At 56.4% G+C, this 57,671-nt stretch carries 44 protein-coding genes and 1 tRNA gene (1 of these 45 running past the window's edge); 12 read left to right on the top strand and 33 right to left on the bottom strand.

The features are described from left to right. Both MKI83_RS06910 and MKI83_RS06905 read left to right on the top strand, forming a co-directional pair. Window positions 1-601, top strand: the end of a protein-coding gene (locus tag MKI83_RS06910; RefSeq protein WP_241584378.1) for an acyl-CoA dehydrogenase C-terminal domain-containing protein. The gene continues 1,217 nt to the left of window position 1, outside the view; 601 of the gene's 1,818 nt are visible here — the last part of the coding sequence; the start codon falls outside the window, past its left edge; the stop codon is at window positions 599-601. 304 nt (window positions 602-905) lie between these two features. Then, window positions 906-1,763 carry a DUF6685 family protein gene (locus MKI83_RS06905; protein ID WP_241584376.1) on the top strand — a complete coding sequence of 286 codons (858 nt, stop codon included), beginning with the start codon at window positions 906-908 and terminating at the stop codon, window positions 1,761-1,763. Between the two features lie 33 nt (window positions 1,764-1,796). Here MKI83_RS06905 and MKI83_RS06900 read toward each other — a convergent pair whose 3' ends face one another. The 6 genes from MKI83_RS06900 to MKI83_RS06875 form a co-directional block, all read right to left on the bottom strand. Then, on the bottom strand, window positions 1,797-3,245 hold the full coding sequence (locus MKI83_RS06900; RefSeq protein ID WP_241584372.1) for a methyl-accepting chemotaxis protein: 1,449 nt from the start codon (window positions 3,243-3,245) through the stop codon (window positions 1,797-1,799). A 132-nt stretch (window positions 3,246-3,377) separates the two neighbouring features. Continuing rightward, complete coding sequence (gene htpG / locus MKI83_RS06895; protein WP_241584369.1) at window positions 3,378-5,282, bottom strand: molecular chaperone HtpG; 1,905 nt, start codon at window positions 5,280-5,282, stop codon at window positions 3,378-3,380. 65 nt (window positions 5,283-5,347) lie between these two features. After that, window positions 5,348-6,595 carry an MFS transporter gene (locus MKI83_RS06890; protein ID WP_241584366.1) on the bottom strand — a complete coding sequence of 416 codons (1,248 nt, stop codon included), beginning with the start codon at window positions 6,593-6,595 and terminating at the stop codon, window positions 5,348-5,350. Window positions 6,596-6,640: 45 nt separating this feature from the next. Beyond that, window positions 6,641-7,081 carry a PaaI family thioesterase gene (locus MKI83_RS06885; RefSeq protein ID WP_241584363.1) on the bottom strand — a complete coding sequence of 147 codons (441 nt, stop codon included), beginning with the start codon at window positions 7,079-7,081 and terminating at the stop codon, window positions 6,641-6,643. After that, the gene (locus MKI83_RS06880; RefSeq protein WP_241584360.1) at window positions 7,078-7,551 is read right to left on the bottom strand and encodes a PaaI family thioesterase; all 474 of its coding nucleotides are present in this window, start codon (window positions 7,549-7,551) and stop codon (window positions 7,078-7,080) included. Before MKI83_RS06880 ends, MKI83_RS06885 begins: the two co-directional genes overlap by 4 nt. 105 nt (window positions 7,552-7,656) lie before the next feature. Further along, window positions 7,657-8,442: a DUF599 domain-containing protein gene (locus tag MKI83_RS06875; protein ID WP_241584357.1), complete on the bottom strand. Its 786-nt coding sequence runs from the start codon at window positions 8,440-8,442 to the stop codon at window positions 7,657-7,659. A 104-nt stretch (window positions 8,443-8,546) separates the two neighbouring features. Between MKI83_RS06875 and MKI83_RS06870 the strand changes: the two genes are divergently transcribed. Both MKI83_RS06870 and trhA read left to right on the top strand, forming a co-directional pair. Then, window positions 8,547-10,571 carry a neutral/alkaline non-lysosomal ceramidase N-terminal domain-containing protein gene (locus MKI83_RS06870; protein ID WP_241584355.1) on the top strand — a complete coding sequence of 675 codons (2,025 nt, stop codon included), beginning with the start codon at window positions 8,547-8,549 and terminating at the stop codon, window positions 10,569-10,571. Next, entirely contained in the window at window positions 10,568-11,200 is a 633-nt protein-coding gene (gene trhA / locus MKI83_RS06865; protein WP_241584354.1) for a PAQR family membrane homeostasis protein TrhA, read from the top strand. Before MKI83_RS06870 ends, trhA begins: the two co-directional genes overlap by 4 nt. A gap of 61 nt (window positions 11,201-11,261) precedes the next feature. Here trhA and brnQ read toward each other — a convergent pair whose 3' ends face one another. The 11 genes from brnQ to sdhC all read right to left on the bottom strand — a co-directional run bounded on the left by brnQ (window position 11,262) and on the right by sdhC (window position 26,164). Continuing rightward, a complete protein-coding gene (gene brnQ / locus MKI83_RS06860) occupies window positions 11,262-12,578 on the bottom strand; it encodes a branched-chain amino acid transport system II carrier protein (protein WP_241584353.1) in 1,317 nt (438 codons plus the stop codon). A 207-nt stretch (window positions 12,579-12,785) separates the two neighbouring features. Continuing rightward, window positions 12,786-14,747, bottom strand: a complete 1,962-nt coding sequence (locus MKI83_RS06855; RefSeq protein ID WP_241584351.1) for a HAMP domain-containing methyl-accepting chemotaxis protein — start codon at window positions 14,745-14,747, stop codon at window positions 12,786-12,788. 173 nt (window positions 14,748-14,920) lie between these two features. Continuing rightward, the gene (sucD, locus tag MKI83_RS06850; RefSeq protein ID WP_241584349.1) at window positions 14,921-15,805 is read right to left on the bottom strand and encodes a succinate--CoA ligase subunit alpha; all 885 of its coding nucleotides are present in this window, start codon (window positions 15,803-15,805) and stop codon (window positions 14,921-14,923) included. Next, entirely contained in the window at window positions 15,805-16,971 is a 1,167-nt protein-coding gene (gene sucC / locus MKI83_RS06845; protein ID WP_241584348.1) for an ADP-forming succinate--CoA ligase subunit beta, read from the bottom strand. The genes sucD and sucC overlap by 1 nt, the downstream gene beginning before the upstream one ends. 123 nt (window positions 16,972-17,094) lie before the next feature. Continuing rightward, the gene (gene lpdA / locus MKI83_RS06840) at window positions 17,095-18,534 is read right to left on the bottom strand and encodes a dihydrolipoyl dehydrogenase (RefSeq protein ID WP_241584347.1); all 1,440 of its coding nucleotides are present in this window, start codon (window positions 18,532-18,534) and stop codon (window positions 17,095-17,097) included. A 56-nt stretch (window positions 18,535-18,590) separates the two neighbouring features. Next, complete coding sequence (gene odhB / locus MKI83_RS06835; RefSeq protein WP_241584344.1) at window positions 18,591-19,796, bottom strand: 2-oxoglutarate dehydrogenase complex dihydrolipoyllysine-residue succinyltransferase; 1,206 nt, start codon at window positions 19,794-19,796, stop codon at window positions 18,591-18,593. A gap of 33 nt (window positions 19,797-19,829) precedes the next feature. Continuing rightward, window positions 19,830-22,664, bottom strand: coding sequence for a 2-oxoglutarate dehydrogenase E1 component (locus tag MKI83_RS06830; RefSeq protein ID WP_241584342.1), 2,835 nt, complete (start codon window positions 22,662-22,664; stop codon window positions 19,830-19,832). A gap of 253 nt (window positions 22,665-22,917) precedes the next feature. Beyond that, entirely contained in the window at window positions 22,918-23,625 is a 708-nt protein-coding gene (locus tag MKI83_RS06825) for a succinate dehydrogenase iron-sulfur subunit (protein ID WP_241584340.1), read from the bottom strand. An 11-nt stretch (window positions 23,626-23,636) separates the two neighbouring features. Then, on the bottom strand, window positions 23,637-25,409 hold the full coding sequence (gene sdhA, locus MKI83_RS06820; protein WP_241584339.1) for a succinate dehydrogenase flavoprotein subunit: 1,773 nt from the start codon (window positions 25,407-25,409) through the stop codon (window positions 23,637-23,639). A gap of 3 nt (window positions 25,410-25,412) precedes the next feature. After that, window positions 25,413-25,781 carry a succinate dehydrogenase, hydrophobic membrane anchor protein gene (sdhD, locus tag MKI83_RS06815; RefSeq protein ID WP_241584336.1) on the bottom strand — a complete coding sequence of 123 codons (369 nt, stop codon included), beginning with the start codon at window positions 25,779-25,781 and terminating at the stop codon, window positions 25,413-25,415. Next, window positions 25,775-26,164 carry a succinate dehydrogenase, cytochrome b556 subunit gene (gene sdhC / locus MKI83_RS06810; RefSeq protein WP_241584335.1) on the bottom strand — a complete coding sequence of 130 codons (390 nt, stop codon included), beginning with the start codon at window positions 26,162-26,164 and terminating at the stop codon, window positions 25,775-25,777. The genes sdhD and sdhC overlap by 7 nt, the downstream gene beginning before the upstream one ends. A 341-nt stretch (window positions 26,165-26,505) precedes the next feature. Between sdhC and gltA the strand changes: the two genes are divergently transcribed. Beyond that, entirely contained in the window at window positions 26,506-27,795 is a 1,290-nt protein-coding gene (gene gltA / locus MKI83_RS06805; RefSeq protein WP_241584334.1) for a citrate synthase, read from the top strand. 51 nt (window positions 27,796-27,846) lie between these two features. Here gltA and MKI83_RS06800 read toward each other — a convergent pair whose 3' ends face one another. Next, the gene (locus MKI83_RS06800) at window positions 27,847-28,128 is read right to left on the bottom strand and encodes a GNAT family N-acetyltransferase (protein ID WP_272493018.1); all 282 of its coding nucleotides are present in this window, start codon (window positions 28,126-28,128) and stop codon (window positions 27,847-27,849) included. Between the two features lie 261 nt (window positions 28,129-28,389). On the opposite strand from MKI83_RS06800, the gene MKI83_RS06795 reads away from it, so the two are divergent. Continuing rightward, window positions 28,390-28,641: an Lpp/OprI family alanine-zipper lipoprotein gene (locus MKI83_RS06795; protein WP_241584333.1), complete on the top strand. Its 252-nt coding sequence runs from the start codon at window positions 28,390-28,392 to the stop codon at window positions 28,639-28,641. Window positions 28,642-28,703: 62 nt separating this feature from the next. Here the strand turns inward: MKI83_RS06795 and tadA are convergent, their stop codons facing one another. From tadA to guaB, 4 genes are all read right to left on the bottom strand, one after another. Beyond that, window positions 28,704-29,186, bottom strand: coding sequence for a tRNA adenosine(34) deaminase TadA (gene tadA, locus MKI83_RS06790; RefSeq protein WP_241584332.1), 483 nt, complete (start codon window positions 29,184-29,186; stop codon window positions 28,704-28,706). Next, window positions 29,186-30,559, bottom strand: a complete 1,374-nt coding sequence (locus MKI83_RS06785) for a multicopper oxidase family protein (protein WP_241584331.1) — start codon at window positions 30,557-30,559, stop codon at window positions 29,186-29,188. The genes tadA and MKI83_RS06785 overlap by 1 nt, the downstream gene beginning before the upstream one ends. 72 nt (window positions 30,560-30,631) lie before the next feature. Then, on the bottom strand, window positions 30,632-32,212 hold the full coding sequence (guaA, locus tag MKI83_RS06780) for a glutamine-hydrolyzing GMP synthase (protein WP_241584330.1): 1,581 nt from the start codon (window positions 32,210-32,212) through the stop codon (window positions 30,632-30,634). A 120-nt stretch (window positions 32,213-32,332) separates the two neighbouring features. Continuing rightward, window positions 32,333-33,802, bottom strand: a complete 1,470-nt coding sequence (gene guaB / locus MKI83_RS06775) for an IMP dehydrogenase (RefSeq protein ID WP_241584328.1) — start codon at window positions 33,800-33,802, stop codon at window positions 32,333-32,335. 125 nt (window positions 33,803-33,927) lie between these two features. Between guaB and xseA the strand changes: the two genes are divergently transcribed. The 4 genes from xseA (at window position 33,928) to MKI83_RS06755 (ending at window position 41,422) form a co-directional block, all read left to right on the top strand. Further along, complete coding sequence (xseA, locus tag MKI83_RS06770) at window positions 33,928-35,307, top strand: exodeoxyribonuclease VII large subunit (protein ID WP_241584326.1); 1,380 nt, start codon at window positions 33,928-33,930, stop codon at window positions 35,305-35,307. 66 nt (window positions 35,308-35,373) lie between these two features. Further along, on the top strand, window positions 35,374-36,996 hold the full coding sequence (locus MKI83_RS06765; RefSeq protein ID WP_241584324.1) for a methyl-accepting chemotaxis protein: 1,623 nt from the start codon (window positions 35,374-35,376) through the stop codon (window positions 36,994-36,996). A gap of 268 nt (window positions 36,997-37,264) precedes the next feature. Further along, on the top strand, window positions 37,265-38,371 hold the full coding sequence (locus MKI83_RS06760; protein WP_241584322.1) for an efflux RND transporter periplasmic adaptor subunit: 1,107 nt from the start codon (window positions 37,265-37,267) through the stop codon (window positions 38,369-38,371). A 9-nt stretch (window positions 38,372-38,380) separates the two neighbouring features. Then, window positions 38,381-41,422, top strand: coding sequence for a multidrug efflux RND transporter permease subunit (locus tag MKI83_RS06755; protein ID WP_241584320.1), 3,042 nt, complete (start codon window positions 38,381-38,383; stop codon window positions 41,420-41,422). Between the two features lie 158 nt (window positions 41,423-41,580). Here the strand turns inward: MKI83_RS06755 and MKI83_RS06750 are convergent, their stop codons facing one another. The 10 genes from MKI83_RS06750 to MKI83_RS06705 all read right to left on the bottom strand — a co-directional run bounded on the left by MKI83_RS06750 (window position 41,581) and on the right by MKI83_RS06705 (window position 54,859). After that, window positions 41,581-42,111 (bottom strand): copper-binding protein, encoded by a 531-nt coding sequence (locus MKI83_RS06750; RefSeq protein WP_241584319.1) that lies wholly within the window; start codon window positions 42,109-42,111, stop codon window positions 41,581-41,583. Window positions 42,112-42,122: 11 nt separating this feature from the next. Next, window positions 42,123-45,290, bottom strand: a complete 3,168-nt coding sequence (locus MKI83_RS06745; protein ID WP_241584316.1) for an efflux RND transporter permease subunit — start codon at window positions 45,288-45,290, stop codon at window positions 42,123-42,125. Beyond that, on the bottom strand, window positions 45,287-46,807 hold the full coding sequence (locus tag MKI83_RS06740; protein WP_241584313.1) for an efflux RND transporter periplasmic adaptor subunit: 1,521 nt from the start codon (window positions 46,805-46,807) through the stop codon (window positions 45,287-45,289). Before MKI83_RS06740 ends, MKI83_RS06745 begins: the two co-directional genes overlap by 4 nt. After that, entirely contained in the window at window positions 46,804-48,096 is a 1,293-nt protein-coding gene (locus MKI83_RS06735; protein WP_241584310.1) for a TolC family protein, read from the bottom strand. The genes MKI83_RS06740 and MKI83_RS06735 overlap by 4 nt, the downstream gene beginning before the upstream one ends. A 79-nt stretch (window positions 48,097-48,175) precedes the next feature. Next, the gene (locus tag MKI83_RS06730) at window positions 48,176-48,607 is read right to left on the bottom strand and encodes a hypothetical protein (protein ID WP_241584308.1); all 432 of its coding nucleotides are present in this window, start codon (window positions 48,605-48,607) and stop codon (window positions 48,176-48,178) included. A gap of 123 nt (window positions 48,608-48,730) precedes the next feature. After that, the gene (locus MKI83_RS06725; RefSeq protein ID WP_241584305.1) at window positions 48,731-48,976 is read right to left on the bottom strand and encodes a DUF6868 family protein; all 246 of its coding nucleotides are present in this window, start codon (window positions 48,974-48,976) and stop codon (window positions 48,731-48,733) included. A 10-nt stretch (window positions 48,977-48,986) separates the two neighbouring features. Next, complete coding sequence (locus tag MKI83_RS06720; RefSeq protein WP_241584302.1) at window positions 48,987-49,922, bottom strand: chemotaxis protein CheV; 936 nt, start codon at window positions 49,920-49,922, stop codon at window positions 48,987-48,989. Window positions 49,923-50,063: 141 nt separating this feature from the next. Beyond that, window positions 50,064-51,623, bottom strand: coding sequence for an FGGY-family carbohydrate kinase (locus MKI83_RS06715; RefSeq protein ID WP_241584300.1), 1,560 nt, complete (start codon window positions 51,621-51,623; stop codon window positions 50,064-50,066). A 38-nt stretch (window positions 51,624-51,661) separates the two neighbouring features. Further along, entirely contained in the window at window positions 51,662-53,260 is a 1,599-nt protein-coding gene (locus tag MKI83_RS06710; protein ID WP_241584297.1) for a glycerol-3-phosphate dehydrogenase/oxidase, read from the bottom strand. 3 nt (window positions 53,261-53,263) lie between these two features. Next, window positions 53,264-54,859 carry an FAD-binding oxidoreductase gene (locus MKI83_RS06705; RefSeq protein WP_241584295.1) on the bottom strand — a complete coding sequence of 532 codons (1,596 nt, stop codon included), beginning with the start codon at window positions 54,857-54,859 and terminating at the stop codon, window positions 53,264-53,266. A 126-nt stretch (window positions 54,860-54,985) separates the two neighbouring features. On the opposite strand from MKI83_RS06705, the gene gliR reads away from it, so the two are divergent. Both gliR and MKI83_RS06695 read left to right on the top strand, forming a co-directional pair. Next, complete coding sequence (gliR, locus tag MKI83_RS06700) at window positions 54,986-56,020, top strand: AraC family transcriptional regulator GliR (protein WP_241584293.1); 1,035 nt, start codon at window positions 54,986-54,988, stop codon at window positions 56,018-56,020. A gap of 59 nt (window positions 56,021-56,079) precedes the next feature. Further along, window positions 56,080-56,156: transfer RNA gene (locus tag MKI83_RS06695), tRNA-Pro, on the top strand. A 407-nt stretch (window positions 56,157-56,563) separates the two neighbouring features. Here MKI83_RS06695 and MKI83_RS06690 read toward each other — a convergent pair. Then, the gene (locus tag MKI83_RS06690) at window positions 56,564-57,304 is read right to left on the bottom strand and encodes a glycosyltransferase family protein (protein WP_241584291.1); all 741 of its coding nucleotides are present in this window, start codon (window positions 57,302-57,304) and stop codon (window positions 56,564-56,566) included. Window positions 57,305-57,671: the final 367 nt, after the last annotated feature.

Genomic DNA, 57,671 nt, shown 5'->3' with positions numbered 1-57,671 from the left:
GCTGGGGCTTGAAAGCGCCAACATCGGCGTACAAGTGTTTGGCGGGCACGGGTACATCCGTGAACACGGCATGGAACAGATCGTCCGCGATGCGCGCATCAGCACCCTGTACGAAGGCACCACCGGCATTCAAGGCCTCGATCTACTGGGGCGCAAAGTGCTGTTGATGAGCCAAGGCAAAGCTGTGCGCGATTACACCAAAAGCATGCTCGACACCGCCTTACCGCTGCTGAAGAACTCACGCTTACGCGGCAAAGCACTCAAGGTGCTCATGCTGGCTGGCCAGTGGAACTGGCTCACCGTACGCATTGCCCTTAAAGCACGCAAAGACCGTGACCTGGTCTCCACTGCCTGTCACGACTTTTTGATGTACTCAGGCTACGCCGCCTTGGCCTTTATTTGGCTGAAAATGGCTGCTGCCGCCGATGCCCGCCTGCAACACGGCGGCGAGCAATCAGCCGATTTCTATCGTGCCAAACTGGCCAGCGCTGACTTCTACTTTGAACGCCTACTGCCGCGCGCCAAAAGCCATGCTCACAGCATGACGCGCAGCACTGGCAGCCTCATGCGCACGCCGATTGAGCATTTTGCCTTCGATTGATCGCACAGCCGTCGGCAAAGCCGCCACACCGCCAAGGTCTGTGGCGGCTTTGCTTTATGTAAGGCTATAAAAAACTGCAGCAAATCGTTGAGATGCTTGCAAAAAAGCCAGCGAATCGGGCTAGACTGTGCCCAATAGCGAGCCAAAGTGACTTTTTTTGCCAACTTGATCACACTGACTGACCTATTAGCGGCATGATTCTGCGCTTACGCCCTGAAAACACCGCTATTTAACGCTGTTTTTGTTCGACAATTCTGCTTGATGGCTTATTTACGGCCGTCAACATGCACCAGACGGATCTGTAATGTTTGAGAGCCTGCCCTTCTTTAATCGCCTCGCACTAGCCGCGCACCGGCCGGCGGCGATCGCGCGTGCGGCAGCCGCTATCAAGGTCAATCCAGTTGATCCGCGCTGGGGTGATCAAAGCATTTTTTGGGAAGCAGGCTTACCGCTGCAAAACCTGATCAATATGCCCAAGCGTCGCCTCAGCGGCCCGGTCAAAGAAGTCAAAGACGCCGCCTGGCAGGCACTGCACAACCTTATTGAAGAACACACGCTGCGCGAAGAACACTTCGACCTGCGCCGCCTAGGGGGCTTGGTCTATACCGCCGAGTTTGCCGATCATGACTTCACCAAGCTTGAGCAACTGGCGGCTAGCTCTCTGGCCGAAGATTTCCGCGTTAAGTCTTATGGCGACTTTATGCAGGCGCTAGGCAGAGCCTTTAGCGCCGTAGGTACGGCCAGCTTTCTTGAGCTATACCAAGCCAGCTGGCATGGTCAAAGGCTGTTCTGGGGCTTTAGCAAAGGCGGCTTAGCCATGGCTTGCGCGGTGAGCTATGCCCGCGAGCACAACTTAGAACAGAGTGTGCCGGCCAGTATCCATCACCTGCAGTTACGCCCCGAAGGGCTTGAGCAACTTGAAGAGCAATTTATTTGCTTGCTCTTGGAAAAATCCCTTTTCTCAGAAAAACAGCTCATCCAGCTATTAGCCGAGCACCATGTACTGTACGCACGCCTCGTGCTCAGCACCGATGCTCGCCACCCTGACCTGCTGTTGCTGCCACGCAGCGCCGCAAGCTCACAAGCCGTCGGCGAAGGCCTGCTGCAAGCAGGTGCCACTGCCATGGGCGACTGCCTGCGTGAGTCCAGCAAAACCGCTTAAACTCACCACCTCACCTGCTCTCCGACCCTCCCATTACACCTGCGTAACTTGCGCGCCCAAACGCTGCGACACCTGCGCTAACTGCTCACTCATCGTCACCAAGTCGCCTTGCGCCGCCAACAACGCCGCACTGGCTTCGCGTTGGCGCTCGACTGCCGACAACTGACTGACACTTTCTTCTTGCAGCTGCGCCAACTGCTGTTGGCTGCCTTGCAAACCCTGGCTGTGCTGGACAATGCCTTGCGCCAGCGCTTGGGTACTCCCCACACTGCCCTGCAGTGCCTGAGCCACATCACTGACTTGACGCACACCTTGTTCAACCGAAGCCTGCGCTTGGGCCAATAAGCCCTGCACCTCTTCCGCCGTGCGATTGCTGCGCTGCGACAAGCTACGCACTTCATCGGCAACCACCGCGAAGCCACGGCCATGCTCACCAGCGCGCGCCGCTTCAATAGCGGCGTTGAGGGCTAACAAGTTGGTTTGTGCGGCGATATCGCTGATCACCTGCATGGCCTCCGCAATGCGCGCATTACTTTGCTCAATAGCATGCATACTCTGCTCTGCCGCCTGCATGCTCTGCGCGCGCATGCCAATTTGCGCAGCGCTGTCTTGGGTGGTGTCACTTAAGCTGTGCATTTGCGTGGCGCCCTGCTGCAATTCGCCGAGCACATGGCTGAGCGCCGCATTAAACGACAACATGCCGGCACTCTGCTGTTGCACTTCGCCATCGATGCTGTGACAGCGCTCGCGCACGGTGATCAAGGTAGTGTGCAGCTGCCCCGACAACTGCTGTAAGCCTTGCACGCTGCTGCGCACTTCATCCAGAAGATGGCTCAGGCTGTCATGACTGTGCTTAGCCGCCTCACTTTGCGCTTCGGCTTGGTGCCAGTGCGCTTGCGCATCCGCCAAGGCTTTATCGCGCAAGCCGGCGCTGTACCACTGCGCCAACCAGACCGCGAGCACCGGCAACAGGAATCCAGAGTATTGATTGAGCATGGCGTCGCGTGGCGACAGATCAAAGTGCGGCAAACTCGCACCACTGCGCTGCAACCACACCATCCAAAACACAAACGCCAAGTGCACCGCACTCCAGCACATGGCGCTGCGCTTACCCGCCAATAAATAAGCAAACACAATCATGGCAATGGGCCAAAAGATATGTGCCGACTGCAAACCACCTAAGTGGTAAACCAAAATCAGGGCATAACTGCTCATGCACGCCAGTGCCATATTGGCCACCGCGGTTACGGGCAACCACGCCTGACGCAAAAACAGTAGAACCAACGGCATGCCCAACACCAGCAGCAAAGACCCTTGCACCAGCGCTTGGTTACCCAGCTTGCCCCATTTAGCGCTGCTATAGAGACCAATCACGATCCCGCATAAACCGCAAAAGGCTAAGGTGCGGCTTTGCAGCCACTGCGCTTCATCCGCCCACTCGACATTGGGCATAAAGCGCCCAAGAAACCCACTGTTTTGCATCGTTATTATTCTCCGTGACTGCCAAAAGCATGTCGGCCAAGGGGCATGCGACTGAAGAGCACCGCTTTTCAAAAACCATAAAAAAAACCCCACAACGCAGCGTTGTAGGGTTTTTATCGAGCCTAGACAAGCTTAAGCGCTAAGTTCAACCAGCAACTTGTTCAAGCGACGCACATAAGCGGCTGGGTCTTTCAGCGAGTTACCCGCGGCAAGAGCCGCTTGGTCAAACAGCACCAACGACAGATCGCTAAAACGCTCTTCGCTCTGCTCCGCTTCGAGTTTTTCTACCAGCGGATGACCTGGGTTGATTTCAAAGATCGGCTTGGACTCCGGTGCCTTTTGCCCGCTGGCTTCCAAGATACGGCGCATTTGCAGGCCCATGTCTTGCTCACCAATGGCTAAAATGGCCGGCGAGTCAGTCAGACGGTGCGACACGCGCACTTCGCTAACGTGCTCGGCAAGTGCCTTCTTCAAGCGCTCCAGCAGGCCTTCTTTGGCTTTACTGGCTTCTTCTTGGGCTTTCTTGTCGTCTTCGCTATCCAGCGCGCCTAAGTCTAGGTCGCCACGCGCCACGTCGACAAACTGCTTAGCGTCGAACTCGGTGAGGTAGCTCATCAGCCACTCATCGATGCGATCGGTGAGCAGCAACACTTCAATGCCTTTCTTGCGGAAGACTTCCAAGTGCGGGCTGTTTTTCACCTGATCGTAGCTTTCGCCCGTCAGGTAATAGAGCTTGTCCTGACCTTCCGGCATCCGCGCGATGTAATCAGCCAAGCTGACGGTTTCATCCGCATTGCCGGCGTGGGTGGAGGCAAAGCGCAACAGGCCTGCGATTTTCTCTTTATTGGCGAAATCTTCGGCTGGGCCTTCTTTGAGCACGCTACCGAAGGCTTTCCAGAACTTGGCAAATTTCTCGGCGTCGTTCTTGGCCAGCTTCTCCAGCATGTCCAATACACGCTTGGTCAGCGCCGAGCGCATAGCGTCGATATTCGGGTCTTTTTGCAGAATCTCACGCGAGACGTTCAGCGATAGATCATTGGAGTCCACCACGCCTTTAATAAAGCGCAGGTACAGGGGCAAGAACTGCTCGGCCTGATCCATGATGAACACGCGCTGCACATACAGCTTGAGGCCCTTGGGCGCTTCACGCTGGTACAAGTCGAACGGCGCACGCCCCGGCACATACAGCAGCGAGGTGTACTCTAGCTTGCCTTCAACCTTGTTGTGGCTCCACGCCAGAGGCTCTTCAAAGTCATGGGCGATGTGCTTGTAAAACTCACCGTACTCTTCGTCTTTAACCTCACTACGCGCACGGGACCACAAAGCACTAGCGCGGTTAGCGGTTTCCCACTCAGGTGCCGCGTTGGCATCGGTCTCTTCTTCGCCTTGTGCTTGCTTAGGCAGCTCAATGGGCAGCGCGATATGGTCGGAATACTTAGTCACGAGATTGCGCAGGCGCCAGCCGTCGGCAAATTCGCTGCACGCTTCTTTCAGGTGCAGGGTAATGCGCGTGCCACGTTCGGCGCGCTCAATGGCTTCGATAGTGAACTCACCTTCGCCCTTGGAAACCCAGCGCACCCCTTCACTCGGCGCAGCACCGGCCCGACGGGTTTCGACGGCGACCTGATCCGCCACAATGAAGGCGCTGTAAAAGCCCACACCAAACTGACCAATCAGGTGCGAGTCTTTCTTTTGGTCACCGGAGAGCTGCTTGAGGAAATCTGAGGTGCCTGATTTAGCAATGGTGCCCAGGTTTTGGATCACTTCATCGCGGTTCATACCGATGCCATTGTCTTCAATGGTCAAGGTACGCGCCGTGGCATCAAAGCTCAGTCGAATCTTTAATTCGGGCGAATCTTCCAGCAGCTCTGGATTCGCCAAGGCTTCAAAGCGCAGCTTGTCAGCGGCGTCTGAGGCGTTAGAGACCAGCTCACGCAGGAAAATTTCTTGATTGGAGTACAGCGAGTGAATCATCAGGTGAAGCAGTTGCTTCACTTCGGTCTGAAAGCCAAGGGTTTCTTTTTGCGCAGTTTCCATGGGGTATCCAAACTCCGGTCACAACAAAATACGTGTAACAGAAGTGGGGACACCCTTTTCGGTTTTCAAGGCTCGAGCAATTCAATCTCAGTAATATCGCGACGACTGAAGGTAAAAACCACTTCGCCAGCGTCGTTGCGTACTTGTCGCACCTTGAGGTAATCCAACGCATCTAGGCCATCAAAAATGCCACTGGCCTCACGACCACGCGCATTGACCACACGCACTTGTAAGCCTTGATAGCGGGCAGGATTGGCCAGCAAAGTCGCCAACGAGAACCCCACACGACGATCATTAGCAATCGGTTGCACAACCGGCTCTGGCACAGTTTCAACGACCACCGGCAGTGGCACAGCGTCAGTCAATGCGGGGTAACTATCCCCCTGCACACGCCAGCCTTTACTGACCTGCTTCTGCAAGACGATTGGCAGTGATGCCGCCACACCGTCTTGTTGATAGCGTACGGTCGCCTCGAACCGACCGGCTCGCCAGTCCGTTATAGTCAGCGGCGCCAAGGGTTGTAGCGTTAGGGTGCGCGATAACAGGCGGCGGCTCAGATAGTCCGCCACCACGGCATTCAAGGTATCCATGGAGTCATGTTGCGTATCGAGCTTGCCATCGCGATAGCGCAAGTGATCGGTATACACCTCGACCTGCCCGCTCAGACTGGTGTCGTATTCACGCGGCAGGATCAGGTGAAACTCGCCTTGGAGTCGATTGGGCGCTTGTGGCTGCAAGTTCAAATGCAGGCTATAGCCACGGCTTAGCCGCCAAAACTCAGGCAAAGGTGTACCTTCGCTTTGCCAGCTGATTTCGATCAGCGGCAGCGGGTCTTTATCGTTGGGCAAAATATCCAGCGTTAGCGGTCCACCCGTGTAATCGGGCAACTGCATACTGATTTCGTAGCGCGCAAAAAAGTCGCCGCCTTCGCGCAGACGCAGCACACCGTCGATCAACTCGCCGCTTTGTGGGCGGAACACATGGCCGTTGATTTCGCCGCGCAAATCCATCATCAAGTCAGGCTGAGGCGCAGGCTCTGGGTGCACCCATTGCCACGCAAGCAGTTGCTGTAAACGCTCAGGATTGCGCTGCGCCAACATGGTCAGCCCCACCACCAGCAAAATAGCGCCCATCCCGGTTAGCAGCAGCACACGACGCGCACGCCGCCAATGCGCCAACAAGTACACCAGGTTAAAGGGCGGTAGCAGCGTGCTCCAGCCCCACAACAAGCCCTTGGCAAAAGCCTGCATCGACAGCCAAACCATGCTGAAGACAATCAGCAGTAAACCGCCAAGGATTAACAGGGCATCCATCGTGTGTCCTTATCCAAATCAATCATGGCGGCTGATGCTGTGCACTCAGTCCACCTTAAAATGTGCTCGCGCCGTGGCTATGGGCTCGGCTTGGCCCGTTTGCCAAGCATTGATCGCCACGTTGGCCACCCGGCGACCTTGGCGCCAAACTTGGCACTGTGCATAGGTGTCACGATAAAGACCTGCGCGCAGGTAATCTATCGAGAAGTCGATGATTTTCGGTAAATGTTGCCCGCCCATGGCCGCAATCAAGTGCAGCTGCGCAGCGTGCTCCATAAAGCCTGCGATAACGCCGCCATGAATAGCCGGCAAGGTTGGATTCCCGATGTTGCCGTCTTGTGCTGGCAACCTAAACACCAGCTCATCGCCGAGCTTAATGCATTCAATGCCAATCATTTTGGCGTAGGGCACCAGGCTGATTAGCTCGGAATAATCACCGGATGTAGCGGCCTCGCGCGCTTTGGCAGTCAGGTTTAACGTACTCATGCGCGCCCCTCATTCACGGCTTTAGTCAGCGCTTCACTTTGTGTCACTTTGCCCATACGCATAAACGTACCGACCACATGGGCAATGGGGTTATCTCGATCGTCTTGGTAGGCCACGCCACGAGTAAAAATGACGTTCGGGGTGACGCGATAACACTCGGCAAAACCATAAATTGCTTTGCCGGGCGCCGCTGGGTGCATGTAGTCGATGCGTAAATCTAAGGTGGGGCAGATTTCAAACTCTGGCAGTACGCACACCGTGCTGATTCCGCAAGTGGTATCCATCAGGCTCGTGATCGCTCCGCCATGCACAACACCGGTTTCTGGATCACCCACAATCGAGTCGCTGTAAGGCAGGCGCAGTATCAAACCTTGGCTATCCGCTTGTTCCACGGTCATCCCAAGATTTTGGCAATGTTTGAGCACCGATAAAAAGCGCTCAGCGCGGGGACGAATCGTGGTTTCGCTCATGCGCATGACTCCTTCTGAAAAAAGGCGGCAATAATAAGCGCTACTTACCGATTAACCAGCAGCAATACCAAGCGCTTAATGCCACATGAGGCGCGATAAAAGCCATCAAGTCGGGGTTGAACCGCTGCCTGAGGTGTCCTCACTGGCAAGCGGCGCGTTAACGGCATCGGTTTTACTATCCAGCTGCGGCGCTTGGCTGGCCATCATGACCTCCAACACGCTGGAGTGGAATTCACGGTGGTACAGCACGAACATCACCACCGTGGAAGCAGCAATAAACAACCACGGATTGATGAACCACACCATCATCGCCAACCCAAAGTAGTACGCCCTTAGCCCCAAGTTGAACTGGTTAGCTGCCGAGGAAATCACCCGTGCCGAACGCTGAACAAATAACTTGCGCTCTTGCTCGGTGACATTGCGCTCGGCCACCATCGGCGCGGAGCCCAACAAGATGGCGGCAAAATTATATTGGCGCATGCACCAGCTGAAGGTGAAGAACGCATACACGAACACCATGGCCAGACCGAGCAGCTTGATTTCTGACACTGAGCGATCGGCTTGCTCCACCAGCGGCAACGAAGACAGCGCCACTAAGGCCTTCTCGGATGCGCCAAACACGGTAAACACACCGGCCAAAATAATCAGCGTGCTAGAGGCAAAAAACGAGGCGTTGCGCTCAAGATTGCCCACCACACTGGTGTCGGCGATACGGTTATCGCGCATCAACATGCGGCGCATCCAATCTTCACGGTACAAGTGCAGCACGCTGGCTAAGCACGGCGTGGTTTTCGCCTTGGCCGTTGCATAACGGGTATAGCCGAGCCAACAAGCCAAGTACCAACCTGCGGCTAACCAATGCGGCCAGTACTTTAAGTCGATCAAATCCATGGATACCCCCAAAACACTGGCGCCATTATAGCCCCGCCCAACCAAAGCGCGGGCGTGCAATCGGCGTGCGCAGGCCACAATAGCGCGTAAAAAATGGAGTTCGCATGCGCTACATCCTGTGTTTATTGGCCCTATTCAGCTTGGCAGCCTGCAGCAGCCAAAGCGTGTCATTGCGCTACCAAACCGCCACTTCAGCGACACTCAGCCCGCAAGCACAGCTTGAGGCCGGCCTTAGCGAGGTAGATATCACCCCGCCGCCCGGCCTACCCAAAGCAGGCTTTGCGACATGGGCCAAGCAGGGCGATGGCTTTCGTACACGCCTAAAAGCGCGGGCCTTTTTCTTACGCAATCGTGCTGGCGAAAGCCTGCTGCTACTGCAGACAGACTTACTGGCCGGCTCACCCTTATTGCACGCCGCACTCAGCGAACGCCTCAGTAAAAGTCTCGGCATTACCGCCAATAATCTGGTGATAACCGCCACCCACACCCACGCCGCTCCAGGCGGCTTTTTTGCCGACAACTTCTACAACGCTCACGCCGCCAATGCGCCAGGCTTTGAGCCAACGTGGTTTAACTTTCTACTCACCCAGCTCGAGTCTGCGGCACTCAGCGCGTATCAAACACGCAAGCCATCCAAGGTCGCGCTAGGGCAGCGTGACGTGTGGTCGCTAACGCGCAACCGTTCGCTCGGCGCTTTTTTGCACAATCCCGATGAGCATGGAACGGCAGACGACCCAGCGCGCAAATTCAGCGCCATCAACCCGCATCTCAGCATGCTGCGGATTGATCAGCTTCAAGACGACGGTCGTTATCAGCCCGCTGGCGCCTTTAGTAGTTTCTCTATTCACGGCACCGGCATCCCATCCAGCAGCAGCCTTTACCACGCGGACATTTGGGCTTACTTAGCCGTCGGCACAGCACGCCAGCTGCAAAGTCACTACGACGTGGCACAGCCCTTAGTACACGGTGCATTTGAAGCCAGCCATGCCGACGTTGCGCCCAATGCGACGCCTGAGCTACTGGGCTTTCGCGAAGCACGGCGGATTGGTTTACAGCTCGCCGAGCAAGCCAGTGCGCTGTTCATCAGTCTTGATCAGCAATTGAGCGATGACTTGCCACTGCGCAGCGCACTGACCGAGGTCGATGTGCTGGCCAATCCACAGATTGGCAACACTCACCTGTGCAGCCCGGCCGTGGGCGCTGCCCTAGCCGCAGGCGCGCATGAGCACCGCTCCCCGGTGCTGTGGCGTTTACCCTTTATTCACCCTGACCAGCCTCGCACTTTCTTTACCGACACCTGCCAAGGTGGAAAGCATTGGTTAGGCACACGCTGGTTACAGCCGTTAATTCTTGCGCAGGAAGACTTCCCCAATCGCTGGCTGATCCAAAGTGTCCATTTAGGCGATACGGCATGGACCTTCTTACCCTTCGAAATCACCGTAAAAGCCGGCCAGCAAATCGAACACGCCGTGGCGCAGAGCTTTGGCCAGCAGCGACAGCCGCTGCGCTGGCAGGTAGTCAGCAGTGTTGCCAATGGCTACACCGGCTATGTCACCACGGCTGAAGAGTATGCGCGCCAGTATTACGAGGGGGGGCACACGCTATACGGCCCCAACACCGCCGCCTTTCTGGCCCAACATGCGCAAGCGCAAAGTAGCCAACTGCTAAAGCACGGCTCTTATGCCCAGCTGCCCAGTGCGCAGCGCTACCAGCTCGCGGTTAAACACTACTGGCCGACTGCCCAGCAAACACGCCCACGCCAGTGGCTAAGTCAGGCCCACTACCAAGACCCCACGACTCAGCAAGAAGACTATTGGCACATTAGCTGGCAAGACGCAGATCCAGCGGCACTCGACTGGCACAAATCAATGCTGCAGATACAAACCCGTGCCAACCCACAAGGCCAATGGCAACCGCTGCACGTGGCGGGCTTTCCCGTGGACGACCAAGGCTTTGATATCAGCGTGCAGCACTTAGCTGACGGCATCTACGAGGCACGCTGGTACAATCCCCCGTTTAGCGGCACGCGACAGTATCGTTTTTACTTGCAAGCCCAGGATCCGGCGCGCTCGCTGTTCAGTGAGGCGTTCCCCAAGGCTGCGCCCCTCACCACTAAGGACATCCCTTGAGCAGCTATTCATTTGCCGAAGAAACCTTCAACGCCATCACGCATGGTATCGGCGCGCTGGCCAGTGTCGCCGCCGGGGCCGTATTGATCACCTTAGCGGCCCTGTATGGCGATGCGTGGCAAATCACCAGCGCGGCAATTTTTGTCGCCACGCTGATTTTGCTCTACAGCGCATCAACGCTGTACCACGCTATCCCGCATGCCACGGCCAAGCGGCGGCTGAAGATTTTTGACCATTGCGCCATTTACCTCCTGATTGCTGGCACCTATACCCCCTTCACCTTGGTCAGTTTGCGCGATGACTGGGGCTGGCTGCTGTTTGGCCTCATTTGGACGTTGGCCATCAGCGGCGTGGTGTTCAAACTGTTTTTCACCGGCCGTTTTAAACTGGCTTCAACCTTGTTGTATATCGGCATGGGCTGGTTGGCCGTGATCGCCACAAAGCCGCTGCTGGAGGCTTTATCCTCTGCGGCACTCGCTTGGCTGGTCGCTGGCGGCTTGGCCTACACCTTAGGCTGCGTGTTTTACCTCAGTAAGCGCTTACCGTTTAGCCATGGCATTTGGCACTTGTTCGTGTTGGCCGGCAGCGTGTGCCACTTTGCTTCGGTACTGTTGATCGTCACCCATTAAAAAAATGCCCGATTCAGCGCTGCTGATCGGGCATTTACCATTGACTTTACCGTTGGCTAAATTAGGCGTTTGCCACTCGCCCAGCAGGGCTTAGGCGATCAATCAGCGTCACCGCCACCAAGACCACACACACCGGCAATAACCAACCCAGCGAGTCGGCACCCAACGGCAGTTGCATCAACCATTGTTTCAGCTGCTCGTCGAGCAAACCGGCCACGGCCAAGCCATCACACACACCAAACACCAGAGCGGTCAACATAACTGCGCGAAACACCAAAGCGGGGTTTTGCCACACAGGCTTTAATAAATTCAGCACGAGCAAGGCAATCGCTAAGGGATACAGCCCGACCAAGACGGGGATGGAAACGCTGATCAGCTGAGTTAAACCTTGGTTCGCCACCAAAAAGCTAAACACCGCCAAGCTGATAATTACCGTGCGGTAACTCACCGGTAACAACGCAGCAAAGTACTCTCCACAGGCCGTCAGCAGGCCCACGGCGGTGGTCAAACACGCCAAGATAATCACGCAGGCCAACAACACCAAACCGGGCGTGCCCAGCACGTGCTGCACGTAAGCCGTAAGGACTGCCACACCGTTAGGCGCATCGGCAGCAATACTCTGGCTGGCGGCCCCCAAATAGAAAAACGCCACATACACCAAGGCCAGGCCGATGGCTGCGATAACCCCCGCGTAGACGGTGTAACGACTGATCAGCTGCTCATTGCTCACACCACGATCACGAATGGCCGTCGTGATCACAATGCCAAACACCAAGGCGCCCAAGGTATCCATGGTCAGATACCCTTCCAAAAAGCCTTTGATCGCCGGTGCCTGCAGGTATTCCGCTTTGGGTGCTGCGATTTCGCCGGCAGGGAACAGCACCGCCGCACCGCCGAGCAGCACCAAAGACAAGAGCAAGATCGGGGTAATGAACTTACCAACCCGATCGAGCAACTCTCCCGGTCGCAGCGACAGCCATAACACCGAAGCAAAAAAGATTGCCGTATATAGCGCCAGCGCCACCGCTGAGTTTCCTACAAAGGGAGCAACGCCCATTTCAAAAGACACAACCGCAGTGCGGGGCGTGGCGAACAGTGGGCCAATCGTCAAGTACACCGCCACCCCAAAAACGATCGCTGCTATGCGTCCCAAAGGTGCTGTTAACTCAGCCATACCGCCACCGACACGGGCAATGGCAAGCAGGGTCAGCAGAGGCAAACCAACTGCGGTCAGCAAAAAGCCGGCAGCCGCCGACCAGACGTGCGTGCCTGCGGCTAAACCTGCGGCGGGAGGAAAAATAATATTGCCCGCGCCTAAAAACAGCGCAAACGTCATAAAACCGAGCGCCAGAATGTCCTGGCTTTTTAAAGCATTCATCAAGGAGTCCACATGCCAATCGAGTCGTCAGGGGGGCTTCCCGAGGGGTGATGGGAAACGCAAAAAACCTGCCCATCGGCAGGTTTATCAAAGCGTGCGCGCCTTGTGGGCGCTGGCCGCGGCGCGACCTTAACGGATTAGAGGGCAAGTAACGAGGCGCAACGGTCGAACTGTCCGCTGGCTATAAACCGCTGTCGCCTGAAGGGATTAAATCTTGAACTGGCCGACTAAGCGCGAGAGTCGCTGACCCAGCTTCTCCATGGCTAGAGCGGTGCCCCGCGCCGACTCCACCGCACCAAAGGTACGCTCACCGCTGTCAGACAGCCTAACCACGTTGGCGCTGACTTCTTCGGCAACCTTAGCTTGCTCATTCGCAGCACTGGCGATTTGGTGCACCGCTTGGTCAATCGAGCGAACCGTCAGCGCGATTTGACTCAGCGCCTCGCCGGCTTGTTGCGCGCTTTGTAAGGTGTGGGTAACGGCCTTGCCACTGGCCTGCATCATCTCAGTGGCCGTCTTGCTGCGCTGCTGCAAGCCCTCGATGATCTCTTGGATTTCCGAGGTTGACGACTGTGTGCGCTGCGCCAAGGAGCGCACCTCATCGGCCACCACGGCAAAGCCGCGACCTTGTTCACCGGCACGGGCCGCTTCAATCGCCGCATTCAACGCCAGTAGATTGGTTTGCTCGGCAATAGCACGAATCACATCCAACACCGAACCAATGCGAGCGCTGTCTTGCTGCAGTGTTTCAATCACCTCAGTCTGCTCTTCGACCTTGGTTGCCAAGGTACGCATCGCTTGGCGACTGCCTTCTACCACCTGCAAACCGGCTTCGCCAGCGGCATGTGCCTTGCCGGATAAGTCAGCGGCCTGATGTGCGCTACCGGCCATCTCTTGAGCGCTGGCTGCCATTTGCGTCATAGCCGAGGCAATCTGGTTGCTCTCGTCTGTTTGCTGCTCAACTTCATGCAGCACCTGCGTGACTGCCTGATTTAGCTGGCCTGCCACTTGGTCCAACTCTGACGTCGCACCCGACACATCCACCACCGTGCCATGCAACTTGCCGACGAAGGTGTTGAACCGCTGGGCCAACACCCCGAGGTCATCCTGACTGACTACCGGTAAGGTTTTGGTCAGATCGCCCTCACCTTCGGCAATATCCAGTAAGCGTCGATTGGTACGATTGAGCGCCCGCACAATAAAGCTACTGACCACAAACGCAACCAACGCGCCGAGCAATAGTGCGACACCGATCACCGCCCACAGCACGCCGCGACTGGTGCGCACTTGGCTGTCCGCCGCATCGGCAGCTTGCTGCATGCTGTCTTGCAAACCTTGCTGCATACGCGTGGCCAAATCAGCAATCTTGGGCTCGATGGCATCCATTTGCTGCAGTAAGCTTTGGCGCTTTTGCAGCGTACTAACCAGCTGATCGGCGCTTTCTGCGTAGGCGGCTAACGAGGCGAGGGTTTTCTCTAACTTGCCCTTGGCGCTCTTACTGCTGGTGCGCTCAAGCAGCACCCCCGTCATGCTGCGAGTGTTCTCCAACTCACGGCGAAACTGCTCTGCCACTTCTGGTGTTGGTTCTTGCAGGTATCGATAAATACCTTGGCTGCCGAGCAATAAGTGCCTAAGGGCAGCACTCCCATAGAAAACGGCATCCATATTGAAATCCATTTGGCCATTTTCCAGCACCTGACTGAGTTGCTTTTCAATCACCGGGCCATGCACTTCTAGACCTTCCTCGGTAAGCCGACTTTGCTCGCGGCCTAATGGCACTAGCGACTGCAAAAACAGCTGCGAATACTCCTGCTTCAGCGCAAGCATTTGCTCAAGCAGCTTTGCCTGACGCGACTCACTGGCCGTTTGTTTGGCGCTATTAAGCAAGTCATCTAAGGCTTGTGCTTGGCTGTTAACACGCTCTAGCGCTTGCTCTGAACCCGAGCGTACATAGCGGCGCACCGCCTGTTGCAAGGCCTCCATACCATCGGTGACTTGGGCCACGGTCTCCAGACGCGGGACTTGCTCACGGGTCACCACATGCATGCGTTCAGCCACCGAGCTTAATGACCACAACGCGAACAGGCCCAAGCCAATGAGTAAAACGCACAACACTATGGGCGCAATGGCAATTTTTTTGGCAACGCCCAAGTCGGCAAACAAGCGCATAGCAGCTTCCACTGTGAGGGGTCTGTCAATAAAGGTTAGACACAGACCGCGCGCCGTGCGCGCTGATCTATAGCCTGTATCGACGCAGCACAGAGATTCTTGACCGTTTAACGCCAAAAAAATGACAAAAAAAGACCGCCCGAAGGCGGCCTTTTTCAGCGCTAAAACGAAGATTACTTCTTCATTTCCCAGCCAGTCAGTTCAGCCAAAGCCTTACCGATATCAGCCAAAGAACGCACGGTTTTAACGCCAGCGTCTTGCAGGGCAGCAAACTTCTCATCGGCAGTACCTTTACCGCCAGAGATGATGGCACCTGCGTGGCCCATACGCTTACCAGCAGGCGCAGTGACGCCAGCAATGTAAGAGACCACAGGCTTGGTCACGTTGGATTTGATGAATGCCGCAGCTTCTTCTTCAGCCGAACCGCCGATTTCGCCGATCATAACGATCGCTTCGGTCGCCGGATCCTCTTGGAACAGCGTGAGGATATCGATGAAGTTGGAGCCTGGGATCGGGTCACCACCGATACCGACGCAAGTGGACTGGCCAAAGCCTGCATCCGTGGTTTGCTTAACGGCTTCATACGTCAGGGTGCCTGAGCGCGACACGATGCCAACTTTGCCTGGCAGGTGAATGTGACCGGGCATGATACCGATCTTGCACTCGCCGGGAGTGATGACACCCGGGCAGTTAGGGCCGATCAGGCGCACGCCCAATTCGTCGCACTTAACCTTGGCATCCAGCATATCCAGCGTAGGAATACCTTCGGTAATGCACACAATCAGCTTGATGCCACCATTGGCCGCTTCAAGGATCGAGTCTTTACAGAAAGGAGCCGGTACGTAGATCACAGAGGCGTCAGCGCCAGTGGCTTCTACCGCTTCTTTAACGGTGTTGAAGACAGGCAAGCCCAAGTGGGTAGTGCCGCCTTTGCCAGGCGTGACACCGCCAACCATCTTGGTGCCGTAGGCAATGGCTTGTTCGCTATGGAAAGTACCCTGCGAACCAGTGAAGCCTTGGCAAATAACCTTGGTATCTTTATTGATCAGGACGCTCATTACTTACCCTCCGCGGCCTTAACAACCTGCTGTGCCGCATCGGTCAGGCTGGTTGCTGCAATAATATTCAGACCGCTTTCGGCCAGCACTTTAGCGCCAAGCTCAGCGTTGTTACCTTCCAGACGTACAACCACCGGCACTTTTACGCCGACTTCTTTCACTGCGCCGATGATGCCTTCAGCAATCATGTCGCAGCGAACGATACCGCCGAAAATGTTAACCAGTACGGCCGCCACATTGCTGTCAGACAGAATGATTTTGAACGCTTCAGTCACACGCTCTTTGGTCGCACCGCCACCTACGTCGAGGAAGTTAGCTGGCTTACCGCCGTGCAGGTTAACGATGTCCATGGTACCCATGGCCAAACCAGCACCGTTGACCATGCAACCGATGTTGCCTTCCAGCGCCACATAGTTCAGTTCGAACTTGGCAGCATGCGCTTCACGAGCATCGTCTTGTGACGGATCGTGCATTGCGCGCAGCTTGGGCTGGCGGTACAGGGCGTTGCCGTCGATGTTGATCTTAGCGTCCAAGCAATGCAGGTTGCCGTCGGCCTTGATCACCAGCGGGTTGATTTCCAGCAGAGCTAGATCGTAGTCAGCAAACAGCTTAGCCAAACCAACGAAAATATTGGTGAACTGCTTCACCTGATCGCCAGACAAGCCCAACTGGAACGCCAACTCACGGCCTTGGAAAGGCTGAGCGCCTACCAACGGATCGATGGTCGCCTTGAGAATTTTCTCAGGGGTATCGTGAGCTACTTTTTCAATTTCTACGCCACCTTCGGTGGACGCCATAAACACGATACGGCGTGTGGAGCGATCAACAACCGCGCCTAGGTACAGCTCCTTGGCGATGTCGGTGCAAGATTCCACCAGAATTTTAGTAACCGGCTGACCGTTAGCATCGGTTTGATAGGTGACCAGATTCTTGCCTAGCCAGTTTGCAGCGAAAGCTTTGGCGTCTTCACCGCTCTTAACCAGCTTTACACCGCCAGCTTTACCGCGGCCACCGGCGTGAACTTGGGCTTTAACAACCCACTCACTGCCACCAATTTTTTCGCAGGCTGCTGCGGCGTCTTCTGGGGTGTCTACGGCGAAGCCTTTGGATACAGGCAGGCCATATTCAGCGAAAAGCTGCTTACCCTGATACTCGTGGAGATTCATGCTTTATCTACCGTCTTTCGTGTAGGTCTTGCGTGATTAGTGCGGGGCTTTTGGCGACGCACCACCTGTGACTGCCTTAAGGCAAGTCTGACGGGCCAACAATGGCCCGTCATGGTTCTTCTGTTAGCGCTTTTTACGGTTGGCGATGTGAATCGCGTGGCCATTAGCAGCGAGAGCCGCTTCATGCAGCGCTTCCGACAAGGTCGGGTGCGAGAATACAGTCAGGCCAAGGTCTTCTGCACTGGAGCCAAACTCCATCGCGATCACACCCTGCTGAACCAACTCAGCAGCGCTTGGGCCAATCACATGCACACCCAACACGCGGTCGGTTTTGGCATCAGCGATCAGCTTCACCATACCGCCGGTGTCATTAGCCGCCATTGCACGGCCGCTGGCGGCAAACGGGAACACGCCGACTTTGTATTCAACGCCTTCCGACTTGAGTTGCTGCTCGTTCTTACCGACCCATGCGATTTCCGGATGGGTGTAGATCACCGAAGGAATCAAGTCATAGCTCATTTGGGTCTTCTGACCAACGATACGCTCGGCAACCATAATGCCTTCTTCAGAGGCCTTATGCGCCAACATCGGGCCGCGCACGATGTCGCCAATGGCGTATACGCCTGGCACGCTGGTGGCGCAGTAATCGTCGACAAAAATGAAGCCGCGCTCATCGATAGACACGCCGGTATCGGCACCGAGCACCATATCGGTAACCGGACGACGACCTACTGCAACAATCAACTTGTCGAAGGTGATCTGCTGCTCGCCCTCAGCATCGGTGAAGAAGACAGTTACTTTGCCCTTCTTCACTTCGGAGCCGGTGACACGGGCACCCAGACGAATATCCAAACCTTGCTTGGTGAAGGTTTTCATCGCGTCTTTAGCGATCTGGTCGTCAACCAGCGACAAGAACTTGTCTTGCGCTTCCAACACGACAACTTCAGAACCCAAGCGGCTCCATACTGAGCCCAGCTCCAAGCCGATCACACCAGCACCGATCACGCCCAATTTCTTAGGTACGGTTTGGAAATCCAACGCGCCAGTGGAGTCAACGATGGTGTCGTGATTTAGTTTGGCCGGTGGAATATCAATCGGCGTTGAGCCGCTGGCGATGATCACGTTTTCAGCATCAAGGATGCTCACGCTGCCATCTTGGCTAGTCACTTCAACCTGCTTATTGGTCAGCAACTTGCCATGACCTTCAACCATGGTCACGCCGTTAGCCTTGAACAAGGTAGCTACGCCGCCGGTCAAGTTTTTAACGATTTGGTCTTTACGGCCAACCATCGCGGGCACGTCAATGCTGACGCCCTTGGTGCTAATGCCGTGAACATCCAAGCCGCCATCGTGGGCTTCATGGTATTTCCAAGAGCTATCGAGCAGCGCTTTTGACGGAATACAGCCAACGTTTAGGCAAGTACCGCCCAAGGCAACTTTGTTGTCTTTGCCGATGTACTTTTCAATACAGGCCGTCTTCAAGCCCAACTGGGCCGCGCGGATGGCTGCTACATAGCCGCCAGGGCCTGCGCCAATTACCACCACATCAAATTTCTGGCTCATTCATCAATCCTTATCTTGCAACGAGTCGGGCGGCTTGTGGCCGCCCCTATTCTCAATTAGATGTCCAGCAGCATACGTGCCGGATCTTCCAGCAGATCCTTGATGGCGACGAGGAAGCTTACCGCTTCCTTGCCATCGATCAGACGATGGTCGTAGGACAATGCCAAGTACATCATTGGCAGGATTTCTACCTGACCGTTAACCGCCATTGGGCGCTCTTGAATCTTGTGCATGCCCAAAATAGCGGTTTGCGGCGGGTTAACGATCGGCGTCGACAACAGCGAACCGAACACACCACCGTTAGAGATGGTGAAGGTGCCACCGGTCATATCTTCGATGGTCAGCTTACCGGCTTTGGCTTTTTTACCGAAGTCCGCAATGGTGCCTTCGACTTCAGCCAAGCTCATGAACTCAGCGTTACGCAGCACCGGAACCACCAAGCCGCGATCGCTTGAAACAGCCACGCCGATATCTTGATAGCCGTGATAAACGATGTCGTTACCATCGATCGAGGCATTAACCGCCGGATAACGCTTCAACGCTTCGGTCGCCGCCTTAACGAAGAACGACATAAAGCCCAAACGCACGCCATTGTGAGTCTTCTCGAACAGATCCTTGTAACGTGAGCGCAGCTCCATCACAGGTTTCATGTTGATTTCGTTGAACGTGGTCAGCATCGCCATGCTGGACTGGGCTTCAACCAAACGCTCAGCCACCTTGGCACGCAGGCGCGTCATCGGCACACGCTTTTCAGTGCGATCACCTTGAGACTGCATCGGCGCAACTGGCGCAGCCGCTTGCACCGGCGCAGCAGCCTGAGCAGGCTTAGCAGCCGCGGCAGCCACCACGTCCTCTTTGGTCACGCGACCACCTTTGCCCGTGCCAGTGATGGCATTGGGGTTCAGGCCTGCCTCTTCTGCCAGCTTGCGTGCTGCAGGCGACAACAGCGCCTCTTCACTGCTCGCCGCTGGAGCAGCCGCCGCAGGTTCGGCCTCAGCTTGCGCAGCTGGAGCCGCAGCAACGGCCCCTTCTTCAATCACCGCGATAAGCTCTTCGGACAAAACGGTTTCGCCTTCGCCTTTAATGACTTTGGCCAACACGCCGTCAACAGGGGCAACCACTTCCAGCACTACTTTGTCGGTTTCGATGTCAACCAACAATTCATCACGGCTTACTGCTTCGCCGGGCTTTTTATGCCACGTAGCTACGGTGCCGTCTGCAACAGATTCCGGAAAGGTTGGAGCTTTAATTTCAATGGACATAGCTTATGTTCCTTAAAGTCTTCTGCTGCGCGATTAAACGTTGAAAGCGTCTTGCAGGAGTTTTTCTTGCTGTTCGGTGTGCATCTGCGAATAACCACACGCGGGTGCGGCGGAAGCCTCGCGGCCTGCATATTCTAGGAAAAGCTTGCTGTCATGCGCTGACAAGACACGACGCATGTGGTGCTGCGAGCAGTACCAAGCGCCTTGGTTCATCGGCTCTTCTTGACACCAAACTGCGTGCTTAAGTGCCTTGTACGGAGCAATAGCCGCTGCCAAATCTTCTTCTGGGAACGGGTAAAGCTGTTCGATGCGCACAATCGCAATGTCGTCACGACCTTCGGCACGACGCTTTTCCAACAGATCGTAATAAACCTTGCCGCTACAGATCACGACACGCTTAACCTTCTTCGGATCAAAAGCGTCAATTTCTGGGATCACGGTTTGGAACGAACCGTCGGCCAAATCTTCCAGTGTCGAAATGGCCAGCTTATGACGTAGCAATGACTTCGGCGTCAGGGCGATCAAAGGCTTACGCAGTGGGCGAATCACCTGACGACGCAGCATGTGGTAAACCTGCGCTGGCGTGGTGGGCACACAGACTTGAACGTTGTGCTCAGCACACAACTGCAAGTAACGCTCAAGACGCGCAGAGCTGTGCTCCGGCCCTTGGCCTTCGTAACCATGCGGCAGCAACATGGTCAAACCGCACAAACGGCCCCACTTATGCTCGCCGGAAGTAATGAACTGATCGATCACCACCTGCGCGCCGTTGGCAAAGTCACCAAACTGCGCTTCCCAGATCACCAAAGCGCTGGGAGTCGTGGTGGAGTAACCATACTCAAACGCCAACACGGCCTCTTCCGACAGGAACGAGTCGTAAAGATCCAGTGGCGGCTGCTCGGCATCCAAGTGCTGAAGCGGCACATACACCGACGCATCTTTTTGGTTATGCAGCACCGCGTGACGATGCGAGAAGGTACCGCGACCAATGTCTTGGCCGATTAACCGAATCGGATGCTTGTCATGCAGCAAGGTGGCGTAAGCCATGGTCTCGGCAAAGCCCCAGTTAATGGGCAGTGCACCGGCCGTCATTTTTTGACGGTCTTCCATGATCTTGCTGACTTGGCGCTGCACCACAAAACCTTCGGGCGTTTTCAACAAACGCTGAGACAAGTCTTGCAGTGTTTTCAAATCAAAACGGGTGTCGTGATAGGCCGTCCACTCATGGCCTAGGTACGGACGCCAATCGACAAACAGTTCAGAATTCGGCTCTTTAACCAAACTCTTAACCACATGCTGGCCGTTATCCAACGCATTGCGATAATCATCCAGCTTGGTCTGCACTTCTTCTTTGCTCTGACTGCCTTCGGCGATCAGCGCATCGGCATACAACTCACGCGACGTGCGTTGCTTTGTGATCTGCTGGTACATCAAAGGCTGCGTGCCCGATGGCTCATCCGCTTCGTTGTGACCACGACGACGGTAGCAAACCAAATCGATGACAACGTCTCGCTTGAACTGCTGACGATAATCAACGGCCAGCTGGGTAACGAACAGCACAGCTTCCGGATCATCGGCATTCACATGCAGAATCGGCGCCTGCACCATCTTGGCAATATCGGTGCAGTACTCCGTTGAGCGCGCATCTTCTTGCTTGCTGATGGTGAAACCAACTTGGTTGTTGATCACGATATGAATGGTGCCACCCGTCTTAAAGCCACGGGTTTGCGACATTTGGAAGGTTTCCATCACCACGCCTTGACCGGCAAAAGCTGCGTCGCCGTGGCAAATAATGGGCATCACCAAAGAACCATCATGGTCGTCACGACGATCTTGACGCGCGCGCACTGAGCCTTCCACTACAGGAGCAACGATCTCAAGGTGCGATGGGTTAAACGCCAACGCTAAGTGCACTTCACCGCCAGCGGTCATCACGTTGGATGAGAAACCTTGGTGATACTTCACATCGCCCGAGGCCAGCGTGGACGACAGGTGCTTACCTTCGAACTCGTCAAACAGTTCGCGGGGGTTCTTACCCAGCGTATTAACCAGCACATTTAAGCGGCCACGGTGCGCCATGCCGATAACCATCTCGCGCACACCGGTAGAACCGCCTCGTTGAATGATTTCATCCAACAACGGGATCAGGCTTTCGCCACCTTCAAGACCAAAGCGCTTCACGCCTGGATACTTGGAACCCAAGTACTTCTCCAGCCCCTCAGCTGCCGTCAGGCGCTCAAGCAAATGCCCTTTGACTTCTTTGCTGAAGGCAGGACGACCACGCACGGATTCCATACGTTGCTGGAACCACTGACGCTGGTCCGAATCGACGATGTGCATAAACTCTGCACCGATCGACCCGCAATACGTCGCCTTAAGCGCCTCGCGAATTTCACGCAAGGTCGCCTCTTCCTTACCAATAAACAAGGCTCCGGCATGAAATACCGAGTCCAAGTCCGCATTGGTCAGGTTGTAATAATTCACGTCGAGATCTTTTGGCGCGGTGCGCTGCCATAAACCCAATGGGTCTAGGCTGGCCTTTTGATGGCCGCGCATACGAAACGCCTGAATCATCCGCAGGACTTCAATCTGCTTCTTCTCATGCTCGGTACTGACCGCGCCAGTAGCCAAAGGCTGAGCGCGACGCTGGTTTTTAGCCAGCAGACGAAACTGATCGCGTACCGTAGAGTGGGAAATATCGGGGGCGACACTCCCATCAATCGGGAGCTGCTGAAAGAAGCTGCGCCATTGTTCTGGCACAGAATTAGGATCGTGCAGATAGAGCTCATAGAGCTCTTCGACGTAGGCAGCGTTACCACCGGATAAGTGGGAACTGCTCCACATGCGCTGCATAGCGCTTTGATGCATGCTTGGTCACCCTCGATCGGGGGACACCACCTGTTTTGGAGACCGCATCGGAAGCTTTGGTCAAGTGCAGCGACTTGGATAAAGCCACCACGGTTCCGCAGATAGTCCGGGTGCGCCCGGTAGTCCCTGCAATTGCTTTCTTATTTCAAAAAAGATCCGTGGCTTTGTGGGCTACGGCTCGACAACACCCTGTTGCGGTAAGCGGGTAGGCCTCCCGCAACAGGTACAACAGCCTTTCAGTGTAGCGGAAGTATTAGGTTCCGCTTTGCAGCAGCATGTTACGAATGTGACCGATCGCCTTAGTAGGGTTCAAACCCTTAGGGCAAACACTCACACAGTTCATGATGCCGCGGCAACGGAAGACACTAAACGGGTCATCCATTGCAGCCAAACGCTCTTCAGTCTTGCTGTCACGGCTATCCGCCAAGAAGCGGTAGGCCTGCAACAAAGCAGCGGGACCCAAGAACTTATCGGGGTTCCACCAGAATGAAGGGCAGCTGGTTGAACAGCACGCGCACAAAATGCACTCGTACAAACCATCCAGTTTTTCACGCTCTTCCGGCGATTGCAGACGCTCAATCGCAGGAGCCGGCGTGTTGTTTTGCAGGTATGGCTGCACCTTCTCGTACTGCTTGTAGAAGATGCTCATATCCACCGCCAAGTCACGAATAACTGGCAAACCAGGCAGCGGGCGAATCACCAGCTTGCCGCCTTTCAGACCAGCCTCAGACAAGGGCGTGACACACGCCAAACCGTTCTTACCATTGATATTCATACCGTCTGAGCCACACACACCTTCACGGCATGAACGACGGTAAGAAAAGCCTTGATCCTGCTCTTTGATCAGAGCCAGAACGTCCAACACCATGATGTCTTTGCCATCGGTGTTAACTTGGAAGTCTTGCATGAAGGGAGCAGCATCCTGCTCCGGGTTATAGCGATAAACACTGACTTGCAACATGGCCATCCCCCTTAGTAAGTACGAATTTTCGGTTCGAATGTCGGCACGGTCTTCGGTGAGAAGTTAACGGCACGCTTGGCAACGCGCTTCTCGCCTGGGAAGTACATGCTGTGACACAACCAGTTGTCGTCATCACGATCTTCGAAATCTTCACGAGCGTGAGCACCACGGCTTTCTTTACGCTCTTCAGCGGCAATGGCCGTCGCTTCAGCCACTTCCAACAAGTTTTGCAGCTCCAGCGCTTCAATACGGGCGGTGTTGAAGGCTTGGCTCTTGTCGTCAATTTTGACCTTGCTGATGCGCTCGCGCAGGTCAGCCAGCTGAGCAATACCCTTCTGCATGTATTCGCCAGTGCGGAATACACCGAAGTAGTTCTGCATGCACTGCTGCAATTCTTTGCGCAGCGAGGCAACGTCTTCGCCTGTGGTGCGCGAGTTCAAGCCCGACAGACGGGACAGCGCCACATCCAAGTCAGTTTCGCTAGCATCACGACGCTCGATACCTTCCTTAAGAGCTTTCTCAAGGTGCAGACCAGCGGCACGACCGAACACAACCAAGTCCAGCAGTGAGTTGCCGCCCAAACGGTTAGCGCCGTGTACCGATACGCAGGCCACTTCACCGACAGCAAACAGACCGTCAACGATCTTGTCATTGCCGTTGGCATCTTGAGTGATTGCCTGGCCATGAATGTTGGTGGCGATACCACCCATCATGTAGTGACAGGTTGGAATCACAGGAATCGGAGCTTTCACTGGGTCAACGTGAGCAAAGGTCTTGGACAGCTCACAGATGCCTGGCAGACGACTGTGCAGCACTTCCTCACCCAAGTGATCAAGCTTCAGCAATACGTGGTCTTTATTAGGACCTACACCGTTACCCGCGATGACTTCTTTAACCATGGAGCGCGCAACAACGTCACGACCAGCAAGGTCTTTGGCGTTCGGAGCGTAACGCTCCATGAAGCGCTCGCCGTGGGCGTTGATCAAGTAGCCGCCTTCACCGCGGCAACCCTCAGTTACCAGCACACCAGCACCGGCAATACCGGTTGGGTGGAACTGCCACATTTCAATGTCTTGCACCGGCACGCCAGCGCGCAACGCCATGCCCACGCCGTCACCAGTATTGATCAGTGCGTTAGTGGTCGACGCGTAAATACGACCCGCACCACCCGTAGCCAATACTGTCGCTTTTGCGCGTACGTAAACGGTCTCACCGGTTTCAATGCAGATGGCGATAACACCAACCACCGAACCGTCTTGGTTCTTAACCAAGTCAACCGCGTACCACTCATTGAGGAATACGGTGTTGTTCTTCAGGTTGCCCTGATACAGGGTGTGCAGCAGCGCGTGACCCGTACGGTCAGCGGCAGCACAAGTGCGCGCAGCCTGAGTCGGATTATCCGGCCCCTTAGACTGACCACCGAACGGACGCTGATAAATGCGGCCCTGCTCAGTGCGGGAGAACGGCAAGCCCATGTGCTCCAGCTCAAACACAGCTTCTGGGCCCACAGAACACATGTACTCGATAGCGTCTTGGTCGCCGATATAGTCGGAGCCCTTAACGGTATCGTACATATGCCAGCGCCAATCATCGTTCGGATCGGCCGAAGCAATGGCGCACGTGATACCGCCCTGCGCCGACACCGTGTGCGAGCGAGTGGGGAATACTTTAGTGATTACTGCAGTTTTATGACCGGACTGGGCCAGCTGCAAGGCTGCGCGCATACCCGCGCCGCCGCCACCAATGATGATGGCATCAAAAGACAGTGTACGAATATTAGCCATGGATCATGCACCCCAGAAAATCATTACGCCCCAGACAAAGAACGCGAACATGGCAACACCACACGCGGCCTGGAACAGAAAACGAATTGCAGTCGCCCAAGCGCCAAAGGCCATTGGGGTCAGATAGTCCGTGGAAATAGTCCACATACCTACCCATGCATGCACGGCGATACACACCAGTGCTAACAAGCTAAAAATACGCATCCAACTGCAAGCGAACAGCTCATGCCACTCGGCATAACTCAGGTTCGGATTGAACAGCAAGAAACCCAGCAAGAATAAGAAGTACGCGGCCAGCACAACAGCTGAAACACGCTGCGCCATCCAGTCATACAGACCTGAACGCGAGAAGTTCGTGACGTTAGTTACCATACCCACACCCCCAGAAGCACAATCAGAACGGCCGAAATCACCAGCACGATCTGCGAGCCACGCTTGCCGCCCTCGAGCGACTCACCGACACCCATATCCATCACTAAATGGCGCACACCGGCAACCAAGTGATAAATCAGCGCCGACAGCAAACCCCAAATAATGAGCTTGGCAAATGGGCTCTGCAGGCACTCTTTAACTTGTGCAAATCCTTCCTCAGAAGAAAGCGACAAATCCAGCGCATACAACAGCACCGCCACGCCCACAAACAACAACACACCACTGATGCGATGCAGAATTGAGGTGTAAGCAGTTAAGGGGAGTTTGATGGTCCTAAGGTCAAGATTGACAGGTCTTTGGCTATTCACGGCTATCTTTCGCATTTGATACCTCTCTAGCGGAGGCGGAACTGTCGGGATATCTCGGGCAGGCACCCAACACCGGAAAGTTGACGAATCAGACAGGAATAAACCCGCCTTTCAGTCGGTCGCAGAGTATAGTCAGTTAAGCACTCGAAAACAATGAACAAGCCTGCGCCAAAGGGCTAATAGCGCTGTTTGCGTAAATAGATTGAATATGCTCCCTTTTGGAACCAATCGCCCCACAAATGGGCATTCCAGAGAGCATCGGTGGTGAATTGACAATCCGTCATATCACCTTATAGTGATGCCGGCCCTGCGTGGGGGGCAGTTCACAGGTTTAAGAATTATTAAGGAGGCCATCAATGGCTGACAAAAAAGCGCAGCTGGTTATCGAAGGCTCAGCGCCAATCGATTTGCCGGTACTTTCCGGCACCATGGGTCCTGACGTAATTGATGTTCGCGCCCTCACTGCACAAGGCCGTTTCACTTTCGACCCCGGCTTTATGTCGACCGCCTCCTGCGAATCAGCCATCACCTTTATTGATGGTGAAAATGGCGTATTGCTGCACCGCGGCTACCCCATCGAGCAACTGGCCGAACACTCAGACTACCTCGAAACTTGCTTCTTGCTGCTGTACGGCGAACTGCCTACCCCAGAGCAAAAAGATAAGTTTGTTGCCACCGTCAAGAGCCACACCATGGCTCACGAGCAACTGAAAAACTTCTTTAATGGCTTCCGCCGTGACGCCCACCCGATGGCCATCATGTGCGGCGTTGTAGGCGCCTTGTCGGCCTTCTACCACGATTCACTGGACATTAACGATTACAAGCACCGCGAGATCTCCGCGATTCGCTTGATCGCTAAAATCCCCACCATTGCCGCCATGTGCTTCAAGTACTCCAAAGGCGAGCCGATGATTTATCCGCGTAACGACCTGAGTTACTCGGAAAACTTCCTGCACATGATGTTCTCTACACCGTGTGACGGCCCAACTCCCAAGATCAGCCCCGTTCTGGCCAAAGCCATGGACAAGATCTTCATCCTGCATGCCGATCACGAGCAAAACGCATCGACCTCCACCGTGCGCCTAGCCGGCTCGTCAGGTGCCAACCCGTTTGCTTGTATCGCCGCCGGTATTGCTGCGCTATGGGGCCCCGCTCACGGCGGCGCCAACGAAGCCGTACTGACCATGCTCGAAGAAATTGGCGATGTTTCCAACATCGAAAAATTCATCGCCAAAGCCAAAGACAAGAATGACCCATTCAAGCTCATGGGCTTCGGTCACCGCGTCTACAAGAACTTCGACCCACGCGCCAAGGTTATGAAGCAAACCTGCGACGAGGTTCTGGCCGAACTAGGCATCAACGACCCGCAACTGGAGCTAGCTATGAAGCTAGAAGAAATTGCGCGTAACGATCCCTACTTCAAAGAGCGTAACCTGTACCCGAACGTTGATTTCTACTCGGGCATCATCCTTAAAGCGATCGGCATTCCGACCAGCATGTTCACGGTTATCTTCGCTCTATCGCGCACCGTTGGCTGGATCTCGCACTGGAAAGAGATGCTCGCTGGCCCTTACAAAATTGGCCGCCCACGCCAGCTTTATACTGGCCATGCTAAGCGCGATTACGTCGCTTCTGACAAGCGCTAAAGCAAAAAAAGCCCCGCAAATGCGGGGCTCTTTTTTGTCTGGCCGTAACGATCAACTCAGCGCTTGATGACGCTCAGCTCGTTCGATGAAGCGCTCAACGTACGAACACGAGGCAATCACGCGATAATCTTCTTCTTTGGCGAAATCTAACGCAGCTCTTGTCAGCGCCGCCGCAATGCCTTTGCCGCGCAACGCCAACGGCACAAAGGTGCGATAAATATCCAAAGTACGCTGCCCTAGATCCATATAGGCGAGATACGCAACATCCTCGCCAGAGGCTATCGCAAATTGCCGACGCTTTAAGTCATGCTCGATCGCCAATTGCTCTACCATTTACACCTCTCTTGCCAGCACAATCTGACCTATAACCATAGCAGGTTAATTCCATCACTCACCGCCAATCGCAGTAATTGATCATTTTTTACACAATTAGACTTAATTTACGACCTGCCCTTTGACGATTTAGATTTTTTTTTCACAAACTTGCACCGCCCCCGTTTACTTACTAAAACTAATCGGTACTATTTACGCCGGCGAATGTCCCGCTTGGAGCGGGATTTGCTTTTGTGGAATACCACCTTTGAGGGGAACATCATGACCAACGTAATCAAGTTTTCTGCTCTGGCTCTGGCTGCCGTTCTGGCTACTGGCTGCTCCAGCATGTCTAAAGAAACCGAAGCTCGTCTGACTTCTGCTGAAGATTCAGCTGCTCGCGCTCAAGCTCGTGCTGACGAAGCTTACGGCAAAGCTGAAGAAGCTCTGTCTGCTGCTCAAAAAGCTCAGATGACTGCTGACGAAGCTAACGAGCGCGCTCTGCGCATGCTGGAAAAAGCTAGCCGCAAGTAATTGCTGCCAGACTTCCAGTCGACAAAAGCCCCGCCTTGGCGGGGCTTTTGTTTTTTAGGTATTTATTGACGCCTTCGTTGCGCAAAAAAAGCACTTAACATTTCACTGCACTCAGCCGCCAACACACCACCCTCAACCAACACTTTATGGTTCAAAAAGTCTTGGCTGAAAAACTGACCGCGGCTCACCGCCACACCCGCCTTAGGCTCTGTAGCGCCGTATACCACGCGCGCGATGCGGGCATGCACCAATAAGCCTGCGCACATACTGCAAGGTTCCAGGGTCACGTACAGCGTGCTACCAGGCAGGCGATAGTTATGCTCTGCTAATGCGGCGCGGCGTATCGCCTGCACTTCCGCATGGGCGCTTGGGTCATGCAGGCTAATGGGCTGGTTAAAACCCACTCCAATCACTTCCCCCGCCTTTACCAACACAGCCCCTACCGGCACCTCGCCCAAGCTTGCTCCTTCGGCCGCCTGCGCCATCGCCAAACGCATAAAATGCTCATCTTGGCTGCGATCAATAATGTGCACTTGCCGCGCCATCAGGCCACCTCAATTGCTGTCATCAAGCCCGTCTCCATGTGATCGATCACATGGCAATGAAACATCCAAAGACCTGGGTTATCGGCCACCAACGCGACTTTGGCGCTTTCGTTGCGGCCTAACAGATAGGTATCAGTGAAGTACGGCGTTATTTTTTTGCGATTAGACGACAACACTTTAAATGTCATGCCATGAATATGGATGGGGTGTTGGTACTGACTCAAGTTACGCATTTCAAAGATGTAACTACGCCCTAAACGCAAGCGCGCTGCGGGCCGCGTTAAGCAACTACGGTCATTGCCATCCCAAGCCACGCCATTGATCTGCCAAAAGTTCAAAGCCCCCCCTTCAGCCTTGGGCTTCGACAAACCACCCACCCATTCAAAATTAAAGGCAATCCGCTCAGCATTTTGTAAGTCTGGCTCCGCCACCGGATTGCTGGGCAACGCCTTTGGCCAGTCGGCTTGCACCATTGCAGTGCTTCGCTCTGTGACTGCGAACTCAGCCAAACGAAATAACCCATCTTTCAGCGGCGCTTTAAGCGGAGTATTTGGCGCTTTTACCGCCAAATCGATACGCATACCCGGGCCGAGCCAATACTCCTTAAACGGCTGCGGTGCGACAGGATTACCATCAAGGGCATAAACCATGGCTGATAACCCGGGCAATGCCAATCGATAGGTCACGGTGTTATCGAGATTAAGCAGGCGTACTCGTACGATCTCGCCAGCTGGAAGATCAATAACCGGCAGGTGTAGACCGTTGACCGTGGTTAAGCGTCCCGGCGTACCACCGCGCGCCGCCTCACGCGGCACGCTGAAATCCGTAAAGGCGCCCTGCTCATCCACATGCCAATTTTTAAGCACCAGCACACGCTCATGCACAAAACCGGTTGGCTGTGCTTCGTCCACAATCAACGGTCCAACCAAACCACGGCCTAGCTGTTCACCACTGGCTTTGTGTGGGTGATACCAGTAGCTGCCAGCATCCGGCACCACAAAGTCATAATCGAAGGTTTCACCCGGCAGCATGGGAAGCTGTGAGACAAACGGCACACCGTCCATCTCAATAGGCAAACGAATGCCATGCCAATGAATGGTCGTGGCCTGATCCAAGCCATTGGTGAAGCGCACCCGAATCCGCTCGCCTTGCTTGGCGCGCAGCAACTGCCCCGGCGCTTGCCCACCGTAGCCCAGTGCTGGCGTCTTAAAGCCAGGCACTAGTTCAATTTCGAGCGGCGCGGCCGTGAGGCGATAATCGTAGTCAGGATTGAGCGCAGGACGGGCTAGCCATTGGCCTACACCAGCACCCAGCGCCCCTAGTCCACTTAAGCCCGCCGCCCCTAACAATACTTGCCGCCGCGAAACCGTCATCACTCACCTCGCCTTTTCAACCGCACAAACAATAAAGGCAGCCGAAGCTGCCCATATTGTCGCAGATCATTCTTATTCCCATTCAATCGTTGCAGGCGGCTTGCTTGAGACATCATAAGCCACGCGGGAAATACCACTGATCTCATTGATAATACGGTTGGACACGGTTTCGAGCAGCTCGTAGGGCAAGTGCGCCCAACGCGCCGTCATAAAGTCGATGGTTTCAACCGCACGCAGCGACACGACCCACTCGTAACGACGGCCATCGCCCACCACACCTACCGATTTAACCGGCAAGAACACCACAAACGCCTGACTGGTCTTGTGGTACCAGTCAGCCTTGTGCAGCTCTTCCAAGAAGATGTGGTCAGCCTGACGCAGAATATCGGCGTACTCTTTCTTCACTTCACCCAGAATGCGCACGCCCAAGCCTGGCCCTGGGAAGGGATGGCGATAGACCATGTCGTACGGCAAGCCCAGCTCAAGGCCCAGTTTGCGCACTTCATCTTTAAACAGCTCACGTAGCGGCTCGACCAGCTCAAACTGCATATCCTCAGGCAGGCCACCAACATTGTGGTGTGACTTAATCACGTGCGCCTTGCCGGTTTTAGCCCCCGCAGACTCAATCACGTCGGGGTAGATAGTGCCTTGGGCGAGGTATTTAACTTGAGTCAGCTTGGTGGCTTCTTCATCGAACACTTCGATAAAGGTGCGGCCAATGATTTTGCGCTTTTGCTCCGGATCGCTAACGCCGGCCAAACGACTTAAAAACTTTTCTTCCGCGTTGGCGCGAATCACCTTAACGCCCATGTTCTCGGCGAACATGCTCATGACTTGATCGCCCTCATGCAGACGCAGCAAGCCGTTATCAACAAACACGCAGGTCAGCTGATCGCCAATCGCTTTATGCAGCAGCGCGGCAACCACCGACGAGTCCACGCCGCCGGACAAGCCCAGCAGTACTTTTTTATCGCCCACTTGGGCACGCACGGTGGCGATGGCGTCTTCCACGATATTGGACGGCGTCCACAGTGTTTCACAGCCACAGATATCCACCACAAAGCGCGACAGAATGCGGCCGCCTTGCTTGGTGTGCGTGACTTCAGGGTGGAACTGCACGCCATAGAAGCGGCGCTGCTCATCACCCATAGCGGCAATCGGGCAGCTCGGCGTACTAGCAACCACGTTAAAACCTGGCGGAATCGCCGAGACCTTGTCGCCGTGGCTCATCCACACATCCAGCGATAACACACCGTCAGCGCTGACATGGTCTTCGATACCGTCGATGAACGCGCTCTTGCCAACCACATCCACACGCGCGTAACCAAATTCGCGCAGATCAGAACCTTGCACCTTGCCGCCCAACTGCTCGGCCATGGTCTGCATGCCATAACAAATGCCCAGCACCGGCACGCCGAGTTCGAACACCAATTGTGGCGCGCGCGGTGAGTTCGCTTCGGTGACCGACTCAGGGCCACCGGCCAAGATCACCCCACGCGGCGCAAAGTCGCGCAGTGCTTCGGCATCCATATCCCAAGGGTGGATTTCGCAGTACACACCAATCTCGCGCACACGGCGCGCAATCAACTGAGTGTATTGCGAGCCAAAATCGAGAATCAGCAAGCGGTGAGCGTGAATATCTTTGTGAGCCATAACAGCCTCTAGCGGCAAGCAGATAAACCGTGCGCCTGCCATAACAGGCGCCCTTGATAAGTAAAAGCCGGAAGCCCGAGGCCGCTCTGCGACGCCTGACTTCCGGCCCTTGGATTGGCCTTAACCAACCCTATAGTTCGGGGCTTCCTTGGTGATTTGCACATCGTGAACGTGCGATTCAGCCATGCCTGCGCCGGTAATACGGACAAACTCAGGTCGCGTGCGCATGTCATCAACCGTAGAGCTACCGGTGTAACCCATGGCCGAACGCAAACCACCCATCAACTGATGCACAATCGCATGCAGCGGGCCTTTGTACGGCACGCGGCCTTCAATGCCTTCAGGAACTAACTTTTCCGCACCGGCGGAGGCATCTTGGAAGTAACGATCAGACGAGCCACTGCTCTGCGCCATCGCGCCTAACGAGCCCATGCCACGGTAAGCCTTATAAGTACGACCTTGGAAAAGCTCCACTTCACCCGGCGCTTCTTCAGTACCCGCAAACATCGAGCCCATCATCACGGTAGAAGCTCCGGCGACGATGGCTTTGGCCAAATCACCCGAGAAGCGAATTCCGCCGTCAGCAATAACCGGCACGCCGCGCGCGTTCATGGCTGCCGCCACGTTAGCAATGGCAGAAATTTGCGGCACGCCAACACCGGCCACGATGCGCGTGGTGCAGATTGAGCCAGGGCCAATACCCACCTTGACCGCATCGGCGCCAGCGTCAGCCAAGGCAATCGCCGCATCGGCGGTAGCAATGTTGCCGCCAATCACTTGCAGCTCAGGGAAGTTTTCTTTGGTCCAACGCACGCGCTCGATCACGCCCTTGGAGTGGCCATGGGCGGTATCCACCACAATCACATCCACACCCGCCGCGACCAAGGCAGCGATGCGATCGCCCGTTTCGCTACCTGTGCCCACGGCTGCACCAACACGCAGACGACCTTGATCATCTTTGCTCGCCAGCGGATAGGCTTTCGCTTTTTCGATGTCTTTAACCGTCATCATGCCTTTTAGCGCGAAGGCATCATCGACAATCAACACTTTTTCGATGCGGTGCTTGTGCAGCAGGGCGCGCACTTCTTTCGGATCAGCACCTTCTTTCACCGTGACCAAACGCTCTTTGGGCGTCATCACTTCGTGAATCTTGGCGTCTAAGCGATTTTCAAAGCGGATATCGCGTGAAGTCACGATGCCCACCAAGTCACCATCGCTGAGCACGGGAACACCAGAAATATTGTGCAGGCGCGTCAGCTCCAGCAAATCACGCACGCTGGCATCAGCCTCGATAGTGATCGGATCACGCACCACGCCGGCTTCAAACTTTTTCACCTTACGCACTTCGGCGGCTTGCTGCTCAACCGTCATGTTCTTGTGAATGATGCCAATACCGCCTTCCTGCGCCATAGAAATGGCCAAACGGGCCTCGGTCACGGTGTCCATGGCCGAAGATAGCAGTGGGATATTGAGCTCAATACCGCGAGTCAGGCGGGTTTTTAGGCTGACATCTTTAGGCAATACCTCGGAATAACCGGGGATTAACAGGACGTCATCGAAAGTAAGAGCTTCTTGGCTGATGCGCAGCATGGCGGGCTCCCGAGCGGGAAAATTAAGAAGCGCGGCATTATACCCAGCCAAGCCCTTGTGCTCAACGCGCAGGCGGCGATAAAAAGCGGTAATTGTTAGCTGGGACTACGGGTATCATCGCTGCCATGCAAAATGATCCCTTCCAACGCCTAGGCCTAGACCGCGAAGTGCTGAGCGTCAGCCAGCTAAATCAACGCGCGCGCGGCTTACTCGAAGACGTCTTTCCACAGGTCTGGGTCGAGGGTGAGCTATCTAATCTCGCCCGCCCCTCCTCTGGGCATGTGTACTTCACCCTCAAAGACAGCCAAGCGCAGGTGCGCTGTGCTTTTTTTCGTCAGCACGCCAGCCGTGTTCGCCAGGCGCTACGCGATGGCTTAGCGGTCAAGGTGCGCGGCAAGGTGTCCGTATTTGAAGGCCGCGGCGACTACCAATTAATTGTCGACTCGCTTGAACCCGCCGGTGACGGCGCGCTCCGTTTAGCCTTTGACGCTTTAAAAGACAAACTCAGCGCCGAGGGACTATTTGCCCAAGAACGCAAACAGGCCCTGCCCAAGCAACCTAAGCGCATCGGCCTGATCACCTCGCCCACAGGCGCAGTGATACGTGACTTGATCAGTGTTTTTGCTCGCCGGGCGCCCGGTATTGAGCTAACCGTGATCCCCACTGCGGTACAGGGTCGCGAAGCCATTGGGCAAATCGTCCGCGCCATACAACTGGCCGACAAGCTGGGCTTTGATGCGCTGGTATTGGCTCGCGGCGGTGGCTCGCTCGAAGATTTATGGTGCTTTAACGAAGAAGTCGTCGCTCGCGCCATTACCGCTTGCCAAACGCCGATTGTCAGCGCTGTCGGACACGAAACCGATGTCACCATCAGTGACTTTGTTGCGGACTTACGCGCCCCTACCCCGTCGGCCGCCGCAGAATTACTGGCGCCAGATCAGCGCGAAGCGCAACAGCGCATCGACCAACTGCGCCGCCAACTGTGGCTGCACATGAATAACCGCTTACAGCGCGAAAACTTACGCCTAAGCCACCTCAGCCAGCGCGTACGCCATCCCCGCGAACAGTTGCAACGGCAAAGCCAACGACTAGACGACTTGGAACTGCGTCTACAGCGCGCTTGGCAACAAGCCTTGAACCGTTCTGAGCAGCGCCTTGAACGAGCGCAATTGCGTTTACAAGCGGTGCACCCCGAGCGGCGCTTGAGCCAATATCAGCAACGTCTAGAGCACCTGAGCCAACGTCTGCCACAAGCCATCGAGCGCCGCCTGCTGCGCCACGAGGAGCGTCTGCACGTCCTCGCCGCCACCTTACAAGCCGTCAGCCCGCTAGCGACATTAGGGCGCGGTTACAGCATTTTGCTCGACCAGCAAGGTCAGGCCATTCGCAGCGCTGCGCAAACCGAACCTGGTCAGCGCCTGCGCGCGCGTCTTAGCCACGGTGAACTTCAGCTACGGATTGAGGACAACGGCATCGCTCCCAGCACCGCCTCACTGCTGGATTAATTCTCAAGTGGCAGTTTCTGCAGCCGACCTATACTCAAAGCACTCACCACTGCGAGGTTGGCTCTTATGTTCCGTTCACTGCGCGGACAGCTTCTGTCCCTGATCGCCGGCGGGTTGTTGGCTGCCATTGTGATCGCCCTACTGTGTTTCAGCCTACTGGCTAGCAATGTTCGCGCTTATCAAGCGCTGTTAAACGAACAAATTGCCGCCGCTGCGATAGCCGATGAAGCCAATCTCATCTTTAAAACCCAAGTTCAAGAATGGAAGAACGTGCTACTGCGCGGCGCAGACCCAGCCTCGCTAGACAAGTACTGGGGCTCGTTTCAAAAGCAAGAAAGCCAAGTGCAAAAACTGCTGGAGCAACTGAGTGAAGCGCTCGCCAACTACCCACAAATAGCCCAAAAAGCGCAGAACCTAAAACGTGAACACGCCAGCATGGGGCAGGCGTATCGCCAAGGTCAGCAGGCCTTTGTTAGCGCCAATTTCGACGCAGCCACCGGTGACAAAGCGGTTAAAGGCATAGACCGCGCCACCAGCGATCAGCTCTCGGCGTTAGTCGAAGAGCTGCATCAACAGTCCGCAGCCCAATCGGCCGCTATTTCTAGCCAAAGCCGCACTACCAACTGGGCGGGCAGCTTGGCATTGATCGTCGGTTGCTTGCTGGTTGGCGTGTTTAGCTTGTGGATGATCAATCGTCGTATCGTCAGCCCAACCCAAAGTCTGATTGAGCATATCCATGGGCTCAGCGAAGGTCGCTTTGGCAACGCACTGCACCTTGAGCGCGCTGACGAGCTGGGCCGTTTGTCCCGTGCCGCCGAAAAACTCCGGGTTTTCTTGGCCGACACGGCACAAAGCCTCAACGAATCGACGCAAAACTTGGCGCAAAACAGCCAAACCCTCGAGCGCATCGCCAACCAAATGCGCCACGGCACTGACGAGCAGTTTTCACGCACCGACCAAGTCGCCACCGCCATGCAAGAAATGTCCGCCACCGCGCAAGAAGTCGCACGGCACGCCAGCGATGCTGCAGGCGCGGCAGAAAAAGCCAACGGCGCGGCCCAACAAGGCGACAACGTGATGCGCGCCACCATCGCCACCATCACCGCGATGTCGGATGAGATTAGCCATACCGCCCAAGTCGTCAGCGCCCTAGAAACTGACAGCGAGCGTGTCGGTAAGGTGCTGGAAGTGATTCGCGGCATTGCCGAGCAAACCAACCTATTGGCGCTCAACGCAGCGATTGAGGCCGCGCGCGCCGGTGAAGCAGGCCGTGGCTTTGCCGTGGTTGCCGATGAAGTGCGCACCCTTGCCCAACGCACAGCCGAGTCCACCGCTGAGATTCAACAAATCATTGAGTCGGTGCAAAACGGCGCCATCAATGCAGTTAAAGCCATTGAAAGCGGGCAAACCCGCACCAGCGAAGGCGTTACGCAAGTCAACCAAGCCGGTAGCCAGCTGCAACAAATCAGCCAAGCGATCAGCTCAATTCTCGACATGAACCGTCAAATCAGTACTGCTGCCCACGAACAAACCAGCGTGGCGGAAGAGATTGCCCGCAGCCTTGAAGAAATCACCGCCATCGGCCAAAGCAACCTTGGCCATGTAGAAGACACCCACGAAGCCAGCCAAGGCTTGTCACGCCTGTCTAAACAACTGCAACGCCTCACCCAGCAACTGACTGGCGCTTAAACAGCGGCATAAAACACCCACACGGCCACGCTCTAGAGCGTGGCCGTTATACCCTTGCATTGGGCTGTGTTACGTCTTGCAACAACTTTAAGTACACGGCAATTTGACCGCACACGGACTGACTCTCTACCGTGCAGCAAGGATGCATCGCGCACGTCATCACCTAAGGTGTTCTACTACGCGTATGGTTTCTCCCTGCGCGAGCCTCGTCGCACTCGTACTCAAGTCGTCTATTCCTCTTCAGCTTTGACAATAAGGACCTCACGCCATGCTCACTCGGCGTTTACTGCTCACCTTGGCCATTATCCTTGCCGGTGTTGGCCTGCTGGCCTTTCTCAAATACCAAAGCATTAGCGGCATGATGGCGCAATTGGCCAAGCCCAAGCCGCCAATCAGGGTGAGTGCCGAGCAAGCACAGCTGAGCCAATGGCAGTATCAATTGCCGGCCATCGGTACGCTGACGGCCGCGCAAGGGGTGGAGCTCTCCAGCGAGGTCAGCGGTTCCGTTACCCAAGTCAACTTTGAATCAGGCCAGCCGTTAAAGCAGGGCGATTTGATTGTGCAACTGGACGACGATGTCGAAAAAGCCAGTCTTGCCACGGCACAGGCGGAGTTAAAGCTCGCCAACGTCGAGTTTCAGCGCGGGCTTAACTTGGTCAAGCGGCAGACTATTTCACGCTCAGAGTTTGATGGGCTGGAAGCCCGCCTAGAGCAAGCCAAGGCCAACGTCGCCCAACTACAAGCCACACTGAGCAAAAAGGCAATTCGCGCGCCTTTTAGCGGCCAAATTGGCATTCGCCAAGTCGACCTAGGCCAATACCTCTCGCCAGGCACCAGCATTGCCACCCTGCAAGACTTAAGCGTGTTGTATGTCGATTTCTTCTTGCCAGAACAAGCCTTCCCGCAGCTTAGCCACGGGCAAACCCTACACGCGCAAGTACCGGCCTACCCCGAGCAAGACTTTGTCGGCAAGGTCATTGCCATCAACCCTAAGGTTGAAGATGACACCCGCAATATTCGCGTGCGAGCCGCGATCGACAACCCTAACGGCAAACTGCTGCCGGGTATGTTTGCACGGCTGAACTTGCTGCTGCCGCAACAAGGGCAAGTGGTATTGCTGCCAGAAACGGCCATCACCTACAGCCTGTACGGCGATTCGGTGTATGTGGTTGAGCCGGCCACTAGCGAAAACGAGGCAATGACGGTTAAGCGTGCTTACGTCACCGTGGGCGAGCGCCGTGACGGTCAGGTTGTGATCAGCCAAGGGCTTAGCGGTGGTGAAACCGTCGTTACCGCAGGCCAACTCAAGCTCGACAACGGTGCGCGCGTCAGCCTTAGCGCTGATGCCGCCGCCACTCAAAGCCAACAACCTTAAGGAGCGGTCATGCGCTTTACCGATCCTTTTATTCAGCGGCCGGTGCTGGCCTCGGTGGTCAGCCTGCTGATCATTTTGCTGGGCTTTCAAGCCTTCAGCTCGCTCTCGATCCGTCAGTACCCAAAGATGGAAAACGCGCTGATCACAGTCAGCACCACCTATGCCGGCGCTAACGCCGAAACCATTCAGGGCTACATCACCCAACCGCTGCAACAGAGTCTGGCTGGTGCCGAAGGCATCGACTACATGACCTCCAGCAGCCGGCAAAATATCTCGACCATCAATATTTACGCGCGCTTAGGCATCGACACCAACCAGCTGTTCACCGAAGTGATGGCCAAAGCCGCTGAAGTTAAAAACCAGCTGCCCAACGAAGCCGATGACCCGGTCATCACCAAAAAAGCGGCCGATTCTTCGGCGCTGATGTACATCAGTTTCTCCAGCGATGCGCTCAGCAACCCGCAAATCACCGATTATCTTTCCCGCGTCGTGCAGCCCAAGCTGGCCACGTTACCTGGGATTGCCGAAGCGCAAATTTTAGGCAATCGCACCTTTGCCATGCGCGTGTGGCTAGACCCCGCACGCATGGCCGCCTATGGCGTCACTGCCAAAGACATCAACGACAAAGTGCGCGCCTATAACTTCTTGTCTGCCGCCGGTGAAACCAAAGGCTCGCTGGTGGTTTCCAGTGTTAACGCGCAAACCGAACTCAAAGATGCCAAAGCCTTTGCCGCCATTCCGCTGAAAACCCAAGGTGACAGCCGTGTGCTGTTGGGCGATGTCGCCCGTGTCGAGCTGGACTCCGCCAGTTACGACTCCATTAGCTTTTTCGGCGGTGTACAGGCGGTGTATATCGGCATTAAAGGCACGCCCAGTGCCAACCCGCTGGAAGTCATCAAGCAAGTGCGCATCCTGCTGCCGCAACTGGAAAATCAGCTGCCACCAAGCTTGAAACTCGACATTGGTTACGACGCCACCTTGTTTATTCAAGCCTCGATCGACGAGGTGGTGAAAACCCTGTTTGAAGCCGTGTTGATCGTCATCGTCGTGGTGTTCTTGTTTTTGGGCGCGTGGCGCTCGGTGCTGATCCCCGTCATCACGATTCCGCTATCGATGATTGGCGTGCTGTTTTTCATGCAGATGATGGGCTATTCCATCAACCTACTGACGCTCTTGGCCATGGTCTTGGCGATCGGTCTGGTGGTGGACGATGCCATCGTGGTGGTGGAGAACATTCACCGCCATATTGAAGAAGGCAAAACCCCGCTGAACGCCGCGTTAGAAGGGGCTCGTGAAATTGCCGTGCCGGTGATTTCCATGACCATCACCCTCGCCGCGGTGTACGCCCCGATTGGCTTATTGAGCGGCCTGACCGGCGCGCTGTTTAAAGAGTTCGCCTTTACCTTGGCCGGCGCTGTGGTGATCTCAGGGATTGTCGCCCTCACCTTATCGCCGATGATGTGCGCCAAGTTGCTGCGCCATGACGACAACCCTAGCGGGCTCGCGCATAAACTCGATGCCCTCTTCGACAAGCTCAAACAAGCTTACGAGCGCGCCCTGCACAGCAGCCTAGAAACCCGCAGCGTCGTGCTTGTGATCGCCGCGGTGTTGATTCTGGTGATCCCCGCGCTGTTTAAATTCAGCAAGAGCGAGCTCGCCCCCAGTGAAGACCAAGGCGTGGTCTTCGTCATGGCCAGCGCCCCGCAAACCGCCAACTTGGACTATTTAACGCAATACACCAACCAGTTCACCGAGGTGTTTAAGCAGTTTCCCGAGTACTACTCGGCTTTCCAAGTCAACGGCACCAACGGCGTGCAAACCGCCTTTGGCGGCATGCTGTTAAAGCCTTGGAATGAACGCAGCCGTACCCAACAAGAGATCCTGCCGCTGGTACAGGCCGAGTTAAACAAGATACCGGGCATCAAGATTTTCACCTTCAACCGCCCCAGCCTGCCCGGCAGCGGTGAAGGCTTGCCGGTACAGTTCATCATCAACACGCCCAGCGATTACGAGTCGTTGCTGCAAGTGACGCAGCGCATCAAAGAGCGCGCCGCCGCCACCGGTAAGTTTGCCTTTCTGGATGTTGACCTAGCCTTTGATAAGCCCGAGATCGTCGTGGAAGTCGATCGCGAAAAGGCCGCGCAAATGGGTGTTGCCATGCAGGACATCGGCAGCACCTTAAGCACCCTGCTGGGGGAGGGCGAAATCAATCGCTTTACCGTGGATGGCCGCAGTTACAAGGTCATCGCACAAGTGGAGCAAGCCTATCGTGACAACGGCGGCTGGCTGAACAACTACTACGTAAAAAGCGCCAGCGGCCAAATGCTGCCACTGGCCACGGTGATCAGCGTAAGCGAGCGCGCCAGACCCACACAGCTGACCCAGTTCCAGCAGCTAAACTCGGCCATGATCCAAGGCGTGCCGATGGTCAGCATGGGTGAAGCGCTGCAAACCTTGCAGCAAATTGCCGATGAAGAAGCGCCACAAGGTTTCACCTACGATGTAGCGGGTCAGTCGCGCCAATACAGCCAAGAAGGCAGCGCGCTGTACATGACCTTTGCCTTGGCCTTGGCAATTATTTATTTGGTACTGGCGGCGCAGTTTGAGAGTTTCCGCGACCCGCTGGTGGTGCTGATTACGGTGCCACTGTCGATTTGCGGCGCGCTGATCCCGATCTTCTTAGGTTACGCAACGCTGAACATCTACACCCAAGTCGGCCTCGTCACCTTGATCGGCCTGATCAGCAAACACGGCATCTTGATCGTCGAGTTCGCCAATCAGTTGCGCGATGAGCAGGGCTTAAGTCTGCGCGATGCAGTCGAGCAAGCCGCCGCCATTCGTCTGCGCCCGGTACTCATGACCACCGCAGCGATGGTGCTGGGGGTGCTACCGCTGATTCTCGCCGAGGGTGCAGGCGCCGCCAGCCGTGCCAACATAGGCTTAGTGATTGCTACCGGCATGACCGTCGGCACCGCCTTCACCTTGTTTGTATTACCGGCGCTGTATACCTATCTGGCGCGTGAGCGCAAAACCGTGCCCACCGCCGAATAACTATACGTTCGCGAAAAAGCCCCTGCGCACGCTTGTCGCAGGGGCTTTTTCGTTCACGCAGCAGTATTCAATCGCAAGCGATTTAACAGCAAGACGCCCAGCGCACAACTCGCCAGACATCGCTCACGCGCAGCGCGCCATGCAGTGACTCAACCTCATTACTGCTGGCTGATCTCATTGATCAGGCCATCCATGCCCTTCGCGGTAAACTTAAAGCGTACCTTGTCACCCACGCTTAAGCCCTCCAGCAATTTGGCATCGGTGACGGCAAAGCCCATGGTCATCTTCGGCCAGTTGTGGCTGGCCACTGGCTCGTGGTCGATCACCACTTGCTTACGGTCAGGCAGCAAGGCTTTGATCACGCCCTCGCCTTCGCCAGACATGCCCATATCGCCCTGTTGCATTGGCATGGCCTTTTTCATGTCACCAGACGCCATGCCGTGACCTTCGCCGTGCATGTTTTTATGCATGTCGGCCATGTCACCCATACCCTCGTGCATGTTGGCCATCTTGTCTTGCATGCCCTCTTTCATCCCCTCCTTCATCCCTTCTTGCATACCGTCAGCCATGGCGGCGGCCTCCTGTACGACGGGTGCCGCAACAGCGTCGCCGCTGTGATGCGCCGCTTCTGCGACAGCGTGAAGCGGCAGCGCCGCGCCGATGATAAAACCCAATGCGATAGCTTTCATGGTGTCTCTCCTTAGGGTTGCTCTGATTGCGCAGCGCTGATCGGTTCGGCGCTGCGTTGGGCCTCGCGGCCATGCCACAGGCGGTAAGCCGCCGGTAAAACGAACAGGGATAACAAGGGGGCGCTAAGCATGCCGCCGAGCATAGGCGCAGCGATGCGGCTCATGATTTCGCTGCCGGTGCCCGAACCCCAGAAGATCGGTGCCAAACCGGCGACGATAGTCGCCACTGTCATAGCCTTGGGGCGAATGCGCTGCACCGCGCCCTCGCGAATGGCGGCCAGCAAGCCGTCGGGCCCGCTATGCCCCAAGCTTTGCTGTTCGCGCCAGGCATTACGCAAGTACAACAGCATGATCACGCCAAACTCGGCAGCCACCCCAGCCAAGGCAATAAAGCCCACCCCCGTCGCCACCGACAGGTTGTAGCCGGCCAAGTAGATAAACCAGATGCCGCCAATCAGCGCGAACGGCAAGCTGGCCATAATCAACACGGCCTCGCCCACGCGGCTAAAGGTTAAGTACAAGAGCACGAAGATGATCATCAGCGTGGCCGGCACCACCAGTTTTAGCCGCGCATTGGCCCGCTCGATAAACTCGAACTGCCCCGAGAACGCCACGCTGACACCCGCAGGCATCTCTACTTGCTCGGCGACTTGCGCGCGCAGGTCATTAACCACCGACACTAAGTCGCGCCCGCGCACGTCGATATACACCCAGCCAGACAGCCGCGCGTTCTCGCTTTTCAGCATCGGCGGGCCGTCGGTGATCAGTACATCGGCCACCGTGCCTAAGGTGATCTGCGCGCCGCCTTGAGTGAAAATTGGCAGCTCTTTAAGCGCCGTTGGCGAGTCACGCCATTCACGCCCATAACGCAAGCTGATGGGGAAACGCGCTAACCCTTCGACCGTTTCACCAATGTTCTGCCCACCGATGGCGCCACTGACAATCGCCTGCACATCGGCGATGTTCAGGCCGTATTGCGCCGCGCGCGCGCGGTCGATCCGCACATCCAGATAGCGCCCGCCAGTTAAACGCTCGGCCAAAGCCGAACTAACCCCTGGCACCGTGCGGGCGATTTTCTCCACCTGCACGCTAACTTGGTCGATCTGATCCAGGTGATCGCCCGACACCTTGACCCCAATCGGGCTCTTGATGCCGGTGGCCAGCATATCGATGCGGTTACGAATCGGCGCAATCCACAGGTTCGCCAAGCCCGGCACTTGCACGGCGCGGTCGAGTTCTTCCACCAGTTTTTCCGGCGTCATGCCCGCGCGCCACTGCTCGCGCGGTTTGAACTGGATGATGGTTTCAAACATCTCCAGTGGTGCCGGGTCGGTGGCGCTTTCCGCGCGGCCCGCCTTACCAAACACCCGATGCACCTCAGGCACGGTTTTGATCAAGCGGTCGGTTTGCTGCAACAACTGCGCGGCCTTTTGCGCCGACAGCCCCGGCAAAGCACTGGGCATATACAGCAGGTCGCCTTCATCGAGCGGCGGCAAAAACTCCCCGCCGAGTTTGGACAGCGGCCAAGCCGTGGTCGCCAACAACAAGGCGGCGACGACCAAGGTGGTTTTCGGCCGAGCCAGCACCTTATCCAGCAGCGGCTGATACACGCGAATCAACCCACGATTGAGCGGATTGGCGGTTTCGCTGGGAATCTTGCCGCGAATCCAGAAGCCCATCAGCACCGGAATCAGGGTCACCGCTAACGCGGCCGAGGCTGCCATGGCGTAAGTTTTGGTGTAGGCCAGCGGGGCGAATAAGCGGCCCTCTTGCGCCTGTAAGGTAAATACTGGGACGAACGACAAGGTGATGATCAGCAGGCTGAAAAACAGCGCCGGACCGACCTCCTCGGCCGCCTGCGTGATCACCCGCCAATGCGCCTCACCTTTGAGCACTTCGCCCGGGTGGGCGTGCTGCCAAGCTTCAAGCTTTTTGTGCGCGTTCTCGATCATCACCACGGCGGCATCGACCATAGCGCCCACGGCAATCGCAATGCCGCCGAGGGACATGATGTTGGCGTTAATCCCCTGCGCCTGCATCACGATAAACGCTACTAACACCCCCACCGGCAGCGAAATGATCGCCACTAGGGATGAGCGCAGATGCCACAAAAACAACGCGCAAATCAGCGCCACCATCAAGAACTCTTCCAGCAGCTTGCTCTTGAGGTTAGCCACCGCACGATCGATCAAACCGCTGCGGTCATAGGTGGTGACGATCTCCACGCCCTCGGGCAGGCTGCTTTGCAGTTCGACCACTTTGGCCTGCACGGCGGCTAAGGTGCTGCGCGCGTTTTTGCCGCTGCGCAAAATCACCACGCCGCCGACCGCCTCGCCCTCGCCGTTCAACTCGCCGATGCCACGACGCATTTCTGGCCCTAGCTGAATGTGCGCGACATCGCCCAATAACAACGGCACGCCGTTGCTGTCCAAGCGCAGCGGTATCTCACGAAAATCAGCCACGTTTTGCAGGTAACCCGAGGCGCGCACCATGAACTCCGCCTCGCCCAGCTCCAGCACGCTGCCGCCGGTTTCTTGGTTAGCACGATTGATCGCCTCGGCCACTTGCTGTTGGCTCACCCCGCGACTGGCCATGCGGATGGGGTCGAGCAACACCTGATACTGGCGCACCATGCCGCCAATACTGGCCACCTCGGCGACGTTCTCTAGGCTGATCAACTCGTAGCGCAAGAACCAATCTTGCAGGGCGCGCAGCTGTGCGAGGTCATGTTTGCCGCTGCGATCCACCAGCGCGTACTGATAAATCCAACCGACACCCGTGGCATCCGGCCCGAGGCTCGGTTGCACACCAGCCGGCAGACGACCCTGCACTTGGTTTAAGTACTCCAACACCCGCGAACGCGCCCAATACAGATCGGTACCGTCTTCAAACAGCACATACACGAAGCTGTCGCCGAAGAAGGAAAACCCGCGCACGGTACTCGCCCCCGGCACTGACAACATGGTCGAGGCCAGCGGATAAGTGACTTGGTTTTCGACCAGTTGCGGCGCTTGGCCCGGGTACGAGGTGCGGATAATCACCTGCGTGTCGGATAAGTCCGGCAGTGCGTCGATGCCGGTGTTTTGCACCGACCACACCCCCCACGCGCTGGCAAACAGCGTGGCCAGCAGCACCAGTAAGCGGTTATGCACCGACCAGCGAATGATCGCCGCAATCATGGCTGCACCTGCTCAGAGCGAGTGTCTGCGTGCCCGGCATGCGGGTCTTGGGTAAGTTTTTCCACCTGCATCAGGGTAGGCCCAGCGTCACCTAAGCTGACCCCCACGCGTACTTTATCGCCGACTTGCAGACCGTGTTTAAGCGCCGGATCAGCCAGCGGAAAGCCCATGATCATGCCCGGCATATCCAAACTGACAAACGGGCCGTGATCCAGCAGCAGGCTGCGGTCTTCAATCGCCAAAATGCTGGCCTCTGCGGTGTGCAGGGTTTGCCCGTGGCTGGCGGATTTTTCCAGCGACTGCGCCAAAATGCCGCGCAAACTGGCCTCGGAATCAATCAAGAATTGCCCCGAACGCACCACCTGTTGACCGGCGTTAAGGCCCGCTAATACCTCGACACCTTGGCGGGTTTCACGGCCAAGGGTGACTTCCACAGGGCGAAAGCGGCCATCGTCTTCGGCCAACATCACCAATGCGCGACGCCCTGTGCGGATCACTGCTTCGCTGGGTATCGCCAAAGCCTCACCATCATCACGGCGCAGGCGTACTTGCGCGGTCATGCCCGGGCGCAGTTGCCGCTCGGGGTTGGCTAACTCCACGCGCACGCGCACGGTGCGGCTGTCTTGATTGGCTTGCGGCAACACGGCGGCAATCTTGCCTTCTAGCATTTGTCCCGGCAGTGCCGGCAGGCGTGCGGTGACGGCTTGCCCAGCCGCTAAGGTGCTCGCTTCGGCTTCTGGCACGGCCACTTCCAACCACACGCTGGCCAACGCGTTGATACGCGCCAAGGTTTGCCCGGTGCTGAGGGTCATGCCCTCACGCACCTCAAGGGTTTCAATCACCCCGGCCAGCGGGCTGCGTACCGTCCACACATGTTGCAGGCGGCCGGTTTTTTCCAGCTGGGCAATCATCTCAGCGGGCAAGCCAGCCAAGCGCAAACGCTGGCGCGCGGCGCTGAGTAGCTCTGGCTCACCCAGGCCACGCAAAGCCAAGTATTCCTGCTGCGGCGCACTCCAAGCCGGCACGAGCAAGTCCACCAAGGGCTCACCGGCGCTGATGACATCTTCTGGCGCATGGGGGTAAATGCGCTCGACAAAGCCCTCGGCGCGCGCCTGCACCACGGCCAAATCACGAGCATTAAATTGCAGGGTGCCGACCACATCCAACTCGCCGCCCAGCGCCCTGCGCTCGACCGTCGCTAAACGCATGCCGAGGTTCTGAGTGATGCTCGGGTCGATGCGCACACTGGCACCATCGTCACCGCTGTCGGCGTAGCGCGGTACTAGGTCCATGTCCATAAACGGTGATTTGCCGGGCTGGTCGAACTTTTGCTGCGGGTACATTGGGTCGTACCAATACAGCACCTCACGCTCGGCTTGTTCTGCCACCTTAGCGGTGGGCGCCGCGTGTTCGGCATGCGACTCAGTATTGGGCTCTGCATTGGACTCGGCAGCCAATGCTGAAGCACTGAGCAGCATGCTCAGCACGCCGAGATTAAAATAAGCGTATCGTTTCATGGCTGCGCCTCCGTGGCTTTAGGGTGATATAGCGCTGGCTCTTGATGCTGTGGATCAAAGGCGAAATACAGCGCCGCATTGGTCAAGGACTGCTGCTCGCGCAGGTCGATGTCGCGCAACTGGGTTTCGATCAGTTCACGCCGCGCGGCGATCACCTCCGTCAAGCTGCCCTGCCCGCCGCGGTAATCCGCCAGTGCTAACTGCGCGCGTTGTGTCGCCAAAGGCAACAGGGTTTGCTCGCTGCGCCGCACCGCCAATTGCAGGCGCTCTAGCTCGGCCAAGCCCTGCTCCAACTCGGCTTGTAATTGCAGACGCAGATCGTCACGTTGCGCTTGGGTTTGGCTTAGCCTTGCCTGCTCTGCGGCAATCCGTGGGCCTTGGCGGCTGCCGACAAACAAAGGCAGATCCATCGACACCTGCAGACTGACCATGTCGCCAAAGGCTGGATCACGGTTCTGATAGGCCACTTCCCAAGCCCAATCCGGGGTTTTGTCCGCCACGGCCAAGGCAACGTCCGCCTCAGCACCGCGCGTTTGCGCCGCCGCAGTGCGCAGTGCCGGATGCTGCAATAAGGCCTGACGGTAGCGCGCACGCTGCACCGGCCACTGTGGCCAGCCGCCCTCAACAGCAGGGGCTGGGCTGGCAGTCCAACGCGCGAGTTGGGCGAGATTTTGCTTGCGTTGCGCGTGCAGTGCGTCTTGCTGTTCGTGCAACAACGCCGCTTGCTGGCGAGGCACCAAGCGCTCGGCCGCCAAACCTAGCCCTGCTGCCAAACGCACCTGCACTGCTTTATCGAGCAAGCGGTTTTCTTTGATCAGGGCGGGAAACAACGCCAAGCGCTGCTCACTGGCCCACGCCCGTAGCCACGCTGCGGCGGTTTGCGCAGCCACGCTTTGCGCCTGAAAGTGCGCCGCCGCCTGGGCACTGCCGAGCGTCGCATCAGCTTGCTGCTGCCAGGCCGCACGTTTGGCGCGACTGGGCACCTCTTGCATTAAGCCAAGCATTTGCATGGTCATCGGCTCGCGATCTAGGCGAAAACGCTGATCGTTTTCTACAGGGACGTTTTGCACCCCCAATTTGAGTACTGGATCAGGCAAGGCAGCCGCAGGGATACGTGCTTGCTCGGCGGCGTCCACGCCGGCCGCCGTGGCCTTTAGACTCGGCGCCTGCGCCAAGGCTTGTTGCAAGGCTTGGTCAAGGGTTAGCGCCAAGCTTGCCTGGCTGGCCAACAAGAGTACGCCCAGCGCCAACACGCGCGGCACAACGGGCGAAGAAAAGATAACGCTCATGGTTCAACATCCTGTGATAACACGGCATAGCCGCAGACAAGCCGTCAGCAGTACCGACGACTTAGCCAATCAATCAGGATCAGTGTTGCGGGGGGCGCAGCAAGGCAGCCACAGGCGCGCTGCTTAGCTCAGCATTAAAGGCGTTTAGCCAGTGAGGGCTATTGAAGACGTGCAGTGTGGGTAGCTGGGTCAGCAAGACGCTGTGCACCGGCTGGCAATCCAGTCCCATCGGGCAGCCATCATCCGCTGTGCTGGCAAGTTCGTCGGCATTGGCCGCCGTTTGCACAGAGCTATCAGCGCCTTGGCAGCAATCCATACTGGCCTCTCCAGCCTGCATACCGGCGTGATGAGCACTGTGGCTGGCGGGCAGCATAGACATGTTTTGGTTCGCCATTTGTGCTGCTTGCAAGCTGCCCGGCATGCTGCACTTAGCCACAGCCGACAGCCCAGCCGCCACCACATTGGTGGACAAGCACAGGGCAATCAAGGCGGCAGCGAGGTATCGCAGCATGGGCAGGTCGTCGCTCAGGTCTAAAGTAAGCAAATCTAAAGCAATCTATTTTCAGCAAGCCGCTTTTTGTTTGCAGCTTGGTAGCTTTTTACTGACTACTAGGGGTGCAGGCTAACCCTTACCCTAGGTCAAGCTCAAGGCCACTAATGGCACCAAATTAAACACCAGCAGCAACAATTTATAGTTGCCCAGATAGCGGAAATACTCACGCGGTAAATCCGCTTGCGGCACGCCCAATAACTGGCTGTGTAACCGCGCGATGGGCGTGCGCCAGCGCCATAAACACAGCGTTGCCAGTAGCAATAAAACGCTATTGATTAACGTGCACAGAGCGAAAAAATCGACCAACGCGGCTTTATCCAACAACATAACCGCACCGTTACTCGATGCTGGTCAGGCTGGATAACCGCTTGCTGACCGCATCAACCAATTTGTCGGGCTGAAATTTGGATAAAAAGTCATTGCAGCCGACCTTCTGCACCATGGCCAAGTTGAAGTTGCCAGACAGCGAGGTATGCAACACCACGTACAAGTCGGCCAAGCGCGGATCGCTGCGAATTTCTGTGGTGAGACGATAACCATCCATCTCCGGCATTTCCGCGTCGGTAATCACCATCAACAGCTTATTGGGAACATCTTCGCCGGCATCGGCCCAGTCTTTAAGCAAGCGCAATGCTTTCAGGCCATCGCTCACAGCATGAATTTTCAGATTGAGCTGGCGCAAGGTATCGCGCATTTGCATCAACGCTGTGCTGGAGTCATCCACCAACAAAATCTCTCGACCATGTGCGGTGGCCAGTGTTGGGTCTTGCAGGCGCGCCTCTGAAACGCGGGTGTTGTAGGGCATGATCTCTGCCAATACTTTTTCCACGTCGATAATTTCGACCAGCTTGTCTTCCACTTTGGTGATGGCGGTGAGGTAATGATTACGCCCGGCGCCATCGGGTGGCGGCATCACGGTATCCCACGTCAGGTTGATGATGCGGTCCACCCCGCCGATCAAGAACGCCTGCACTGAGCGGTTGTATTCGGTGACGATAATGGTGCTGTTGGCTTCTGGCTGAATCGGCCGCATGCCGATGGCTTGCGACAAATCGATCACCGGAATGGTGTGCCCGCGCAAGTGCACCACGCCTACCACGCAGCGATGCCGTTGCGGCATTTGCGTGAGCTTGGGCATTTGCAGCACTTCCTGCACTTTGAACACGTTGATGGCGAACAACTGTCGGCCACTCAAGTGGAACATGAGGATTTCGAGCCGGTTCTCACCCACCAGCCGTGTACGCTGATCCACGTTATGCAGAACGCCAGACATGCTTAACCCTCCAATCACTACAGGCAAAGTGTAGTCGCTAGCTTGATTAAGCGTGCAAATCGGCGGCGCAAACAGAATCTTTAATCGCCATGGCCGCTAGAACGCTGCTGATTCAGCCAGCAAGCCGCTCTAGCGCAAGGCTTAGCGCGGGTAGCCAGTGATATCACGAATGCTCATATACAAAGGCTTAAGCTGCTTGTACATGCGCAGGTATACCTCTTTATACAAGCGCTGGTAGGTCGCGCTGGCTTGTGGATTGGGCTGAAACACATCACCAACCCGCGTCATGGCGCTGATCGCACTGGGGTAATCTGGGTGCAATCCCAACCCAACCGCGCAGTCGATGGCCGCGCCTAAACCGGACGTCTCATAAATATGCGGCCGCTCCGCGGGAATGCCGAAGATATCCGCCGTGAGCTGCATCGCCGCATCACTTTGCGAGCCGCCGCCGGACACGCGCAGGCGGCGAATTTTCACCCCTGAGCGTTTTTCAATGTTCTCTTTGCCTTGCCGTAGCGCGTAAGCCAAGCCTTCAAGAATGGCGCGATAGACATGCGCACGGGTGTGCACATCGCCAAAACCAATGATCGCGCCTTTGGCCTCCGGCCCCGGCTCGCGCACGCCCGGCGACCAATACGGCTGCAACATCAAGCCCATCGAACCTGGCGGCACCGAGTTCACCAAGGTATCGAACAGCTGCTCGGGCGCCACCCCCAGCTCCTGCGCCTTTTGTTGTTCGCGCAAGCCAAATTCGCGTTTGAACCAGCTGACCATCCAAAAGCCCCGGTAGATCATCACCTCGGTGTTGTAGTGATCTGGCAGCGCCGCAGGGTATGGCGGCATAAAGGGGATGGTTTCTAAATAGCGGGCGGTGGTGGTGTTGATGGTGGCCGTGGTGCCATAAGACAAGCAGCCTACCGAAGGCTCGCTACCGCCCGCGCCGATCACCTCGCAGGCTTTATCCGACGCCGCGGCAATCAACGGCAACCCTTCGGGTATGCCGGTGTGGGCGCTGGCTTCAGCGCTGATTAAGCCCAGCACTTCACCGGGCTTATGCAGACGCGGCAATTGGCTGCGCTTGACCGGCAAAGCCTGCCACTTCCAGTCTGAGTCTTTGGCCCAATCCAGACGTTTAAAGTCAAACGGCAGATAGCCCACGCAGCAGCCAACGGAGTCCACGTACTCGCCCGTCAGCCGGTAACTGAGGTAGCCCGACAGCAACAGATATTTGGCGGTTTTGTGCCAAATCTCCGGTTGATTTTGCGCAATCCAATTGGCGTGTGCTTGGGCACGAAAAGCGTTGATGGTGTCGGTCAAACCAGCCAAGCGAATCAACCAGCCCCACGGCCCACGAATGCGGCCTTGAACCTCAGCATGGCGCTGGTCCATCCACACCGTGGCGGGGCGCAGTGGTTTGCCGTCGGCGTCCAAGTTAATCAAGGTGCCACGCTGGGTTGTCAGCGCCACGCCTTTGATTAAGCGGCGATCGATATCAACGCTTTGCCACAGCTGCTGACAGGCCTCGCCCAAGGTTTGCCAGTAATACTCCGGATGCTGCTCGGCCCAGTTGGGCTCGGTGGAGAAATACGGTTCGATTTCCACTTTGCCCTTGGCCAATAAATTACCGGCCACATCAAACAACAAGGCGCGCACACTTTGCGTGCCGTTATCGATGGATAAAAGGTAGGCATCACGCTGCATAGTGGTCCTCAGCCGGCATCTTGCTGGCGGGCAATGAATTAAGCACGAATGGATTCTGGCAGGCTGTAGCTGGTGTGCCACAGCTTAAGGTAGGCCGCTTGCTCGCTGGCCCAGCGCGCGCCATCCCAGCCCAGTAACGGCTGGCAGAGTGTCTGTATCGCCGGCAGCCACGCTTGGCCACCGTGCGGCAACAACAAACCGAGGCGCGTGCGGCGCAGCAATAAGTCATCCAGATGCAGCACCAACTCATGCTCAGCGGCCCAAGCCAACTCAGCCCACAGCGTTTGCGTATGCGCCACGCAGGCGCTGCCATGCTGCGCCAACCAAGCGGCCAACTGCGCCGTGTCACGCCCATAGCGGCCGTGTAAACGCTGCGCCGCTTGCGGGCTCAGAGGCAGCTCTGCCGGCGCCACCTCGGCAAACACGCGGCTGCCGTGATCGCTCACCGCTTTGCCGGTAAAGGCGCTGCACGCGTTGAGCACTTCCAAGGCCAGCAAACGGAAGGTGGTCAGCTTGCCGCCGGCTAACGTCACGCAGCCAGGTTCAACCCACAAGGCATGCTCGCGGGTTTCATCCGAGGGCTTTTTATTGGCCGCCTCATCATCACTAACCACCGGACGCACCCCCGCCCATGTCGCCAGCACATCCGCCGCCGCCACTTTGGCCGTGGGGAACTGCTGCGCACAGGCGGCCAGTAAGTAGTCCACCTCGGCCGCGCTGATCGCCGCATCACGGTTCAGCGGCTGTTGGTGGTCCAAGTCGGTGGTGCCAATCACGGTCACCCCTTCCCACGGAAAAACAAACACCGGGCGCTTGTCTGCCGCGTGCATAAAGCTAAAGGCATGCGCCACCGGCAAGCGCCAGGCTGGCAGCACTAAGTGGCTACCGCGCAGCGGGCGGATATGTTCGCGGCGATTGGCTTTGCCGCGTAACTCATCGGCCCACGCCCCTGTGGCCAACGCCACGGCCTTGCTGCGCAGCTGATAGTGACGACCCGTTTCGCGATCAAGCACCTGTAAGCCACGCACCGCACCTTGCTCGCGGGTTAATTGCTCGACCTGCATGGCATTGATGGCGACGCCGCCTTCGGCACGCGCCTCACTCAGCACACGCATGACCAAACGCGCATCGTCGGTGACCGCATCCTGAAAGGCAGTGGCCCCGGTTAAACCTGCCGTTTTGATCTGCGGGGCCAAGTACGGCAACGCTGAGGACGGATGAAATCGATGCAAGCGCTGGCCAGCCAAGGCGTCATACACACTCAGCAAGGTGCCAAACAGTGCCGGCCCCGGAAACGCGCCACGATAATGCGCGAACAAAAACGGCAGTGGATCGACCAAACCCGGCGCCTCGGCCAACAAGCGCTGACGCTCGCGCACCGAGTCGCGGGTTAAGCCAAGCTGCCCTTTAGCCACATAACGCAGACCACCGTGCACCATCTTGGAAGAGCGACTCGAGGTACCCCAAGCAAAGTCGCGCTGCTCCAGCAGCAAGCAGCGCCAACCGCGCCGCGCCGCTTCGCGCAGAATGCCCGCGCCGGTGATCCCGCCACCGACCACGATCAGGTCCCACTCGGGTTGTTCGATCTGCGTCAGCGTCTGATCGCGCCACGCGGCATTCCATGCTGGCTTCGACATGCGTTAGTCCTGCAACAACTTGCCCGGATTCAGGCGCTGATCAGGGTCAAAGTGCTTGGCCAAGGCGCGCAACGTCGCCATCCCCAGCGGGCCCTTTTCCACCGGCAGGTAAGGGGCGTGATCGGCCCCCACGCCGTGCTGATGGCTGATGGTGCCACGGTTATTCACGATCAACTCGCTGGTGGCGTACTTGAGCTTTTTCCAGCGCGCTAAGGTTTGCGCGTAGCTGCTACCGGGGCGGAACACGTACGAGGTGTAAATGCTCGAACCCTGCCCGTACACGTGCGACAAGTGAGTAAAGACGTGGACTTGCTCGCCTTCATCGCGCAGCGCTTCGCGCAGGCTGGTTTCCATGGTGTTGAGCAAGCTATCGACATTGCTCCAATCGGTGGCGGTTTCCAGCGTGTCGACCACATAGCCGGCTTGCCACAAGGTTTCGCGCAGATACGGGAGACGGAAGCGTTTTTCTTCCCACTTACGCCCCAGCAAGGTGCCGGTAAACACGCCGCCATAAGGTTTACACAGACGCTTGACCTGCTTCAGCGACGCCGCATTCTGCGTACGGTTGCCCGTTAAGCCAAACATCAGCATGCACTTACCTTCAGCCGCACCGCGCAGCTTGAGGTACTTCTCCAACAAGCCGATTTCACGCGGATGCCCAGCCAAGGCCAGTTGGGTTTCGGTTTCGATGGCGTTGGACAAGCGCAGCATCGACAGCGGGATTCTGGCCTGCGTTAACGCGCGAATACCGGCCAACGCTTGCTTCCACGCCGGCATAAACACGGCGTAGAAGTTTTCTTGCTCGGCCAAGGGCGTGACGCGCACCTTAACCTCAGAAATGATCCCGAAGCGCCCCTCACTGCCGAGCACCACTTCACGCAAGTCCGGCCCAGCCGAAGAAGCCGGAATGGTCGGTATCTCCATAGGCCCGGCAAAGGTTTCCAGCGTACCGCCAGCAAACAATTGCTCAATGCGACCATAACGCAGCGATTGCTGGCCACTGGAGCGACTGGCTACCCAGCCACCCAAGGTCGACAGCTCCCACGACTGCGGAAAATGCCCCAAGGTGTAACCTTTGGCGCGCAACTGCGCTTCTACTTGCGGGCCATTGGCGCCCGGACCAAAGGTGGCGAGCTGACTGTCTTTATCCAGATCAATCAGTTGCACCATGCGCTCCAGCGACACCGTCAGTACCGGCTTGTCACCCGCATCGGGGTTGATATGCCCCGCCACAGAAGTGCCGCCACCGTAAGGAATCACAATCACATCATGCGCTTGCGCATAGGCCAACACAGTACGGATATCGTCTTTGCTCTCGGGATACGCCACGCCATCGGGGAACACACCAAAAGCGCCCTCGCGCATCGCCAGCCAATCCGGCAAGCTCTGCCCACGGGCATGACGCACTCGCTCACCGGCATCAAGGTTCACCAATGGATGCTCCGGCAAACGGCTCGCCGGCACTTGGGCAACCACACTCGCCCACTGCGCATCAGGCAAGTGCTGGCCCGCGCCAATGCGCTGCGCCAAAAACTGCTGCCCGTGTGCAGGCAACGGCATATCGTTAGCCTCATCTCCCCAACCATTCCAGCGGCGCATGGCGACTCCTTTAAGCAAAGCATTCAAGTCAAACAACAGTGATGCTTATACTAAGCGCCGCAACGCTGGCGTCACTGTCTAATCACGACAGCCGCTGTGCCGAATAACGACAAAAGACCAAACCGCATGCAATCACTGGGCTACACCTCGGTTCCCGCCGTTCATAAGTACCTACGCCAAGCCGAACAGTTGGGCATCGACAGCCAAGCCGCTATCGCCCGCGCGGGGATTGATGCCGACTTACTCAGTGACAACAGCCAACGCATCAGCGGTGAAGCGCTCGAAAAACTTCTTCTCGACTTGATCGAGCAAGGCCAAGACCCTTTATTTGGCCTGCACAGCGCGCAATTTGTGCAACCCGGCTCATGGAGCGTGCTCGGCTACATCACCATGAACTGCGCCACCATCGGCCAAGCTATCGAACGCATCGCGCCGTATGAAAAACTCGTCGGCGACATGGGCACCAGCCATATCGAACCGCACGACAAGGCGATTTTTCTCTACTGGCAATGCCGCCACCAACATCCGCTGGTGCGCCGCCACATGGTCGAAAACGTACTGGCCTCGTGGCTGCTGTACGCCCGCTGGATTGCCGACATGCACCGCTCACCCGCTGAAGTCTGGCTTGAGCACCCGCAACCTGAGGGCACAGATCACGCCGATTACGAAGCCTTGTTCGGTTGCCCCGTGTTATTTGCGCAAAATAAAAGCGGCTTGCTGATCCCGCATGAATACCTGCAAGCCCCGATGCGCCAAGCCGACGCCAACCTACTGCGCACCCTCGAAGAACACGCACTGAGCCTGATGGCCGAACTGGATGACGAAGAGCCACTGCCGGTGCGGGTAAAAAACACCCTGCGCTTATTGCTCAAAGACGGCCTACCACGTAAAGAAAAGGTCGCCGAGCGCTTCAACATGACCGTGCGCACCCTGCAGCGCCACCTGCAACAAGCCGATACCAGCTACCAAAGCATTCTCGATCAACTACGCCAAGAGCTGGCTGAGCATTACTTGTTACAGACCGACTTGGCGATCCAAGACATCGCCCAATACCTAGGTTTTAGCGAGCCACGCTCTTTCCACCGCAGCTTCAAAACCTGGACCGGACAAACGCCTGGCGACTACCGCCAAAACCGCAAAAGCGCGCCGCCACACAACTAAAAATTTAAACCTAAGCCCTTGTGTGCAAAAACTTTTTCAGTAAAATGCCCGAGCACAAACGGAGTGTAGCGCAGCCTGGTAGCGCGTCTCGTTCGGGACGAGAAGGTCGCTGGTTCGATTCCAGTCACTCCGACCAAACCCAAAAAAACCGCCCTCGTGGCGGTTTTTTTATGTCGGCGGGATTGGCGTGACTAGAGAGAGGGGCTACAGGGGTCGGAGTGGTTTATTTTTAACCACTGGCCGGCTAGAGCCTCGATAGCTTACTGATCGTCCCAAGGTCATTGCTATCGAATCCCGAAAGCGATCTGTTATGGCTCAATGATTCCGCGCCCCCGAAGAAGCGTTAAAAGCCATTAACCGTCAAAGCATCACGCCAACACCAAGCCAACGCAAAACGTAGGGCGGGTTAGCCGAAGGCGTAACCCGCCAAGCGATGGTTAAACCCACGCAAAAGCCATGTTATACGCCACAACATCCACACCCAGTCCATATCGAGAGCAAAGCCCGCGCGGGTCAAATGACCCGCCCTACAGGGCTAGCTCATCAAGGCGAGCGCCTAAGCGCTCGAAAGCGATCACGACGCCGCTTGTTCCAGAGGCTCAATCGCCTTGCCAAAAAACGCATTCGCCAGTCGACTCGTTTCTCTACCGCCTCGGTCACGCGCTGCACGTCGTGCGGAAAGTCGATATCGTCTGTTTCGTCATGAACTTCTATGAACAGCGTACTTTCAACGTAGTGGCCATCATTGGGCAGGCCCGCCATCCTGCGATATAGCGCCCAAAAACTTTGCTGGCCAGTGCACTCGTAGTCAGCCACGCACTGGTTTAGCACATCAGAAAAACGTGCTTTGTCGTGCCACGCAATACGTACAGCAAACAATTCACCATAGTTCTTAAAAGTAAAAGCACTACGCCCGCTGCGGCCAAAAAAATGCGTTCCTGCTGTATTCATCACTCGCCCAAAGACAGCATCAGAGTAATAAACATCACTATAAAGCACTACCAAATCGCCGCCCTGCCATGCATTCAAAACACTAAGAACACTGTGCGCTTTAGTAGCAAAACAGGTAGGCACCAACTTATTAACAGGTAACGCATCAAAAAGAGCTCCCAGAGTCAAGATATAGGTCGCGTGTTCGCCGTGCTCTTGGCACAAGCGCACCGTCCGACCAATAAGCGCTTCACCCCGCACGTTAATAAATTGCTTGGGCGTTTCCATATAATTAGCCCAACGCTCGTGCTTAGCCCCGCTCTCAGCCGCTAAAATAAAAACAGTTAGTTGCATACTTAACACCTTGACACATAGCGAACAGCCCGCACACCATAGCGCCCACTACTTCTTTCATCGACAGCGCTGATTAGCCGCGACGCATTCTACTCGAACTGCCTGCGTTAAGTGCATACGCAGTGCGTCACAGACGAGACCTGCGGTCATGCGTCCCCCCATCGCCCAGCCCACCACGCTGCGCGGGTACTAAACCAGTGTCCATTTTTTGTTGACCACAACACCATTGATCTTGCCCCGCTCCAGTGGACACCTCGTTAAGCGATAAACTGCAACGAAAAAAGGGGACCAAAAAAGGGGACAGATTTATTTTACGGGTTTGTTTGGGCTTTGGGGCGCCCCTGCCCCCTTTGCTCAATTCGAATGC

The sequence above is a fragment of the Atopomonas sediminilitoris genome (assembly GCF_022601735.1).
GTDB lineage: Bacteria > Pseudomonadota > Gammaproteobacteria > Pseudomonadales > Pseudomonadaceae > Atopomonas > Atopomonas sediminilitoris.
This window is presented reverse-complemented; position numbering and strand designations above follow the sequence as displayed.

Excerpts from the sequence above, each read along its gene's own strand:
- MKI83_RS06905 (WP_241584376.1), top strand. The coding sequence starts at position 906 with ATGTTTGAGAGCCTGCCCTTCTTTAATCGCCTCGCACTAGCCGCGCAC.
- MKI83_RS06900 (WP_241584372.1), bottom strand. The coding sequence starts at position 3,245 with ATGCAAAACAGTGGGTTTCTTGGGCGCTTTATGCCCAATGTCGAGTGG.
- htpG (WP_241584369.1), bottom strand. The coding sequence starts at position 5,282 with ATGGAAACTGCGCAAAAAGAAACCCTTGGCTTTCAGACCGAAGTGAAG.
- MKI83_RS06890 (WP_241584366.1), bottom strand. The coding sequence starts at position 6,595 with ATGGATGCCCTGTTAATCCTTGGCGGTTTACTGCTGATTGTCTTCAGC.
- MKI83_RS06885 (WP_241584363.1), bottom strand. The coding sequence starts at position 7,081 with ATGAGTACGTTAAACCTGACTGCCAAAGCGCGCGAGGCCGCTACATCC.
- MKI83_RS06880 (WP_241584360.1), bottom strand. The coding sequence starts at position 7,551 with ATGAGCGAAACCACGATTCGTCCCCGCGCTGAGCGCTTTTTATCGGTG.
- MKI83_RS06875 (WP_241584357.1), bottom strand. The coding sequence starts at position 8,442 with ATGGATTTGATCGACTTAAAGTACTGGCCGCATTGGTTAGCCGCAGGT.
- MKI83_RS06870 (WP_241584355.1), top strand. The coding sequence starts at position 8,547 with ATGCGCTACATCCTGTGTTTATTGGCCCTATTCAGCTTGGCAGCCTGC.
- brnQ (WP_241584353.1), bottom strand. The coding sequence starts at position 12,578 with ATGAATGCTTTAAAAAGCCAGGACATTCTGGCGCTCGGTTTTATGACG.
- MKI83_RS06855 (WP_241584351.1), bottom strand. The coding sequence starts at position 14,747 with ATGCGCTTGTTTGCCGACTTGGGCGTTGCCAAAAAAATTGCCATTGCG.
- sucD (WP_241584349.1), bottom strand. The coding sequence starts at position 15,805 with ATGAGCGTCCTGATCAATAAAGATACCAAGGTTATTTGCCAAGGCTTC.
- sucC (WP_241584348.1), bottom strand. The coding sequence starts at position 16,971 with ATGAATCTCCACGAGTATCAGGGTAAGCAGCTTTTCGCTGAATATGGC.
- lpdA (WP_241584347.1), bottom strand. The coding sequence starts at position 18,534 with ATGAGCCAGAAATTTGATGTGGTGGTAATTGGCGCAGGCCCTGGCGGC.
- odhB (WP_241584344.1), bottom strand. The coding sequence starts at position 19,796 with ATGTCCATTGAAATTAAAGCTCCAACCTTTCCGGAATCTGTTGCAGAC.
- MKI83_RS06830 (WP_241584342.1), bottom strand. The coding sequence starts at position 22,664 with ATGCATCAAAGCGCTATGCAGCGCATGTGGAGCAGTTCCCACTTATCC.
- MKI83_RS06825 (WP_241584340.1), bottom strand. The coding sequence starts at position 23,625 with ATGTTGCAAGTCAGTGTTTATCGCTATAACCCGGAGCAGGATGCTGCT.
- sdhA (WP_241584339.1), bottom strand. The coding sequence starts at position 25,409 with ATGGCTAATATTCGTACACTGTCTTTTGATGCCATCATCATTGGTGGC.
- sdhD (WP_241584336.1), bottom strand. The coding sequence starts at position 25,781 with ATGGTAACTAACGTCACGAACTTCTCGCGTTCAGGTCTGTATGACTGG.
- sdhC (WP_241584335.1), bottom strand. The coding sequence starts at position 26,164 with ATGCGAAAGATAGCCGTGAATAGCCAAAGACCTGTCAATCTTGACCTT.
- gltA (WP_241584334.1), top strand. The coding sequence starts at position 26,506 with ATGGCTGACAAAAAAGCGCAGCTGGTTATCGAAGGCTCAGCGCCAATC.
- MKI83_RS06800 (WP_272493018.1), bottom strand. The coding sequence starts at position 28,128 with ATGGTAGAGCAATTGGCGATCGAGCATGACTTAAAGCGTCGGCAATTT.
- MKI83_RS06795 (WP_241584333.1), top strand. The coding sequence starts at position 28,390 with ATGACCAACGTAATCAAGTTTTCTGCTCTGGCTCTGGCTGCCGTTCTG.
- tadA (WP_241584332.1), bottom strand. The coding sequence starts at position 29,186 with ATGGCGCGGCAAGTGCACATTATTGATCGCAGCCAAGATGAGCATTTT.
- MKI83_RS06785 (WP_241584331.1), bottom strand. The coding sequence starts at position 30,559 with ATGACGGTTTCGCGGCGGCAAGTATTGTTAGGGGCGGCGGGCTTAAGT.
- guaA (WP_241584330.1), bottom strand. The coding sequence starts at position 32,212 with ATGGCTCACAAAGATATTCACGCTCACCGCTTGCTGATTCTCGATTTT.
- guaB (WP_241584328.1), bottom strand. The coding sequence starts at position 33,802 with ATGCTGCGCATCAGCCAAGAAGCTCTTACTTTCGATGACGTCCTGTTA.
- xseA (WP_241584326.1), top strand. The coding sequence starts at position 33,928 with ATGCAAAATGATCCCTTCCAACGCCTAGGCCTAGACCGCGAAGTGCTG.
- MKI83_RS06765 (WP_241584324.1), top strand. The coding sequence starts at position 35,374 with ATGTTCCGTTCACTGCGCGGACAGCTTCTGTCCCTGATCGCCGGCGGG.
- MKI83_RS06760 (WP_241584322.1), top strand. The coding sequence starts at position 37,265 with ATGCTCACTCGGCGTTTACTGCTCACCTTGGCCATTATCCTTGCCGGT.
- MKI83_RS06755 (WP_241584320.1), top strand. The coding sequence starts at position 38,381 with ATGCGCTTTACCGATCCTTTTATTCAGCGGCCGGTGCTGGCCTCGGTG.
- MKI83_RS06750 (WP_241584319.1), bottom strand. The coding sequence starts at position 42,111 with ATGAAAGCTATCGCATTGGGTTTTATCATCGGCGCGGCGCTGCCGCTT.
- MKI83_RS06745 (WP_241584316.1), bottom strand. The coding sequence starts at position 45,290 with ATGATTGCGGCGATCATTCGCTGGTCGGTGCATAACCGCTTACTGGTG.
- MKI83_RS06740 (WP_241584313.1), bottom strand. The coding sequence starts at position 46,807 with ATGAAACGATACGCTTATTTTAATCTCGGCGTGCTGAGCATGCTGCTC.
- MKI83_RS06735 (WP_241584310.1), bottom strand. The coding sequence starts at position 48,096 with ATGAGCGTTATCTTTTCTTCGCCCGTTGTGCCGCGCGTGTTGGCGCTG.
- MKI83_RS06730 (WP_241584308.1), bottom strand. The coding sequence starts at position 48,607 with ATGCTGCGATACCTCGCTGCCGCCTTGATTGCCCTGTGCTTGTCCACC.
- MKI83_RS06725 (WP_241584305.1), bottom strand. The coding sequence starts at position 48,976 with ATGTTGTTGGATAAAGCCGCGTTGGTCGATTTTTTCGCTCTGTGCACG.
- MKI83_RS06720 (WP_241584302.1), bottom strand. The coding sequence starts at position 49,922 with ATGTCTGGCGTTCTGCATAACGTGGATCAGCGTACACGGCTGGTGGGT.
- MKI83_RS06715 (WP_241584300.1), bottom strand. The coding sequence starts at position 51,623 with ATGCAGCGTGATGCCTACCTTTTATCCATCGATAACGGCACGCAAAGT.
- MKI83_RS06710 (WP_241584297.1), bottom strand. The coding sequence starts at position 53,260 with ATGTCGAAGCCAGCATGGAATGCCGCGTGGCGCGATCAGACGCTGACG.
- MKI83_RS06705 (WP_241584295.1), bottom strand. The coding sequence starts at position 54,859 with ATGCGCCGCTGGAATGGTTGGGGAGATGAGGCTAACGATATGCCGTTG.
- gliR (WP_241584293.1), top strand. The coding sequence starts at position 54,986 with ATGCAATCACTGGGCTACACCTCGGTTCCCGCCGTTCATAAGTACCTA.
- MKI83_RS06690 (WP_241584291.1), bottom strand. The coding sequence starts at position 57,304 with ATGCAACTAACTGTTTTTATTTTAGCGGCTGAGAGCGGGGCTAAGCAC.